Here is a 55,713-nt window from a genome sequence, read left to right on the forward strand (position 1 = left end):
ACGTCTCGCAAGCCATGATCCTTGTCGCAATGGGCGGCAATCTCATCCGCCGAAACGCTCACCCGTGAATTTCAAAACGGACTCTAAGATTGACGAGATTGCCCTCCAAGTTTCGGTTCGCGCCAAGGGGCGCGGAAGTTACATTTCCAGATATAAGGACATACGAAGTCACTTAACTCCCGACGCCCACGGGCTTGTCGAATTCGACGGGCACAATTTTGAATCGGTAACTGCTGAATTGCAACTTGGCAGAAAGAAGCGAACGGTCGGAATTTACGGACCTGGGCTCGATGCGGGCCTGATCGACGTGTCGGAGGATGTCAAACGCCTTCCCAGCGGGCATCCAGAGTACAATAGTATTGCGGCCCAGGTTGACGAGTTGATGGAAGAGTTCCACGAAGGTATGAAGACGTAAGATGCAAAAGATAAATATCTTCGGGATTGTCGGCTGTCATTTAAGGACGCTGAGTAATTCAGAGGGCAAGATACTTTGGTCAGACATGGCATTATTCTACGGATTGCCGCTGGTAATTGCCGATTTTGTCGCCATAATGCATTGGAACATTTCAGGTGATGCCTTTGACCTGTCAATAACGGTCTTCTCGATTTTTGCGGCGTTGCTTTTGAGTGTTCAAGTTGCGCTATATGGCGTGTCACTGAGAGCTATGAACGCACCAAAGGACGATAAAAAAATCAAGTCTTTCAACGCCATCAAGGCATCTAGGAACGTCGTAATCAAGGAGCTCAACGACAACATCTCGTACCTGATAATGCTGGCCGTTGTGTTGGTCACAGTGTTTCTGGCTGCCACTGCAATGAAACTTGAAGGCCCTTTGCTATCGGCGTTCGCGGTCGGTGCTTATGTCCACTTCTTCCTCACGCTTCTTGTCGTGGTGAAGAGAGCTAGCATCGTCTTCTCGCGAGAATATGAGGCGCCGCCGACGTAACGGGACCCCAGTCGAAATAGTTTCCAAATTAGGTCACCACACTGGGATGCCATTGCTGTTAAGGCTGACGGCGATCGCCTTCGCGGCCTCATCACGCCGCCTTCGAAACGTCGAATAGGCCCAGCCGCGGCGCTCGCACTCGACTTCCGTGTGGCGGCCGCGGATTTCGCAGAAACACTGCACCGGGGCCGAGACGCACGGCCGAGGAGTTTCGTGGGTTGGGAGACGCATCTGGCGGTGCGCCGCACTGACTGCCATCATCGAACCGTGTTTCGATAGACCTTCAGCGTTCCGTACGGCTTCGCCTTTCCGAGCCCACACTCATAGTCCGACCGGCTCATGGTCGGGTCGTTGTTGGCGTATGCCGCCGCGCTGACCCAGTCTCGGCACGCTTGGAGGTTCTTCAAGCCGCCCTGCTCTTGCACCACATAAAGGTTGTTGCGGTCAGGGTAGAAGAAGGCATCCACAGTCTCCCAGGGAGCCGACGTTTCTTTCCACCACCAGCCCGCGACCGTTCGCGGCGGATCGCCGAAGGCGAACCAGGCACCCACCGCGGCAATCACGAAGAGCAAACCCCCGCCGTTGTTATCCATCAGCTCCGCCTTCTCCCGCGTTCCAGCCCTCTAGCAAAGCGTTTCGCATGCTACTCCGTCGCCATCACGATCCAGCTTGCGGCCCCATGGACAGTTGCTGAGATACCATCGAGCCTCGTCGCACGAGCTGATTTGCGAGCACGTCCGCCGCGGCTGGCATGAGTAGCTCTGCGCCACTTGCCGTTTGCTGATGATGCCGAGTGGTTGGCTGATCGCCGGCTGCGTCTTTTCTGCGTGCTCGGCTCGCCAATCCCAAGGCGCCTGGAATGTCCCGGCCCATATACCGACCTTCGCCGCCTCTGCCTTGGCCTGCTGCGCTGCATAGGCACCGTGGCTATAGCGGGGCCAATCTAGCGCTTGGCCGTGCTCCACCATCCAACCGGCAACGCTAGCGGCGTCGGCGCGACGGCAGTCGCCAACAAAACGGCCGTAGCGGTCCCAAGTGACGAAACTGCAATGCACAGGCCTCGATGCGGCCAGGAACGTGTCCAGCGCGTTAGCGGCCCGACGCCCGCAGGGATACTCGACGCCCTTCGCGTCGCCGCAGTACTGTCGGCTCTCTGGCGCATCGATGCCATTGAAACGAATCCGTTGACCGCGGATCTCAATCGTGTCGCCGTCGAGGACCGAGGCGACACCAGCGATCGGCGCCGGTGTCGGCCCGCTCCAGTGGGATAGGTTGAGGTCGGGGGCTCGATCGCCGTGCTGCATAATGAGCTGCGTCGCATAGGCTGCCATTGCGGCCAAGGTCACGAACACGAGCCGCTTCGGAAAGCCGGCCAGTTGGCGCAGGCGCCCCAGCTCACGCATTCGCCACTGGTCGGTTCGACCACTATAGCGAGACTTGCCCAACCCCTGTCTCCTCTTGAGGGGCAGAGTGCTTCTAATTGAGGGCCGAGTCTAGAGCCCGAGGGCGGTCGGGCCCTCTTGGCCGGCGGCGCACCGCCATGATCTCGTGCCTCACCGCACCACCACAGTCACAAGGAACGCGACGGCCTCTCCGCTCGTTGATTGCTTTTCGAATCGAGCGGCCGTCATGCCCTCCACCTCAATACGCAAAACGGAATACGATCCCGACAGAAGAATCCTCTCGGTCTGGTTTGTGGCCAGCGGCAAACAGTACAAGTTTCAAGACGTGCCGCCGGAGACCTTTGCTGCGTTCAAAGCGGCCTTCGCCAAGGGCCGCTACTTTAACGATCACATTCGCAATCATTTCCGTTACCGGCTTGTTGCTACCGACGACCGGTGACGACCTTGGAGGAAAGGATAGCGCATCCACCGTTCGAGGGATGCGTTCTGGCGTAACAAAACCTAGACCTGTGTCGTGAGCAAGGGGTCGACTGCCGGCGCAGGGGGTCTAGAGTTCATACCTCCCATGATGCCTACTCTGGTAGCGAAGCCGCCCCAGGGCGACGGATGGACTCACGAGGTCAAGTTCGACGGCTACCGCTCCCAGATCATCATCGACGCCGGCCGGGCGCGCGTGTTCACCCGCCGCGGGCTCGACTGGACGTCGAAATACCGCGACCTCGCCGCAACAGCTAAAACGCTGGACGTTGAGAACGCCATCATCGACGGCGAAATCATCGTTCTCGACGACAAGGGCCTGTCCGACTTCGCCGAACTGCGAAAAGCGATCACGCGGCGCCAGCACGATCTCTATTTCGTCGCCTTCGATTTGCTGCACCTCAACGGTCACGATTTGCGCGACATGGCAGTCGAGGAGCGCCGCGAGATCCTGGAGGGCGTCATCCCGCTGGACATCCGCATCCAGTTCAGCCAGGCGCTGCCGGGCGAGGCAAACGCCATCTATCACCTCGTCGATCAGGCCGGCCTGGAAGGCATGGTATCGAAGCGTCTCGGCAGCAAATATGTGAGCGGCCCGACCACAAACTGGCTGAAAACCAAATGCTACACGATTGGTGAATTCGAACTGCTCGGCGTTGAGCGGGAGCAAGGCAAGCCCACCTTCGCCCTGATGGCGGAGCCCGGCACACGCAAATATGTCGGCAGTGCTTTCGTCAGCATCAACCGCGAAATGCGCGAGCGGCTGTGGAAGCGGGTCCAGGAACATGCCGGCCCACCGCCAAAGAACATGCCAACGCGGCCGGCAACGCAATGGGTCAAGCCTGGGATCAAAGCTCGCGTCAAACATCTCAGGGGCGAGGAAGACCTTCGCCATGCATCGCTGCAGGATTTCTGGGACGAGTAGTCAGCTTTCTACTGCTCCGCCGGAAGCGGTTGGTGTTCCGGCTCGGCATGATGGAACACCTGCCCCAGGTCGCGCGCGTCAAATGTCTGCCCGCAAACCGGACAGTAGATGAAGTGTTTTGACTCGTCCTCGACAGGTCCAGCATGCGGCTTGCCCTTGTACCCGGTCGCGATGTTGTCGGTCCTGATGCGCTGCATTTGGCGGCATCTGGCGCCCGTCTTGCACTCGTCAAGGCCAGCTGGCGAGCTGGCTTCCTTTCACTCCTATTGGCGATGATGAACGAAATGAGAACAAAAGAGTCAAGAGTGCCTTGACCGGAGAGGAAAATGTTCCTCATTTCTAGACATGCCAGAACAACCCGAAAAGTGGCCGAGAGGCGCGCCATGGACGTTGATGAACGCCCACAATGCTGGGCAGGTGGCCCGCATCAGCTGCGGCCACTGCAATATCAAGCGGTTCTATAAGCCGCTGGAACTGCGGGAAGTGATCGGCAACGTCACCATTGATCAGGTGCGGGCAAAGGTCCGCTGTGAAAAATGCGAACGCAAGGAATCGATGAGAGCGGAATTGTTCCATCCTGTCGGGCAAGAATTGGAGACCATGCGTTTCCGGCGCCTAATCGAGATCAGATGGGAGCGACGCGTGGTCTGGAAAGACGAATGATCGCTATCTAACGATGTGCAGAAACAAGATGCCTCCGCGGATCAGGCAAAGGATTGAAAGCGCGATAAGCAAAACAGAAGCCCAGCGAAACGCGTCTCCAACCAATGTGAAGCGCTTCGATCCAGCCGTGTGTTCTGTGTATGGATACTCGTAGCCGTATTTTTCGGCATAGACTGCCCGCATGTATGCGATCTGCGAGAAATAGGCGAAGCCGGGGGCACAAACGGTCAGCAGCAAACTGGCGAACAACCAAAAAAGGATGCTGTTGAACGTCTCGAGATTGTCCGGGCTTGCCGAAAGCCGGCTGTAGTTGGCGCTATAAAAGCCTAACGCCGCTGCGACACCAGCGGCGGCTACCAAGCCAGGCGCCTTCATCGCGTCCGACGAAAACGTCTGGATCTGTGCCGCGTGCACTCTTGCCCTTTCGTCGTTCTTATCGAAAGCGAGTTTGGCGTCGGTGACTCGCTGGCTAATTCTTCTTTGGTCTCAGTCATGGCCTATCTGCGAAGTTGGACCGCAAGGCGCGCCAGGGGCGCGCGCCTCCCAACGAGAGAGTGTCAAAGCGCTGGTAGCCTTGGAGTCGAGAAAAAAACGGCGGTGCTCTGGGGCCTCGACGCCCTCCCTCATCGCGCCCCAAACCCCAATGATTCCAAGAGTGCAAACAGGTCGCCTGTTCTAGCCAGGCTTCTAGTGACCGACTTCCAAGCAGGAGCCGTTCCGCGTTCTCCCCCGTCCAGAACGTCAAGAACGGTGTAGCATCCAGCAACTTCGAAGCCGGCCTCCTCGAGTTTAAGTTTAGCAGCACACATCTGCGACCCGGAGGTCACTATGTCATCAAACAGGACGATTTTTCTGTCCGGTTTTCCGATGATCGCCAGTCTGCCCATGTGCTCGTCCACGTTCCTGGCGCGCTGCTTCAGATGCGCCTTGCCGACGGCGCCGTTCCAACGGAGGTGGTCTTGGGCAATGAGATGACCGCCGCTTCGAGCGGCAATCTGCTTGGCGATCTGCAAGGTCCGAAAAGAATCTTGAGACCCGACCACTGCAGAGCTATTCGGCACTGGGACAATCACAGCGCCAGCGCCGACGTCGGCCAGGACCTTGTCAGCAATCAATTGACAGAGTGAAGCTTCAAAGGCTTCGCGGCGATCAGGCCACACCTTCCCGAGCCCGAACCATCGAAAATTCGCTTTGGCGGCCAGTTGGTCGCCCTTTACTATCTTCTTGATGTGGATGGCGCCCCACTCATGTTCGTTGCGCTCGGCGTCGCCCCATTCCGTCGTCGTATTGTGCCGAACGAGCGACCAGACATTCACATCGGTCATCGACGCAGCGCATCCAGCAACTCACGCGTTGAGGCGAGCACCTTGGTCCTCGGGTGGTTCAAAAACTTCCCCGGCCAGGTCAGGTTGCGATCGTCTGCGACCGACTTCATGATGAACAACCACCGGCCGTTGCGCTGGCATTCCGCGGCTTGATGAAGCGTGCCGGAGGTGTCCGACGCTTCGACGATCACTGTTGCGTCGCTCAACAGGGCCATTACCCTGTTGCGCTTCGGGAAGTTGGCCTTGAAGACGATCGAGCCTTCTTCGAATGGCGAGAGCAGCAGGTGATCGGAATAGATTTCTTCCTGGAGTCGCGAATTCTCGGCTGGATAGGCCTTCGTCAAGGGAGTGCCGATCACAGCGGCCGTCGAACCTCCAGCAGATATCGCAGCCCTATGCGCCACTGAATCTACGCCCTTCGCCAGGCCGCTCATCACCAGGACGCCAGCATCGGCCAACTCCTGGGCCAGCTTGCGAGCACGTTTTGTGCCCATTTCGCTGATGTCTCTTGTACCGACGATCGAGACTGCCGTCTTCGACAGCAGCTCGATATTGCCAGCGTAATGGATGAAAACGTCTTTGGCGCCATACGTCCGAAGCAGATCGAGCTGCTTGTCGCATCCCGTTGAGCGATTGAATTTCTGCAGCAGGAATTGGAGCGTGACCGTGCGCGATTGCTGCGGCGCCCGGTACCGGCTCGCCTTACTCGCAATCGCGTGAGAATTTTCTGCTCGATCGAGCATTGCAGCCGATCCTTGCCTTTGAACACGATGCGCCTATTGACGCGATTCGTCTATCGCTTCGGAAATACCGTGATCGACCGCGCTCCCGCTCTCTCCATATCCGCCTGACTAGCCCAGATCGTCCAAGCGAAACAGGGAGCCTTGATGTCGTTCCCTGTGGATGAATGTTCGGGTTTCAAGGTCGAATACACCAAGGCGTTTCCGATCTTGAGGATGCGCGCCGCGAACGATCATTGCGGCACCTTCAGGCAGTAAGCGGATGACGCCCGGCTGCTCCGCACCGACATTGCTGCGCGGTACGGACCTGTCGTCCTCCATCGCTTCGAGTACCCATTGTGCGCCGTAATTAATGCACGGCTCATTCGGCTCGAATCGGGTGAATTCCGGCCCTTCGAATTCCGGGGCTGATGACGCCAGGATCAAGAAACCGAACGTCTCGTCTTCCGCCTTGCTTGTGACTATTGCCAGGGCCGAGCCGTCGCCTTCGGCATATTGAACCAGTTCGCCAGGCAGTGCCTCCTCCAAGCGCTTGTAAGTCGATCGCGAAAAAACGGCCATCAGAAACCCCCTTGATCAAATCGACAACCGCCAGATCGAGCCCTTTGAGTCGACCTCCGTCTCACGTTTCTGTAGATATGCTGTAGATCGAACCCTTTTTGGTGATCAACTGAAGCTTGCAAAGGCTTGAAAATATTGGCTCCCCGGGCCGGATTCGAACCAGCGACCAACCGGTTAACAGCCGGTTGCTCTACCACTGAGCTACCGGGGAACAGAGGCTCTTGCGTGAGTGGGGCAGCCTATAGCAAACCCGTTTCGGCTTTGCAAAGAAGCATTTCGCATTTTTTCGGTGCTTTTTGGCGCAGGGCTTGCTGGCAATGGCCGGCGAGCGCCCTCATATGAGCTGTCTCTCGCCTGTCACGGAACAGAAAAGGCCGTTGCGGCTTTCTCCGGCTGATGGTGCTACTGATGCAAACGGATCGACATTTCACATGACGGCAATGAGCGACGAACAGCCACCGGCCCGGAAAATCTCGGTCTTCGGCCGCCAGTTCACCATGCCGCGCTCGCGCGGCCTCAGGATTGCGATCGGCGTTGTGCTGATCATCGGCGGCATTCTCGGCTTCCTGCCGATCCTGGGTTTCTGGATGGTACCGATCGGACTGCTGGTGCTCTCCTACGAATTTGCCCTGGTGCGTCGTCATCGGCGCCGCTTCGTCGTCTGGTGGGAGCGACGGCGCCGGCCTGACTGAGATTGCCCCGCTGACGGCCGCCAGCCTGCCATATGTCGGCGAGCGGCGTCGTCCGCCCATACGTTTACCGAGGTTGGTCGAAGCAGCTCTCCAGACGTTCGCAAAGCTCCTTGAGAACGGCGGTAGCCGATGCCAGCCGCGCCCGGTCGCGCGGCGGCAGGCTGTTTGCGCCTTCTATGCTGAGGCGGTCGATGGCATAGCGCACAAGCTCTGCAGACTGCGACAATCCGCGCGACGTGCCGTCCTTCGTAGCTGCTCGACGCATGGCGGAGCCTCCTCTTTGCCCAACGTGGCCGCCGGTTTCGGGTTCCCGCCGCCCAGAATCATGCTTAACGATAAGCTAATATGTTATTGCTAACATGGGCATTGCGTTGATAAGGCAGGGCATGGAATGTCGAGGAACCGTTGGGAATGCATGGTGGCCGCTTGACGGCATTTTCGCCGCAACCTATTGGAGCCGGGTGGAACGCCGGGAGCAATGAGGCCTCGTGGCGGAGTGGTTACGCAGAGGACTGCAAATCCTTGCACCCCGGTTCGATTCCGGGCGAGGCCTCCAATGCCCGAGCTCCCGCGCGTCAGCGCCAGGGGGCTTCAGTTCCGGTCGAAACAGCCGCGGCCTTTGCGCGGCAAGCGGATGGTTGGAACATGAGCGCTGATTTTGCCGAACGCCGGGTGAAGATGGTCGACGGCCAGATCCGCACCACCGACGTGACCAGCGCACCGTTGCTCGAAGCGATGCTTGTCGTGCCGCGCGAGGCCTTTGTCAGCGCCGGCCAGCGCGATCTTGCCTATATCGATGAGGACATCCGCATCGCCGACACGGCCGATGGCCCGCGCTATCTCATGGAGCCGTCGCCATTGGCCAAGCTGATGCAACTGGCCGATATCGGCCCAAGCGATTCGGTGCTCGATGTCGGCTGCGGCACCGGCTACTCGGCGGCGATCCTGTCGCGGCTGGCAAGCTCCGTGGTGGCGCTGGAAAGCGATGAGGCGCTGGCCGAGACCGCCACTTCGACGCTCACGGCGCTGGGCTGCGGCAATGTCACCGTGGTCCACGGGCCGCTGCCGCAAGGCCACGCAGATAAGGCGCCTTACGACGTCATCCTGATCGGCGGCAGCGTCGGGGAGGTGCCGGCGGCGCTGTTCGACCAGCTTGCCGAAGGCGGCCGACTCGTCGCCGTGGAGGGGCAGGGCAATTCGGGCGTAGCCCGGCTTTTTTTTAAGACTGGAGGGGTTGTAACGGGAAGACGCGCATTTAATGCGGCAATTAAGCCACTACCGGGATTCGAACGCATTCCCGCCTTCGAATTCTGAGTGATTTTGCCTTGCAGCGAAGGCGCTGTCATGATCGCTTGCGTTTGAACAATCGTTGCTGATCTGCATAACCGGGCGTTTCTGGGGGCTTTCAGCGGGGGAACGATAAAAAACGCGGCGCCGGCTGATCAGAAGGAGAAGCCAGCGTGGCGCAGTTCCCGTGCAAAACGAATGAGGGAATATAACGTGCCGTCTGTACGCAAGTTGCTTTTTACCGCTGTCCTCGTTTCGGCGACAGCGCTGTCTCCAATGGCCGCCTCGGCCGAAACGATCATCGGGGCCCTTTCAAAGGCCTACCAAAACAATTCCTCGCTCAATTCTTCACGCGCCGGCGTTCGTGTCACCGACGAGGGCGTCGCCATCGCCAAGTCGGGCTGGCGCCCGACCATCACCGGTTCCGCGAGCATCGATTATACCGCCAGCCACAGCAACCGGTTGCACCGAAACATCTCGTTGACCACCGGCAACTTCGGCGTCGAGATCGACCAGACGCTGTTTGACGGTTTTCAGACCAGGAACAATGTGGCGGCCGCCGAATCGCGGGTCCGCGCTTCGTTCGAAAGCCTGCGCAACGCCGAAGAAAACACTCTTTTCAACGCGGCAAGCGCCTATATGGACGTTATCCGCGACCGCCAGGTCGCCGTGCTGACCGAACAGAATCTGCAATTCCTGACCGAGCAGGCGCGTGCGGCGCGTTCGCGCTTCGAGGTCGGCGAAGGTACGCGCACCGACGTCGCGCAAGCCGACGCCCAGCGTGCCTCCGCGGTGGCGCAGTTGAGCGCCGCCCGCGCGACGGCGCTGGCAAGCGCTGCGACCTATCGCCAGATCGTCGGCGACGAGCCGGGCAGGCTCAGGCCGGCTTCGCCGGTGTCGAAGCTGTTGCCGTCGAGCCTCGATGCGGCGATCGCGATCGCATCGGCCGAGCATCCGGCCATCCTCGCCACCGCGCATCTGGTCGACGCGGCGGGGTTTTCGGTGAAGTCTGCCGAAGGCGCGTTGCTGCCGCAACTATCGGCGTCGGCAGGTGTTTCGAGCGCCTATCGCGGCACCGCGCCCGGCTCGCTCTCCTCGACACAGGATGGCGTAACCAATTCGGCGAACATCGGCGCGACATTGACGATACCGATCTATTCCGGCGGCCGGACCTCGGCATTGGTTCGCCAATCAAAGGAATCACTTAGCCAGGCCCGTATCGAGGTCGATGTCAGCCGCGACACCGTGCGCCAGGCGGTGACCTCGGCATGGTCGCAGTACACCGCTGCGCAGCAAAGCGTCACGGCCAACCGGCAGGTGGTCGCCGCCGCGCAGCTTGCCCTGAACGGCGTCATCGAAGAGCGCAATGTCGGCCAGCGCACCACGCTCGACGTGCTCAACGCGCAGGCGACCCTCATCACCGCCAAGATCAATCTTGTTAGCGCCGAACGCGACGTGGTGGTGGCGAGCTATGCCATCCTCTCGGCGGTTGGCCATTTGTCGGCAGACCGCCTTGCGCTCAATGTGACGAAGTACAGGCCCGAAGAGCACTACAACGCCGTCAAGGACAAGTGGATCGGCCTGCGCACGCCGGACGGCCGCTGATCGCCGAGCCGTGTTTTCAGCCCGCGCTCGAACGACGCGCGGGCTTTCAACTCCCGACCCTAATCTGTTGAAATCCGAGATGTCGCCAGATTGGGGATTCTCGCAAGCCGTTCCGTCGGTTACGCTGTTGCCATGATTCGAATCCGGCATTGCCGGACAGGAAATCTGAGAACGAGTCACAAGGGCGGCGGATGTGACGATGGCGACGGCAAGCAGCGTACAGCGCGAACCTTCCATGGAAGAAATACTGGCTTCCATCAGAAGGATCATCGAGGACAGCGATACCGGCCGCAAGCAGCCGGGCGACGCGGACGAGCTGCGCCAGGATCTGCAACCGGCGCCGGCAGCCGGACGGGCAGCGGAGGGGGATGCGTTCCGCTCCGAACTGCGCGGCGGACTGGAGATCGCCAAGCCGGCCACGCGCGCCGAGGTGCAGCCAACGGCCGCGCCGGTCATTGAGCGCCTGGAAACGCCGCTGCGCGCCGGCCCGGCAAAGGCAGCGGTGACGCTGGCTGAGGTGAACACCGCTCCCGAACCGCCCGCAAAGCCGGATCGGCCTGCGACAGCCAAGGCTGCCGAGACGACCGACACCATCATTGCCGATTGGCGGCGCGAGATCGCCGCGGTCGGCGACGCGATGGCCAAGCCGGAGCGCGCCGAGCCACTCCGGACGCCGGACGCCGAGCCGAAAGCCGAGGTTTTCGAGAACGAGGCGACTGCTGGACCTGTGCCGGAGCCTTCGGAAATTGGGCCGGAGCCTTCGGAAAGCGGCCCGGAGCCTTCGAAAACCGGCCCGGAATCTTCGAAAATCGGCCCGGAATCTTCGAAAATCGGATTGGCGCGTCCGGCGGCCAGCGAGGCGCCGCCCGCACGTCCGGCAATCCTTTCGGAGCATACGGGCCGGCAGGTTGCCGCCGCCTTCGGCGAGCTTTCCGACGCGTTTGCCAGCCGCAGCAAGAAGACCTTCGACGAGATGGCCGAGGAGATGCTGCGGCCCATGCTGCAGGACTGGCTGGACAACAACCTGCCGACGCTGGTCGAGCGGCTGGTGCGCGAGGAAATCGAGCGCGTCGCGCGCGGCGCGCAGTAGCAGCTTTCCGGCTTGCGGGCCTAGTTGCGCACAGCCGATGTCCTGAAACGGCCGAATTGCATTAAGCGTCCGCGCGAGGGCGAGTTGCGCGCCACGCATTTCGCCGGAGCAGCCCGCCTGCTATCGTCGATCGATGAACCGCAAACAGACCTACAGCTATCGATTGCGATCTTGGGTGCCCATGCTTACCGACGAGGAGTATCGAGAGATCGTCGGAGACCCTGCGGCGCTTTACTTTCAAACCAAGAGATTCATTTCCAAGAATGGCTTCTGGAAGGAAATGAAACATCCGGCTGCCGATCGCTATCGCGAACGCACCGGGGTCACGCTTGGCCACACGTACTGGCTTCTGCACGTCCGCCGTTCCGACTATGGCCCCGATTGCCCGGCCTGCGGAAAACCATACCGCACGCCAAGGGCGAAATTCTGTGCCGAATGCGGGCATGGGCTTGCCGCCAAGTAAAGACTCATCAGGGCAGCCAGGTGGAACAAACCCGCCGCCCTTGCGGTTGACTTGGCAACAACCTTCCGATTTACACCGGACCACAAATTCCGGACAGCGCGGACCGTTTTCCCATGCTCGAAAAGACCTACGACGCCAAAGCCGTCGAGCCGAAGATTGCCAGGATCTGGGAAGAGGCCGACGCGTTTCGGGCCGGCGCCGGGGCCGAGGAGGGGGCTGAAGCCTTCACCATCGTCATCCCGCCGCCGAATGTCACCGGCTCGCTGCATATGGGTCATGCGCTCAACAACACGCTGCAGGACATTCTGGTGCGCTTCGAGCGAATGCGCGGCAAGAATGTTCTTTGGCAACCAGGCATGGACCATGCCGGCATCGCCACGCAGATGGTGGTAGAGCGCCAGCTTATGGAAAAGCAGATCCACCGCCGCGACCTGACGCGCGATGAGTTCATCGACAAGGTGTGGGAGTGGAAGGCCGAGTCCGGCGGCGCCATCCTCAACCAGCTGAAGCGGCTCGGGGCCTCGGCCGACTGGAGCCGGGAGCGCTTCACCATGGACGAGGGCCTATCCAAGGCCGTGCTCGAAGTGTTCGTGACGCTCTACAAGGAAGGGCTGATCTACAAGGACAAGCGCCTTGTGAACTGGGACCCGAAGCTGTTGACCGCCATCTCGGATCTCGAGGTCGAGCAGCAGGAAGTCAACGGCAACCTCTGGCACTTCCGCTATCCAGTCGAAGGCATGACCTTCGATCCGGAAAATCCGAAGACCTTCATCACCGTTGCGACGACCCGCCCGGAGACGATGCTGGGCGATACGGCTGTCGCCGTCCACCCCGACGACGAACGCTTCCGGCATCTCATCGGCAAGAACCTCATCCTGCCGATCGTCGGCCGCAGGATCCCGGTGGTGGCGGACGAGTATTCCGATCCCGAAAAAGGCAGTGGTGCGGTCAAGATCACGCCGGCGCATGACTTCAACGACTTCGAGGTCGGCAAGCGCCACCGGCTGCCGGCGGTCAACATCCTCACTGTCAATGCGGCGGTGAGCCTCAAGGACAATGAGGACTTTCTCGCCGGACTGGAAGTGACGCCGGAGCGCCAGGCCGTATGGGACAGCCTCGACGGCCTGGACCGTTTCGACGCGCGCAAGAAGATCGTCGAGTTGATGCAGGCGGGCGGCTTTCTCGAAAAGGTCGAGCCGCATCGCCACGCCGTGCCGCATGGCGACCGCGGCGGGGTGCCGATCGAGCCGTTTCTGACCGACCAGTGGTATGTCAATGCGGCGGAACTGGCCAAGCCGGCGATCGCCTCGGTGCGCGAGGGCCGTACCAATTTCGTGCCCAAAAACTGGGAAAAGACCTATTTCGACTGGATGGAAAACATCCAGCCCTGGTGCATTTCGCGCCAGCTCTGGTGGGGTCACCAGATCCCTGCCTGGTACGGGCCGGACGGGCATGTCTTTGTCGAAAAGACCGAGGAAGAGGCGCTCGGTGCCGCCGTCGAATATTATCTGGCGCTGGAAGGGCCGTGGAAGGCCTGGGTCGAGGACAAGCTTGAGAATTTCCAGCCTGGCGAGATCCTTACCCGCGACGAGGACGTGCTCGACACATGGTTCTCGTCGGCGCTGTGGCCGTTCTCGACGCTTGGCTGGCCGGACCAGACGCGGGAGCTGAAGACCTATTACCCGACCGACGTGCTGGTGACCGGTTTCGACATCATCTTCTTCTGGGTCGCCCGCATGATGATGATGGGCTTGCATTTCATGGACCAGGAGCCGTTCCATACGGTCTATGTCCACGCGCTGGTTCGCGATAAGAACGGGCAGAAGATGTCGAAGTCGAAAGGCAACGTCATCGATCCGCTCGAGCTCATCGACGAATACGGCGCCGATGCGCTGCGCTTCACCTTGACGGTGATGGCAGCGCAAGGGCGCGACGTTAAGCTCGATCCGGCCCGCATTGCCGGTTATCGCAATTTCGGCACCAAGCTGTGGAACGCGACGCGCTTCGCCGAGATGAACGAAGTGGCGCGCGACGACGATTTCTGGCTGCAGGACGCCAAGCTGGCGGTCAACCGCTGGATCTTGACGGAGCTGACGCGAGCCGCGCGGGACATAACGGACGGTATCACCTCATACCGCTTCAACGAGGCGGCGGGTGCCGCCTACCGCTTCGTCTGGAACCAGTTCTGCGACTGGTACCTGGAACTGCTGAAGCCGGTGTTCATGGGCACCGACGAGGCCGCCAAGGCCGAGAGCAGGGCATGCGTCGCCTTCGTACTCGACGAGATCTACAAGCTGCTGCATCCGATGATGCCGTTCATGACCGAGGAACTGTGGGCCGAAACCGCCGGCGAGGGCAGGCAACGGCAATCGCTGCTTTGTCATGCGGCATGGCCGTCGCCCGACTTCGAGGACGAGGCGGCCGCCGCCGATATCAACTGGCTGGTCGACCTTGTCTCCGGCATCCGCTCGGTGCGTTCGGAGATGAACGTGCCGCCGGCGGCTATAGCACCGCTCGTGGTGATCGGCGCCAACGACGCGACACACGAAAGGCTCGAGCGTCAGGGCTCGGCTATCAAGCGTCTGGCGCGGGTCGGCGACATCTCGCTCGCCGAGGCGCCACCGAGGGGATCCGCCCAGATCGTGGTCAACGAGGCGACGATCTGCCTGCCGCTCGGCAGCCTGATCGACCTTGCCGCCGAGGCAGCGCGCCTGCACAAGGAGCTTGCGAAGGTGACCGAGGAAATAGCGCGGCTCTACAAGAAGCTGTCCAACGAGAAATTCGTCGCCAACGCGCCGGAAGAGGTGGTGGAGGCCGAGCGTGAAAAACTCGCCGAATATCGCGAGGCGCAAGAGAAGCTTTCGGTGGCATTAGCGCGGGTGCGCGATGCCGGTTGATCGAACAGATTGGGCCGGTTGATCGAACAGATTGGGCCGGCTGATCAAACAAATTGGGCCTGCTGGCCGCAATAGATTCGCCGGTCACGAATCTGCCTTCCAGACAAGCCGCCTGCCACGAAAACGGGCATTCCGCAGCGTAAATCTTGAGGCAAACTGAATGTTTTTGCCCCATTGTTGCCGTAATGTAACAATGGCTGACTGGGCACGCAAAATGCCCTGTTTTGTAGTGATTTAGGGGTTTTTCCCGAGTTTTCTCGTCGATCTGTATTGTGGCGGCCATTTTCCCGCCTCGGTAAGAAGGCCGACACCTTGTCGGAAATGCGTTCAGCCAAGCTGTACATGTACGCACGGCGAATTCGTTGTTGCGCCGTTAACCTGAATTGGTTCTAGCTTGATGCAAGGACATTTCGGGGAGGAGATTCATGTGTTGTTCGCGTCTGAAAGTGCTGCTGGGCGCGGGGGCTTTTTCGCTGGCTTTGGCTGGGACGGTGCAAGCCGGGGGCTTTGACCGGGGCGGCGTCAATATCGACCAGCTGTTCGACGCGGCGCCATATTCGTTCGACGCAGGCGTCACCTATGTTTCGCCACAGCGCAAACTCAAGAATGTGCAGCGTCTCGATGGCTCGGGTTTGTCGACATCGGCGGTGGACGTTGGTGGCGATTATGCGGTGCCGCATGTCGGCATCAAAGCCAACATCTTTGAGCCCGTAGACTGTCTTGCCACCTATACGAGACCGTATGGTGCGGACGCGAATTTCGGCATGAACAACGCCTATTCGCCGACAGCGGTCAAATACGCCGTCGACACAGACGATTTCGGTCTCACCTGCGCCTATAAGGTGAACGTCGGCAAGGGCGCCATACGATTCATCGGCGGTGTCTCCTACCAGCAGGTAGACGCGTTTCTGTCCCGCCAGACACTGCTCGCCTTCGGCAATACCGGCCTCGGCGTATTCAAGCTATCCGACGAGGCATGGGGTTGGCGTGCGGGCGCAGCCTATGAGATCCCCGAGATCGCCCTGCGCGCCAGCCTGATGTACTCTTCGAGCTACAAATATGACGGGCTGTCGGGAACCGTCGACACGACCGGCTTCAGAGGCGCCTTTCCGGCGGATCTGATTCCCGGCTCTACCGGCGTGTACCCAGTCTCGGCGTCGGCTGAGATACCTCAGGCTCTGGAATTCAAGCTGCAGAGCGGTATAGCTCCTGGCTGGCTGGCCTTTGGTTCCGTCCGCTGGCAGGAGTGGAGCAAGCTTGGCGTCATTGCCATCAATGGCGTGCGCAGTCCGGTAACCGGTTTGCCCTCGCCCGTTTCATTCGACCTGCTTTATCGCGACGGCTGGACGGTCACGGGCGGTATCGGGCACAAGTTCACCGATCAATTGTCGGGCGTGGTTTCGCTGACCTGGGATCGCGGCACCTCGACGACCTCCGGCTATCAGTCGGATACCTGGGCCGTTGCCAGCGGCGTCTCCTATTCGCCGAACGACCAGGTCGAGGTCAGGCTCGGCGGCTCGATCGGTGTGCTGACGAGCGGGTCATCGACTTTCAGCGGTGTCGGCGACGTGGCAAATGCCGTTACCTATACCTACGGCAACGACCTGCTTCTCGCCGGTTCGGCCTCCGTCAAGATCAAGTTCTAACTATTAAATTTTAAACGACAAAACGGCCGGGCACTGCCCGGCCGTTTTGTTCGGTGCGTCATCCGGCATTCGGCCAATGCAACAAATTGCCCCCATGATGTTCGCTCCGATAATTGTGACGTTTTGGCAACAGTTTCTGAACAACCCTCGCGCCACCCGGCCGCCCGGGAACATTGCCTATTTCCCGCCATAAACCCGGCGCACCTCGAACTTGTCTCGGGACATGCGCCAAAAGGCTAGGCGAAGAGGCAGGCCGCACTGCCCGCGGCAAGGACGAGTATGGACGCCAGAGCGATCTCCAAGGCCAAGCTGCCGAGCCGCCACGTGACCGTTGGTCCCGAGCGGGCGCCGCATCGCTCCTACCTCTATGCGATGGGGCTGTCGGCGGCCGAGATCGCGCAGCCTCTGGTCGGTGTCGCCAGCTGCTGGAACGAGGCCGCGCCCTGCAACATCTCGCTGATGCGCCAGGCACAAGTGGTCAAGAAGGGCGTGGCGGCCGCCAACGGCACGCCACGCGAATTCTGTACCATCACCGTCACCGACGGCATCGCCATGGGTCATCAGGGCATGAAGTCGTCGCTGGTGTCGCGCGAGGTCATCGCCGACTCGGTCGAGCTCACCATGCGCGGCCATTGCTACGATGCGCTGGTTGGATTGGCCGGTTGCGACAAGTCGCTGCCCGGCATGATGATGGCCATGGTGCGCCTCAACGTACCGTCGATCTTCATCTATGGCGGCTCGATCCTGCCCGGCAGCTACCGTGGCCGGCAGATCACCGTGCAGGACGTGTTCGAGGCGGTCGGCCAGCATTCGGTCGGCACGATCGGCGACGCCGAGCTGCTCGAGATCGAGCAAGCCGCCTGTCCGTCGGCCGGCTCCTGCGGCGCCCAGTTCACCGCCAATACCATGGCCACCGTCGCTGAGGCGATCGGCCTGGCGCTGCCCTATTCCTGCGGCGCGCCGGCACCCTACGAGATGCGCGACCGCTTCAATTTCGCTTCCGGCGAAAAGATCATGGAGCTGATCGCAAGGAACATCCGCCCGCGCGACATCGTTACTATAGAAGCGTTGGAAAATGCCGCGACTGTGGTCTCGGCCACCGGCGGCTCGACCAACGCGGCGCTGCATCTGCCGGCGATCGCGCACGAGGCCGGGATAAAGTTCGATCTTTTCGACGTGGCCAAGATATTCGAGAAAACACCCTACATCGCCGACCTCAAGCCGGGCGGCAAATACGTCGCCAAGGACATGTTCGAGGCCGGCGGCATTCCGCTCTTGATGAAGACGCTGCTCGACCATGGCTATCTTCATGGCGATTGCCTGACGGTGACCGGCCGCACTTTGGCCGAAAATATGGAACATGTTTCCTGGAATGACAGCCAGGATGTGGTCCGTCCCGCCAATAGGCCGATTACCCAGACCGGCGGGGTCGTGGGCTTGAAGGGTAACCTTGCCCCCGAAGGCGCGATCGTGAAGGTCGCAGGCATGGCGGAACTCAAATTCTCGGGTCCGGCACGCTGCTTCGATTCGGAAGAGGAATGTTTCGAGGCTGTTACGCACCGTAACTATAGCGAAGGCGAGGTTCTCGTCATCCGTTACGAGGGTCCGCGCGGCGGCCCGGGCATGCGCGAAATGCTGTCGACGACGGCGGCTCTCTACGGCCAGGGCATGGGCGGCAAGGTGGCGCTCATCACCGACGGGCGTTTTTCGGGCGCGACGCGCGGTTTCTGCATCGGCCATGTCGGGCCGGAAGCGGCAGTGGGTGGCCCGATCGGGCTGCTTAGGGATGGCGACTTGATCTCGATCGATGCGGTGAACGGCACGATCGAGGTTGCATTGTCTAAAGCCGAATTGGCTGCGAGGGCAAAGGCATGGAAGGCGCGCACAACCGACTATCAGTCGGGCGCGATCTGGAAATACGCACAGACGGTCGGATCTGCCCGCGACGGCGCGGTCACCCATCCCGGCGGTGCCAAAGAAACACACTGCTATGCGGACATCTGAGTTGTTGAGGTCGTCTGTCCTTTCGGCACTGGTTGCGCTCGCCACGTTTGGCGCGACCTTGGGCGCCGTCGGCCAGGCCATGGCCTTCGACGACAAGGTGTTCGACGACAAGACCGGCGTGAAGCCGCAGTCGAGCCCGTGGGCGGTGTTCCAGTTTGGCTTTTCCGCCTACAAGAACGGCCATAAGGAGCAGGCCGCGGAAGCCTATAAATATGCCGCCGAGAACGGCCAGATCGGCGCCACCTGGAAGCTTGCGCGCATGTATGCCGAAGGCGATGGCGTGGCGCGAGACGACTACGCGGCATTCAAGTTCTTCTCAGAGATCGTCGACCAGGATGTCGAGCCCGGTTCGCCCGAGGAAAGCTATGTTTCGGACGCGCTGGTGGCGCTTGGCGACTATCTGAGGAAAGGCATTCCCGGCAGCCCCGTCGAGGAAAACGAGGTGGCGGCCCAGGAATATTACATGCGTGCCGCCGCCAACTACCGCAATCCGAACGCCCAGTTCGAGATGGGCCAGATGTTCCTCAAGGGTGAGGGCGGCGTCAAGGCCAGCGTCAAGCAGGCCGGACGCTGGTTCCAGCTGGCGGCCGAAAAGGGCCATGCGGGCGCGCAGGCGACGCTCGGCAACCTGCTTTTCCAAAGCGGCAAGATCGTGCGGGGGCTGGCGATGATGACCGCGGCGCTCGAACGGGCCTCACCTGCCGACCAGCCATGGATCCGCGGCATGCAGGAAGAAGCGTTTGCAGCCGCCGGCGAAGCCGACCGCCGCACCGCGATCTCGCTGGCCGACGACATCCTCACCAAGGGTGGCGGCGACCAGTAGGCCGGCAGAAATTCCGTTTTGAAATCAATTCTCGGTCGGTTCCGCCGGCATGCCGCTGGGCGCCGGTGTTGAGATCGGCGTGCCCTGCAGATGTGGGGCCAGCGTGTTCTCCGGGCAGCCATCCCGCTGCTTTGTCCAGGACGTGTTGTTGAGCACCATCTCGCAACGGGCGAGGTAGCTTTGGCCGGCAAGCGTCAGGCAGGCGACCCGGCCGATCTGGAATGATTTGCCGTTAGCCAGGCACTCTGCATCGGCAAAGGCCGGCGTCGCCACCGCCATCGCAAGCGCGCAGCCGATCGGGCAGAGTGCAAATCGAGTAGTCATGGGAACCCCAGCCACCATGATGATTTCTCATCAAGCACGCGATTTGTGGCGATAAGAGGTCAACTTATCAATGTGCCGCCGGACAGCAGCTCCGGTCAGGCCGGCTGCAGCGCCAGATCGATCGCCACCGGCACGTGGTCGGAGGGTTTTTCCCAGGCGCGCACCTGCTTTTCGATCGAAGCCGAGGAAAACCAGTTGGCGGCTTCGGGCGACAGAAGCAGGTGGTCGATGCGGATGCCGTTGTTCTTCTGCCAGGCGCCGGCCTGATAGTCCCAGAAGGTAAAGACGTCCGGGGCGTCGGTGACGGCACGCACGGCTTCGGTGAAGCCGAGATTCTTCAGCCGCCGGAACGCTTGCCGCGTCGCGGGCTGGAACAGTGCATCGCTTAGCCAATTTTCCGGATACTTCGCGTCGATCGGCTCGGGAATGACATTGTAGTCGCCGGCCAGGACCAGCGACTCTTCCAGAGCAAGCCGCTCCTCGGCCCAGCGCTCAAGTCGCGCCATCCAGGAAAGCTTGTAGGAGAACTTCTTCTCGTCGTCGATCGGGTTGCCGTTCGGCAGATAGATCGAGGCAACGCGCAAGGCGCCCTTGTCGGTCGAGAACACGCCCTCGATGAAACGCGCCTGCTCGTCGGCATCGTCGCCCGGCAAGCCGCGATTGATCTCGTCGAAACGCAGCTTCGACAGGATGGCGACGCCGTTGAAGCCTTTTTGGCCGTAAGTCTCGACATTGTAGCCGAGCGCCTCGATCTCGGCGCGGGGAAACTGCTCGTCGACCGTCTTGATCTCCTGCAGGCAGGCGATGTCGGGCGCGCTTTCCGTCAGCCAATGAGTCAAATTGCCGATGCGGGCGCGAACGCCGTTGATGTTCCAGGTGACGATTTTCATGACGGCCTCGATAGGCTGGTGGTCCGGAGACTAGCGATCCGGTGGATGACGTTCGACAAGGCCGATCGTATTGCCTGCCGGGTCCTTTAGGAAGGCCATCCATTCGCTTTCCCCCGCCTGGCCGAACAGGCCTTCGGTGTCGCGATGGACGAGCGCCGGCGGCGCGGTGAAGGGAACACCGGCGGCCCTTGCCGAAGCGTGGAACTCGTCGAGGCCCGATATGTCGAGATAGACGGTGCCGGCAGGCAGGCCGTCGGTGAAAAGCAGGCGCACGTCGCCGGCCATGATAAAGGCGATGCCCGGCGGATCGAAACGCGCATGCAGGTTCATGCCGAGCACTTCGCGCCAGAACGCCAGCGTCGCATCGAGGTCGCGCCCGGCGGAAAGCGCGACCTGACGGACCGCGCCGATGTCGGGCATTTCTAGATCGAGAAGCTGGTGCCGCAGCCGCAGGAGGCGACCGCATTGGGGTTTCTGATCTGGAACGACTGGCCCATCAGATCGTCGACGAAATCGATCACCGAGCCGCCCATATAGACCAGCGACAGGTCGTCGATCAGCACGGTGGCGCCGTCCTTTTCGATGGCGACGTCGTCGTCATTGCGCCTGTCGACCAGGTCGAACTTGTAGGAGAAGCCGGAACAGCCGCCGCCCTCGACCGAAACGCGCAGCGCCGTCTTACCGGCTTCGCTCGCCACAATCTTGGCGATTCGCCTGGCGGCGGCATCGGTCATCTCGACTTTCATGGCGGTCTTGGCATCAGCGCCCATGGGCGTCACCTTGCTTTCGGTTTCGTATGATAGGTATGAAGCGCGACGGGGCAAGTCAACTGCGGCATACGCTATGACCAACGAGTTGGGCGACATCGGATTCGGCTATCGGCCGCGCGCGGCCTATGCCAGCGACCCGGCGAAGTCGCGCGGGCGGCTGTTCGACGAGGTGGAAAGCCCGACGCGCACGCCGTTCCAGCGCGACCGCGACCGCATCATCCATTCGACGGCGTTCCGCCGGCTGAAGCACAAGACGCAAGTGTTCGTCGCACACGAAGGCGACCATTACCGCACGAGGCTGACGCATTCGATCGAGGTCGCGCAAATCGCACGCGCTCTGGCGCGGGCGCTGCGCGGCGACGAGGACCTGGCCGAGGCGGTCGCCCTGGTGCACGACTTCGGCCACACGCCCTTCGGCCATACCGGCGAGGACGCGCTGAATGAGAAGATGGCCGCCTGGGGCGGCTTCGACCACAATGCGCAGTCACTGCGTGTGGTGACGCGGCTGGAGCGGCGCTATGCCGAGTTCGATGGGCTGAACCTCACCTGGGAAACGCTGGAGGGGCTGGTCAAGCACAATGGCCCGCTGACCGATGCCAAGGGGAAAGGGCTGAAGGGGCCGGTGCCGCAGGCTATCCGCGACTATTCCGAACTGCACGACCTCGAGCTCGACCGCTTCGCTGGTATCGAGGCGCAGTGCGCGGCGATTGCCGACGACATCGCCTACAACACCCACGACATCGATGACGGCTTGAGGGCAGGGCTGTTGACGCTGGATATGCTGGAGGGCGTCTCGCTGCCGGGGTCGATCCTCAAGGGCGTGCGTCAGCGCTATCCGGCGCTCGATGACGTACGCACCGGCCACGAGCTGATGCGCCGGCAGATCACTATCATGGTCGAGGACGTGATCGTCTCGACGACAGCCAATCTGGCGCGCATCAAGCCCGGCAGCGCCGAAGCGGTAAGGGCGGCCGGCGAGCCGATGGTGAGCTTCTCCGCCGAGACGGCCGTATTGGAAAAGGAGCTGAAGGCCTTTCTCTACAAGCACCTCTACCGGCATGCGGAGGTCATGCGGGTGCGCGCCGATGCCGACCAGATCGTCAGGGACCTGTTCGACGTCTATTTCGCCGATCCGCGCGCTATGCCGGATGGCTGGCGCGAAGGGCTCGACCGGGCAGAGGACCGCGTCAAGGCGCGCAGTGTTGCCGATTTCCTGGCCGGCATGACGGACACTTATGCGCTTAAGGAACACAGGCGTTTGTTTGACCATACGCCGGATTTGAGCTAGGGCGGGCGCGATTTTGCCGGCCAACGAGCCGGATCCCTGCAATCCGTCAGAGCCATAGCAATGAACATCTTCGCCGATTTCAACGCGCGAATCATAAAGGCCGTCGAAGCGCTTGATTTGAAAGACAAGGATGGCGTGTCGCCGGACCTGTCGCGCATCGCTGTCGAGCCGCCGCGTGATGCCAGCCATGGCGACCTCGCGACCAATGCTGCCATGGTGTTGGCCAAGCCGACCGGCCAGAACCCGCGTGCGCTGGCCGAAAGGCTGGCCGAGGCGCTGCGCGCCGACGAGGATATCGCGGCCGCCGAGATCGCCGGCCCGGGCTTCGTCAATCTCAGGCTCAAGGACGGCTTCTGGCAGGCGCATCTGACGGCGATGCTCGGCGAAGGCCGCAACTATGGCCGCTCGACTATCGGCGGCGGCAAGAAAACCAATGTCGAATATGTCTCGGCCAACCCGACCGGCCCGATGCATGTCGGCCATTGCCGGGGTGCTGTAGTCGGCGACGCGCTGGCCAATCTGATGGCCTTCGCCGGTTACGACGTGACCAAGGAATACGTCATCAACGATGCCGGTTCGCAGATCGACGTGCTCGGACGCTCAGTCATGCTGCGCTACCGCGAAGCGCTCGGCGATGAGATCGGCGACATTCCGGCCGGGCTTTATCCAGGCGACTATCTGATCCCCGTTGGTCAGGCGCTGGCCAGCGAATTCGGCCGCTCCCTGCTGCAGATGCCGGACGAAGAGGCGCTTGCCATCGTCAAGGACAGGACGATCGATGCGATGATGGCGATGATCCGCGAGGACCTGGCGCTGCTCAACGTGCATCACGACGTCTTCTTTTCCGAGCGGACGCTGCATGCCAACAATGCCAAGAAGATTCGCTCGGCGATCAACGACCTGACGCTGAAGGGCCACATCTACAAGGGCAAGCTGCCGCCGCCCAAGGGCGAGAAGCCGGACGACTGGGAGGACCGCGAGCAGACGCTGTTCCGCTCGACCGCGGTCGGCGACGACATGGACCGGGCGCTGGTCAAGTCGGACGGCACCTTCACCTATTTCGCCGCCGATGTCGCCTACCTCAAGGACAAGGTCGATCGCGGCTTCGTCGACCTGATCTATGTGCTTGGCGCCGATCATGGCGGCTACGTGAAGCGGCTGGAAGCGCTTGCCCGGGCGATTGCCGGCGACGAGGTCAAGCTTACCGTGCTGCTTTGCCAGTTGGTGAGGCTGTTTCGCGCCGGCGAGCCGGTACGTATGTCGAAGCGGTCGGGCGAGTTCGTGACCTTGCGCGAAGTGGTGGAGGAGGTCGGCCGCGACCCGATCCGCTTCATGATGCTCTACCGCAAGAACGACGCGCCGCTCGACTTCGACTTCGCCAAGGTGACCGAGCAGTCGAAGGACAATCCGGTGTTCTACGTGCAGTATGCCTCGGCGCGCTGCCATTCGGTGTTCCGGCAGGCGAGCGAGCAATTGGGCGAGGCCATGTTCGACCGCAACCAGCTGGCCGCCCAAGTGGCTTTGCTGACCGACGAGGGGGAGATCGGCCTGATCAGGAAGCTCGCCGAATATCCTCGGCTGATCGAAGCCGCGGCGCTCGCGCTCGAGCCCCACCGGCTGGCATTTTACCTCTACGAACTCGCTTCCAGCTTCCACGGACACTGGAACCGGGGCACCGATAATCCCGACTTACGTTTTGTTAAGGTTAACGACCGACAATTGACGCATGCCAGACTAGGGCTGGTGCAGGCTGTTTCGGACGTTTTGACGTCCGGCCTGACGCTGATCGGAGCCAATGCGCCCACCGAAATGCGTTAGGTTTGAGTAAAAAACCTGTCACCTTTTGCCCACATTGCGCTGGTAAGGGCCAACCCTACGCGACGTCCATGGCGTCCGAATGAGTGCGAGTTCGGGAACAATAATGGCAGACAGAACCCAGCTGAGAGCAGCCGACCACAACGACATCGCCAACGATGATCCGTTCGCGGAACTGACCAGGATCATGGGGTTCGACCCGCGCCAGCCGGTCAAACCGCAAACGCCGGCCCAGCCGAAAACCGCTGCCGCCGAACCGTCGGTGGACGAGGGCGATTTCGAGATCGATCTCGAGAAGGAGTTGATGGGCGAATTCGGCGCCGACGCCAATGACAATGCTTCCTCTGCCAAGCTTCGCGAGCCGACACCCGAACCGGCCGCCGCCGACGAAATGGAGGACGCGCTTGCTGCCTCGTTCGAACAGGATTTCGCGTTCGACGACAGTGCGGTGGATGACGTTGCTCCTGTTGCGGCCGCTCCTGTTGCCGACGAAATTGCCTCCGGCCCCGAAAGGGCGTTCGCTCCCGCTGTCGAGCCGGAGTTCGACGACGAGTTCGATAACGCCGTCGCCGGCTCGCTCGAAGACGTGTCGCCGTTCGAGGACGACCTTTCGAGTGACGACGAACTTGCCGCCTCTGTCGACCAGGATTTTCGGCACGATGACGATGTGACGGCCAAGATCGCGGTGACCGGCGAGGATGAACCCAGGGCCGCAGCCGAGGCGATCGAGCCGGTCGACGAGCCCGCCTTCGACGATGAGTTCGACAACGCCGTGGCAAGTTCGCTCGAAGACGAGCTGATGCTCGAAGAGCATGAGCCGATGGAGCAGACTGTCGCCGTTGAAACCGGCGCGCAAGCGGCCGCGCCTGCGTTCGATGACGAGTTCGACGATGCCGTTGCAAGCTCGCTCGAAGACGAGCTGATGTTCGACGAGCATGAGCCGGCGGAAAACGTCGCCGCCCCGGCATCGCCGGTTGAGGCGGTTTCGGCCGATGAGGATCTTGCCGGCCATTTCGATGATGCCATGGCCGATGTCGACATGGACTTCGACGTTCGCCCGAACGGGCCTGCCGAAATCGAAGAACCAGAGTTTATCGAAGTGCCAGATGCCGCCCGGCTTTCCGGCACGGCCGCTGAAGCGGCGTTCGACGACGATTTCGATCTGAGCTTCGACGATGCGCCTGCCGAGCACGCCGAAGGGCCCGTAGCGCAGGTCGTTGCAGCCGAACCAGCGGCCCCGGCCGCCGCTGTCGTCCCGACGGCCCCAGTGGCTGAGGAACGCAGCCTGGAGGACGAACTGAACGCGCTGCTCGGTGCGATGAGCACACGGCCGGCACAAGCGGTCAACGAACCTCAGACAAGCCAGCAGTCTGCCCAGCAGACTGCCCAGCAGCCTGCCCAGAAGCCCGTGATGGCTGTTCAGCAGCCTATCGCGCCGGTAGTTCAGAAGCCAGCAGTGGCCGCTGAACAGCCAATGGCGGCGGTCAAAGACGTCGCCAACGAACCGGTGCATGCTGTCGACGAGCTGGATTGGGAACTCGACGAGCACGAGCCCGCTGAGCCGCAGCAGTCCAGTGCCGCCGATGACGCCGATCTTGGCAGTGTCCTCCTCGATGAGCTTGAAGGCGAGGATTTCGGTGTTGAAGCCGCTGCCGGACCCGCGGATGATCTCGACAGCGATGCGCTCGATGCCGACTTCGCCAGGAATATCGGCCTGGATCATGATTCGGCCGACAAGAGTGCGGCAGCTGCTGCCGAAGAAGACCCGCTCGATGCGCTGAACTGGCTGACGACACGCGCCACACCGCCCGAGCCGGCCCGCTCGTGGAGCCGCGTGACACCGGTCGCACAGCCTCAGCCCGCTTTTGCAAGCCAGCCGGTGGCTTCGGCGCGTCCGGCACCGCCGCCGCAGCCGGCTGCAACGCCGTCCTATCGGGCCGCACCGGTCGAAGAGAGGCCGTCCTATGAAGATCGGCCCGCCTACACGGAAGCTGCACCAACCTCGCATCAACAGCCTTCCGCCTACGACGAGATGCCCGATGTCGAGACGGTCGACGTGCCCGAGCGCGTGGTGGCGCTGGCGGACGATCTCGACATTCCGGAGCTCAACTTCGACGATGACGAGCCGGTGGCGCCCGCCTACGACGATCTCGATGCCGATTTTGCCAGCCTTCTCACCGAAATGAATGCCACGGATATAGCGCCTGCCCCGGTGCGCAGTGCTGGCTATGACGATGAATACGATGCCGGCTTCGCGTCTGGCTACAAGCAAGATCGCGGCGAGACGCGCGCCTATGGCGCCAAGCCTGTGGAAGCCCCCGTCAGCCCGGCAGCCGCTTCCTATGCCGATGCAGCGGACGGTTTCGATCTGGGCCCATTGCCTGGCGGCCAGCCGGTTTCGCAAGCCGACGATTTCACCTTCGATGAGCTCGACTACGATCCCGAACTGGACGAGGAGATGTCGGTTCCGGGCCTTGCCGAACGCGGGGCCGAAAGGCAGCCGCGCAGGCGCGGGCTGCTGATAGGAGCGGTGGTCGGCGCCGTGGCGATCGCCGGAGGCCTTGGCGCCTTTGCGTTGACCCTCGGCGGCAAGAGCGGCGGCGATGCGCCGGTCATCGTCAAGGCCGACAACAGGCCGATCAAGATCAAGCCGGAAAATCCAGGCGGCACCGTCGTGCCGAACCAGGACAACAAGGTTTATGACGCTGTGGTCAAGGGCGCCAAGCCCGCCGAGCCGGTTCAGCAGAAGCTGGTCACCAACACCGAAGAGCCCGTGGACCTGAAAGCCAACGAACCGGAGAGCCGCGTCGTCGATCTTTCGCCCAATGACCCCGATGCCGCAGACGATATCGACGCGCCCGGCACCGTGGCGTCCGACACCGACGGGTCTGGCACCAATGCGCCCGGCACCAGCGCGCCTGACTCCAGCGCGCTTGGCGCCAGTGCGGCTGGCACTACCGAAACCGCCGCCGCACCGGCGCCCAAATCCGAGGATCGCATCGCGCAGGTTCTGCAGGAGGCCGAGAAGGGTGCAACCCCCGAGATAGTCGCCGTTGCGCCGCGCAAGGTACGGACCATGGTCGTGAAACCTGACGGCTCGCTGGTGGCGCGCGAGGATCCGGCGCCTGCCGCCCCGCAGATGGCTGCTGCCGAGCCGGCCGATCCGGCGCCGCAGCACGTGGCTCCGTCGGCCCAGGCCGATGCCGCGGCGCAGACCGGCACCGTGCCCCTGATCGACCAAATGACAAGTGATCCGAAGATTGGCAACCAGCCGAGTGGCGACCAGGCGAGCGGCGATCAGGCCGAAACCTCCAAGCTGCAGCCGGCGCCCAAGCCCGACACAAAGGCTGAAGCCAAGGCCCAGGCGTCAGCCAGCAAGCAGTCCGCCAGCACCCCGGCCACGGTTCCGGTGGCGCCGCAGCGTCCGTCCGACCAACCGGTCGATGTGGTTGGCGAGGTCAAGCCCGATCAGGTCGCTTCCATCGATCCGGCCGCGGCCAGGGCTGGTTCGTGGTCGATACAGATCGCTTCGCAGCCGACAGTCGAAAGCGCCCAGGCGACTTACCAGGATCTGCAGCGCCGCTATGGCAGCGTGCTTTCCGGCCGCACACCCAACATCGTCAAGGCCGAGATCGCCGGCAAGGGCACCTTCTACCGCGTCCGCGTTCCGGCGCAGTCTCGCAACGAGGCGATCAAACTGTGCACCAGCTACAAGGCTGCCGGCGGCAATTGCTTCGTGTCCCACTAGGCACCAAAACCTCTCGAAAAGCCGGCGTCCGCGCCGGCTTTTTTGCGTGAACGGAAACCTCTGAAGGCAAGTGCGGGCGATTCCCTTTGTCGGCGCGAAGCTCTAAACTGTTCCGCATGACCGAATCAAAATCCATGATCCTCGGCTGCGCCGGGAAATCACTGACCCGCGACGAGATCCGTTTCTATCGCAACGAATGCCCGTGGGGCTTCATCCTGTTTGCGCGCAATATCGGCGAGACCGAGCAGATCCGCGATCTGGTCGCCGCGATGCGCGACTGCGTCGGGCGTGCGGATGCGCCGGTGTTCATCGACCAGGAGGGCGGCCGGGTGCAGCGCCTGCGGCCGCCGCTGGCGCCGAACTATCCGGCTGCCGGTGCACTCGGCGCCTTGTGGCGCGACGACCATGACGCCGGCACCCGTGCCGCATGGCTGATGGCGCGGCTGCATGCCTTCGACCTGCTGCGCTACGGCATCACGGCGGATTGCCTGCCGGTGCTCGACGTGCCCATCGAGGGCGCCAGCGACGTCATCGGCGCGCGCGCTTATGGCAAGGAGCCGCGCGCCGTCATCGAATTGGGTCGCGCCGCGGCGGAAGGCCTGATGGCGGGAGGCGTGCTGCCGGTGATGAAGCATATTCCCGGTCATGGAAGGGCCTTCGCCGACACGCATTTCGAACTGCCGACCGTCGACGCCTCGATCGGCGACCTGCAGCGGCATGATTTTGCCCCGTTCAGGGAGCTCAACCATTTGCCGATGGCGATGACGGCGCATGTCGTCTATAGCGCGATCGACCCGAAGAACCCGGCCACCACATCCGGCAAGGTCATCGAAAAGATCATCCGCGGCGAAATCGGCTTCGACGGGCTGTTGATGAGCGACGACACCTCGATGAAGGCACTTTCTGGGGATTTCCCGTCAAAGGCGGCGGCGATCCTTGCGGCGGGCTGCGATCTGGTCCTTCACTGCAACGGCGTGTTCGAGGAGATGGCCGGCATTGCATCGCGCACGACCGGGCTTGAAGGCAAGTCGTTTGAGCGCGCGGAGCGGGCGCTGACCTATATCAGGAACCGTGACGTGGCGGACGAGACCGAGATTCGGGCCGAATTTGCCGGTTATTTCGACGCGGCGGCCTAGCATCAAAGGAAGCGAAGTGGCGGAAACATTGGACCTGAAGGCCGGCAAGGCCGCACCGATGGACCGCTTGTGGGCCGAGAACGACGATTCCCGGCTGACCGGCGATCCGGCGTTGGTCGTCGATGTGGCCGGCTTCGAAGGTCCGCTCGATCTTCTGCTGCATCTTGCCCGCAATCAGAAGGTCGACCTGTCGCGCATCTCGATCCTGGCGCTGGCCGAACAGTATCTGGCCTTTGTCGAGAAGGTGAGGGCGCTGAGGCTGGAGCTTGCCGCCGACTACCTGGTGATGGCGGCGTGGCTGGCTTTCCTCAAATCGAAGCTTCTGATCCCCAAGCAGCCCGGCGATGAAGGCGAAAGCGGCGAGGAACTGGCGGCGGTGCTACAGTTCCGGCTGAAGCGGCTGGAGGCGATGCGCGACGCGGCGGCACGGCTGGTCAACCGCAACCGGCTCGGACGCGACGTGTTTGCACGCGGCATGCCGGAAATGGTCATCGTCGAGAAGCGCAATGCCTATTCGGCCTCGCTCTACGACCTGTTGACCGCCTATGCCCAGCAGCGCCAGAAGCAGGCAATAACCAATGTGACGATCGCCAGGCGCGGCGTGTGGTCGCTCAAGGATGCGCGCGACGTGCTGATCAGGCTGATCGGGTCGCTGCGCGACTGGACGGCGCTCGACAGTTTCCTGGTCGAATATCTGGCCGGCCCGGAAGAGCGGCGCACCGCGGTTGCCAGCTCGTTTGCGGCGACGCTGGAACTGGTGCGCGAAGGCAAGATGGAAATGCGGCAGGACCAGGTGTTCGCGCCGCTGTATCTGCGCGGCCGCGCCCAGGCCATCAAGATAGTCGAGGTAACACCATGAGCGAACGCGCCAACGCTTCGGTCATTCCGTTCAAGGTCGACGACGATGCCGAGCAAGGCGCGGTCGCCGAAAACCCGGCACAAAATCAGGGGCAGAATTTGTCGCGGAATCCTGGCGAGCGGCTGCATATGGCGGAGGCCGTACGGATGGCCGAGGCGATCGTATTCGCCAGCGCCGAGCCGGTCAGCGAAAAACAGCTCACTTCGCGACTGCCCGACGGCATCAACATTGCCGCGGCAATGGCCGAACTGCAGCAGATCTATGCGCGGCGCGGCGTCAATCTGGTGCGCGTCGGCGATGCCTGGGCGTTTCGCACCGCCGGCGACCTCGCCTTCCTGATGAGCCGTGACACGGTGCAGCAGCGCAAACTGTCCCGCGCTGCCCTCGAAGTGCTGGCGATCATCGCCTACCACCAGCCGGTAACGCGCGCCGAGATCGAGGACATCCGCGGCGTCGAGACCTCAAAGGGGACGCTCGACACGCTGATGGAGACCGAATGGGTGAGGATGCGCGGCCGGCGCCGCACGCCCGGCCGTCCCGTCACCTACGGCACGACCGACATTTTCCTCGACCATTTCGCGCTGGAGGAGATCCGCGATCTCCCCGGCATGGAGGAATTGAAAGGTGCCGGGCTGCTGTCCGGCCGCATGCCGTCGAATTTCTCGGTGCCGCTGCCGCCGGCCGACCCCGATGCGCTCACCGACGACGAGGATCCGCTGACCGACATCGACCTCGAAGAACTCGGCCTTTTGACGCCGCGCGTCACGGAAGATTGAGCCGAGCGCCATCTTAAAGCCACAGGCAGGATGGAACTGCGCCGATTGGTAGCGGGCCGCCGTGCCGAAAGTGCGTGACTTCGGCCACTCATTCATGAACTCTGTCGCAGTTCTGTTTGAATCCGAACCCGAAAGCGCATAGATCAGCGTCTGGGAAACCGTTCGAGAGAGATTTGCTATGGGTTCATTTTCGATTTGGCACTGGATGATCGTTCTGGTGATCGTGCTGCTGGTCTTCGGCCGCGGCAAGATCCCCGAGCTGATGGGCGACATGGCCAAGGGCATCAAGAGCTTCAAGAAGGGCATGGCCGACGACGAGACTGCCGAGGACAAGCGCACCGTCGAACACCGTTCCGACGAAACCGTTTCGGTACCGAAGGAAAAGGCCAGCAAAAGCTGAGCCCAAAACTTTAGTCGGCCAAAACTTGAGTCGGAACGTATAGCCATGTTCGAAGTCGGCTGGACCGAGATGCTGGTGATCGCGATCGTCATGATCGTGGTCGTCGGGCCCAAGGATTTGCCCAACATGCTGCGCACCTTCGGCCGCACTACGGCGAAGCTGCGCGCCATGGCGTCCGATTTCCAGCGGCAGTTCAACGACGCGTTGAAGGAAGCAGAGCTCGACGACGTCAAGAAGTCGGTCGATTCGCTGAGAAGCCTCAATCCGGCAGCCGAGATCAGGAAGCAGCTCAATCCATTCGAGCAGGCCGCCGCCGACGTCCGTTCCGGCGTCGACGCAGTGATGAAACCCAAGCCGGCCGTCGATGCCGCCGCTTCGACGGAGCAGGCGGCCGAGCCGCTTAAGAACGGCGCAACAACGATGCCGGGCGTCAGCCCGCCGGAGCCGACGCCGGCCACGTCGATCTTTCCGGCGATGACGGACGAGTCCGTCGTAGCGCCGGCAGTGCAGGCGCAAACGGCTGCAGCGGCCGTGCCGAAAAAAGCACCTGCGGCAAAGAAGAAGCCAGCGCCCGCGAAAGCCGCGGCCGCCGTCCCGGCCAAGCCGGCAAAGACTGCTGCGCCGAAGGCTGCCGCAAAAGCTGAGCAAAAAGCGCAGTCGTCAGCAGCGAAGAAGCCGGCGTCAGCAACGAAGAAGCCGGCCGCCAGGAAAACGGCGGGAGCCGCCAAGTGAGCGTTTCGGACAAGGAAAAGGACGAGATAGAAAAATCGTCGGCTCCGCTGATGGAGCACCTGATCGAGTTGCGCCGGCGGCTGATCTGGTCGATTGGCGGTTTTTTTGTTGCCTTCCTGGTCTGCTTCTTTTTCGCCAAGCGGCTGTTCAACCTTCTGGTCATTCCGTTCAGATGGGCGACCCAATGGGCCGGGCTCGACCCGCACAAGGTCGAGCTGATCTATACGGCGCCACAGGAGTTCTTCTTTACCCAGGTCAAGCTCGCCATGTTCGGCGGCATGGTCATCGCCTTTCCGCTGATCGCCACGCAGATCTACAAATTCATCGCGCCCGGCCTCTACAAAAACGAGCGCAACGCCTTCCTGCCGTTCCTGATCGCCTCGCCGATCCTGTTCCTGATGGGCGCATCGCTGGTCTATTTCTTCTTCACGCCGATGGTGATGTGGTTCTTCCTCGCCATGCAGCAGACCGGCACCAACGACCAGGTGCAGATTTCGCTGCTGCCGAAAGTGTCCGAATATCTCAGCCTGATCATGACGCTGATCTTCTCCTTCGGCCTGGTGTTCCAGCTGCCGGTGGTGACAAGCCTGATGACGCGGGTCGGCATGCTGTCGTCAACGGCCCTGGCCGAGAAGCGCAAATGGGCGATCGTCATCGCCTTTGTGGTGGCGGCGGTGCTGACGCCGCCCGACCCGATGAGCCAGATCGGCCTCGCCATTCCGACGATCCTGCTCTACGAGGTCTCGATCTGGTCGGCCCGGCTGATCGAACGCAGCAAGGAGCGCGACCGTGTGGCCCGCGAAAAGCAGGACGCCACCGAAGAGGTGGCCGAAAAGCCGGCGGACGCGTCTTCGACATAGGTTCGGTTGAAGCGGGCAGCATTTTTTTTGCCGGCCACAGCAACTTTGTTCTTGCTTTGTGCCGGCAGCTATGCTACTAATTTCGTTATGGTGCCAATTGGCTCCAAAAACCCGCCTCCCGAGGCGGGTTTTTTGTTTCCAGGGTTCTTTCGATCGAACGTTGCGCGTGCTGCCTACCTGAGGTCGGCGCGAAGGAACTCTGCCTTGACGTCTTGTATCGATGCGGTTTACGCCCTCTGTCTTTGTTTTGGGCATGTCATTGTCCCAAAACCGCTGCGCACTTTTGGGCGACATGCCCTCTGAGGACGAACAGACCATGCTTGACATCAAATGGATTCGCGACAACCCGAAGGCCCTTGTCGAAGCGCTCCAGAAGCGCTCGTGGTCGGCTGAGGATGCGCAGTCCACGGTCAACGACCTGATCTCCGCGGATGAGGCGCGGCGCGAGCATCTGACCGAGCTGCAGACCAGGCAGGAACGCCGCAACGCCGCATCGAAGGAGATCGGCAATGCCATGCGCTCGGGCGATGCAGCTCTTGCCGAAAGGCTGAAGGCCGAGGTCGGCGAGATCAAGGCCTTCATCCAGGATGGCGAGGCGCGCGAGCGCGAGCTCGACAAGGCGCTGAACGATGCGTTGGCAGTGCTGCCAAACGTGCCGTTCGACGACGTGCCGGTCGGCAAGGACGAGCACGACAACGTCGTCAAGCGCGTCGTCGGCAAGCTGCCGACCCGCCCGAACTGGGTGAAGGAGCATTTCGAGATCGGCGAAGCGCTCGGCATGATGGATTTCGAGCGTGCCGCAAGGCTTTCGGGTTCGCGCTTCACGGTGCTCAAGAACCAGCTGGCGCGGATGGAGCGCGCGCTCGGCCAGTTCATGCTCGACCTGCACACGACCGAGCATGGCTACGAGGAGATCCAGCCGCCACTGATGGTGCGTGACGAGGTGCTTTTCGGCACCGGGCAGCTGCCGAAGTTCGAAGAGGATTTATTCTTCGTTCGGCACGGGGACGGCAGGCTTGGCCTAATCCCAACCGCCGAAGTGCCGCTCTCCAATCTCGTTCGCGACGAGATCACGCCGCACGAAAAACTGCCGCTGCGCTATACGGCGCTGACGCCGTGCTTCCGCTCCGAGGCGGGCTCGGCCGGGCGCGACACGCGCGGCATGCTGCGCCAGCACCAGTTCTACAAGGTCGAGCTGGTGTCGATCACCGACCAGGAGACTTCGGTTGCCGAGCATGAGCGGATGACCGAATGCGCCGAGGAGGTGCTGAAGCGGCTCGGCCTGCCGTTCCGCACCATGACGCTGTGCACCGGCGACATGGGCTTTGGCGCGCGCAAGACCTACGACATCGAGGTCTGGCTGCCCGGCCAGAATGCCTATCGCGAGATCTCGTCGTGCTCGGTGTGCGGCGATTTCCAGGCGCGGCGCATGGACGCCCGTTACAAGGACAAGGACGGCAAGGGCAATCGCTTCGTCCACACGCTGAACGGTTCGGGCACCGCCGTCGGCCGCGCTCTTATCGCAGTCATCGAAAATTACCAGAATGAGGACGGCAGCGTAACCATTCCTGAAGCGCTTCGTCCTTACATGGGCGGTCTCGCAAAGATCGAATCATCGAGGTGACAAGCTTGTCGGCCCCGCGTCCCTTCGCGCCCCCCTCTGTCCTGCCGGACATCTCCCCCTCAAGGGGGGAGATTGCGCCGTCATCACAGCTTTCGCCAACTGTTGGCGTAGCAAGGAAGGCGGCGGCTACGGTATTGCCGATCTCCCCCCTTGAGGGGGAGATGTCAAGTGGTGGAAAAGAGGGCAGGACAGAGGGGGGTATCGTAGAGCGCTGCCGTCAATCCAATTCTGCAAAGGCGGTCTCATGCGCATCCTCCTGACCAACGACGACGGCATCCATGCCGAGGGCCTTGCATCACTCGAACGCATCGCGCGCACGTTGTCGGACGACGTCTGGGTGGTGGCACCGGAACAGGATCAGTCCGGCTATGCGCATTCGCTGTCGATCTCGGAGCCGCTGCGGCTCAGGAAAATCGGCGAAAAGCACTTTGCGGTGCGCGGAACGCCGACCGACTGTGTCATCATGGGCGTGAAGAAGATCCTGCCCGAAGCCCCTGACCTGATCCTGTCAGGCGTCAATTCCGGCGCCAACATCGCCGACGACGTCACCTATTCGGGCACGGTCGCCGGCGCCATGGAAGGCGCGCTGCTCGGCGTGCGATCGATCGCCATCAGCCAGGCCTATTCCTATGTCGGCGAGGACCGCGTCGTTCCCTACGAGACCACCGAAGCGCTGGCGCCGGCCCTGCTCGAAAAGCTCGTCGCCATGCCGTTGCCGGACGGCGTGCTGCTCAACGTCAATTTTCCGAATTGCGAGCCGCAAGAGATCGCCGGCACTGTGGTCACTTCGCAGGGCAAGCTGGTCCACAGCCTGTGGGTCGACGAGCGGCGCGACGGGCGCGGCCTGCCTTACTACTGGCTGCGCTTCGGCCGCGAGCCAGTCGAAGGCAAGCAAGGCACCGACCTCCATGCCTTGCGGAATCGGCTGGTGTCGGTGACGCCGCTGCAGCTCGATCTCACCGCGCATGAAATCCGCGATCAACTGGCCAAGGCGCTCGCATGAACTTGAACCACGCTGCAACGGTCGACGAGCGCGAAGGTTTCGCTGCCTTCCTGCTTCGCCTGCGCGGCAGGGGGACGGTGCCGAAGGCGCTGATCGCCGCCTTCGAGGCGACGCCGCGGCGCGGCTTTCTGTCTCCGCATTTCCACTCGATAGCCTGGTCGGACCGTTTGCTGCCGATCGAATGCGGCGAGGCCATCGAAGGCGCCGACCTGCAGGCGGCGGTGATCGCGGCACTTGCCATCGAGCCGGGCAACCGGGTGCTCGAGATCGGCACCGGGTCCGGCTACACGGCGGCGGTGATGTCGCGGCTTGCCGCGCGGATCGTCACCATCGACCGTTACAAGACGCTGGCCGAACAGGCCCGGCAGCGGCTCGAGGCGCTCGCCATCGGCAATGTCATCGTGCGCCAGGCGGACGGTTCCAACGGGCTGGCCAACGAAGCGCCGTTCGACCGCATCGTCGCCTGGGCGGCCTTCGACAGCCTGCCGCGCTTTCTCCTCGACCAATTGTCGAGCGGCGGCATCGTCATCGCGCCGATCGGACCCGACGAAGGCGAGCAGGTGCTGGCCAAGCTGACCAAGATCGGCAGCCGCTTCGAACGCGAGGATATCGGCCTGGTGCGCCTGCAGCCGATCCTGCACGGTGTCGCCGCGGTGATCTGATTCCGGGTGCATCGCGCCGCTTGGGGATCAGCCGAAGCCTGTCGTTTCGTCATCCTAGGGCGCAGCGAGGCGCGAAGCGACGCAGCGCAGACCCTAGGATCCATGCCGCGCCCTTGAGGCGTTGCAAGGGTGCAGAATGCTGCTCCGCCGCATTATTCGGCCAAGGTCACGGAATGGATCCCAGGGTCTCCGCGACGGAGCTTCGCTCCTGCTCCGCCCTAGGACGACGAAGTTGAGAGCCTTCCTCGACTATTTTAAGAAAATTTGCGTCTGATTCTACAGGTTTAACCGACCGGTAACATTAACGCGCTTTAATCACACTCAGTTGTACCGGGTCTGTGCGGGTTAGTGCGATGCAATTCAGTGTTTTGAAGGCAAACGGACGCAATCTGGCGCGTGGCTGCGCCGTCCTCATGATCGCAGGCGCTGCGACGGGGTGTAGTTCCCAGGTGGCGCGGTTCAACAGCGTCGACGACGTGTTCACCGCCTCGACCAACAATCAGCGCGCCATCATCGACAAGCAGGATGCTGCCCAGCCCTATCCGGGCGATGTTGCGGCCGCGCCGATCGACGGCAGCCACACCCAGTCGGTCAGCCGCTCAAGCCTCGAACCGGTTACGGCGCAGCAGTTGCCACCGCCGGCTCCCGCCCTGGCACCCGCCGCCCGCCCGGTGCGTACCGCTGCCGCGCCGGCGATGGCGCCTGCCGCTCCTCGTGTCGACAGGACGGCAACCGGCACCGTCGCTCCGGCGGCAAGGCCGTTCAAGAACGCCGAGCCCGACGCGCCGCGCATGGCGACGGCCGCCGGCGCACCGCATGCAACCGAGATCGTCGTCAAGGACGGCGAGACCATTTCCGGCCTGTCGCGGCGCTACGGCGTGCCGGCCGATGCCATCATGAAAGTCAACGGGCTGAGCGCGACCAAGGGGCTGAAGACCGGCCAGAAGCTCGTCATCCCGGCCTATGCGTATTCGAGCAACGGCGCCACGCCGAAAGTCGCCGACGCCAAGCCTGCGAACGGCACCAGGCACGACCAGCCGGCCGACGCGCCGGAGAAGGTGGCCGTGCTGCCGCAGCAACCGAAGCTCAGGGAAGGCAAGTCTGCCGCGCAGGTGGACGCCTCGGCTGCCGCGAGCCAGCCGAAGGATGGAAAGACCGCGCCCAAAGTGGCTTCGGCGACGGCCAAGCCGGCCGGTGCCGGCGGCACTTACACGGTACAGCAAGGCGATACGCTGTCTGCCATCGCCAGAAAGACCGGCGTCCGCGTCGTCGCGTTGAAGCAGGCGAATGGCATGCAGGATGGACTGCTCAAGATCGGCCAGACCCTGAAAGTGCCGGCAGGCGGAACCGCTGTCGTCGCCGGCGTGAAGCCGGCAAAGGTCGATCCGGTGACGACGGCCACCACCCAGCCGCCCGCCAAGACAACGCCGACGCAGACGCTCGCCTCCTACACGCCGCCGAAGAAGGACGCGAAAGTCATCCAGCAGGCCGAGGACGACGATGCGGTGGCGCCGGACGCAACCGGCATCGGCAAGATGCGCTGGCCGGTGCGCGGCCGCGTGATCTCAAGCTTCGGTGGCGGCAAGGACGGCGTCGACATTGCCGTGCCCGAGGGGACGCCGGTCAAGGCGGCTGAAAACGGCGTCGTCATCTATGCCGGTGACGGCCTCAAGGAATTCGGCAACACGGTGCTGGTGCGGCACGAAAACGGTCTGGTCACCGTCTACGGCCACGCCAGCTCGATCGAGGTGCAGCGCGGCCAGAAGGTCAAGCGCGGCCAGGAAATCGCCCTGTCCGGCATGAGCGGCACCACCGACTCGCCGAAACTGCATTTCGAAGTGCGCAAGAACTCGGCGCCGGTCGATCCTTCGACCTATCTCGAATAGACGACGAAAAGCGATTTGCGGGCCACCTGACCTTCAGCCCGCCGAGGAAGTCCGCTCCGCAAGGTGCGGGCTTCTTCTGCTGTTAGTCCTTGAGCGGCTAATCCTTCAGCGATTTGCCGAGCCGGCCTGCCAGATCCTGGGTGAACTGCCAGGCGACGCGGCCCGAACGGCTGCCGCGCGTCGTCGCCCATTCCAGCGCCTCGGCGCGCAGCGTCTCGGGATCGATGGCGAGATCGTGATGGCGGACATAGCCGTCGATCATGTCGAGATATTCGTCCTGCGAACATTTGTGGAAGCCAAGCCACAGGCCGAAACGGTCCGACAGCGACACCTTTTCCTCGACCGCTTCCGACGGATTGATCGCGGTCGAGCGCTCATTGTCGATCATGTCGCGCGGCAACAGATGCCGCCGGTTCGAGGTGGCGTAGAAGATGACGTTGGCCGGGCGGCCCTCGACGCCGCCTTCAAGCGCTGCCTTGAGCGATTTATAGGACGTGTCGTCGTGGTCGAATGACAGGTCGTCGCAGAACAGGATGAAGCGGAAGGGTGCTGCCTTCAGCAGGCCCATCAGCTTCGGCAGCGTGTCGATGTCTTCGCGATGGATCTCGATAAGCTTGAGCGGCAGGTCGAGGTTGGCCGAAGCGTTGACCGCGGCGTGCACCGCCTTGACCAGCGACGATTTGCCCATGCCGCGCGCGCCCCACAACAGCACGTTGTTGGCAGCATAGCCTGAGGCGAAGCGCTCGGTGTTGTCGACCAATATGTCGCGGACGCGGTCGACCCCGCGGATCAGGCCGATGTCGACGCGGTTGACCTTGCGCACCGGCTCCAGATAGCCGGGATCGGCCTGCCAGACGAAGCAATCGGCCTCGCCTAGGTCGGTTTGCGGCACCGGCGGCGGGGCGAGGCGGGCGACCGCCTCGATCAGGCGGTCGAGCTTCTGGCTCAGGATATCGATGGTACTGTCGGTCATCTCTTGTCTTTTTTGTTTCGCTTTCAGGATGGTGCGGCAGGCCAACCTACCTGATTTCAGCGGTTTCGAAACTCGTCCCAAGCATTTGTTCGGGCATGATCTTTTGCGGAAACCGAGCGTCGCTTTTGGGGATCACCCTCTAACACGGCTCACCAGGCCGGAAAAGCAGCCGATTTGCCCGGCCGCGCAGTTGCATTGGCAACGTTACCGACTATATTCCGGCCAAATTTGGCGGGGCCGTCAAATTCCCAGAACGGTTTGGCGGCTGTTTTTAAAATTCAGGAGTACCTCGATGTTCGTGACACCGGCATACGCCCAAGGCATCGGCGGGGACTCGTCCGCAATGTTTATCCAGATCGTGCCGTTTGCTCTGATTTTCGTGATCATGTATTTTCTGATCATCCGGCCGCAGCGTACGCAGCTGAAGAAGCGCGGCGAGATGCTGGCGGCGGTTCGCCGCGGCGACACCGTTGTCACCGGTGGCGGCTTGGTCGGCAAGGTAACCAAGGTGATCGACGATAACGAGCTCGAGATCGACCTTGGCGGCGGTACCAAGGTGACGGCGCTGCGCTCGACGATCGCCGACGTGCGCGTCAAGGGCGAGCCGGTGGCGAACCAGAACGCCAAGAAATAACCGAATTGTCGGCGGAACGATCCGCCAGTACGCCCTGACGGACGACGCCATATGCTTTATTTTTCGCGCTTCAAGATGATCCTGATCTGGCTGGCCGTGGCCGCCACAGTGGTCCTCGCTGCGCCCAACCTTTTTTCCGCCAGCACGCTGGCCAAGTTGCCCGACTGGGTGCCGAAGCGGCAGATGACGCTCGGCCTCGACCTGCAGGGCGGCTCGCACATCCTGCTCAGGATGGATCCGAACGATCTGATCAAGGACCAGCTGGAGACGACGCGCGACGAAATTCGAACGCTGCTGCGCAATGCCAAGGTCGGCTATACCGGCCTTTCCGGATCGGGCCGCAGCGTTCAGGTCCGCATCACCGATGCCAATCAGGTCGATGCCGCCAAGAATGCGTTGAAGACATTAACCGATCCGGTGCAAGCTGGCCTGTTCAGCGGCGGCTCCATCCGGGAGATGACACTGGATGAATCCCAGCCCGGCCTGCTCAAGTTCACCGTCACCGAGGCCGGCATCAAATACCGCACCTCGGCGGCGCTGACGCAGTCGATCGAGGTCGTCGGTCGCCGCGTCAACGAGCTCGGCACCACCGAGCCGATCGTGCAAAGGCAGGGCGACGATCGCGTTCTGGTCCAGGTGCCGGGCCTGCAGGATCCGCAGCGGCTGAAGGAGATCCTCGGCCAGACCGCCAAGCTGACCTTCCAGATGGTCGACCAGTCGATGCCGGTGCAGGATGCGCTCAAGGGCCGCCCGCCGGCGGGGTCCTCGGTGCTCTATTCGCAGGACGATCCGCCCGTTCCCTATCTGATCGAGAACCGCGTCATCGTCTCGGGTGAAGACCTCGACAAAGCGAGTGCGACCTATAATTCCCAGACCAACGAGCCGGTGGTTTCGTTCACCTTCAATTCCAGGGGAGCGACGCGGTTCGGCCAGGCGACATCGCAGAATGTCGGCAAGCTGTTCGCCATCATCCTCGACAATCAGGTGATTTCGGCGCCGCAGATCCGCGAACCGATCCTTGGCGGCAGCGGCCAAATCTCGGGCAATTTTACTGCCGAGAGCGCCAACGACCTCGCCGTGCTGCTGCGTGCCGGTGCTTTGCCGGCGACGCTGACTGTGATCGAGGAGCGCACCGTGGGGCCTGGTCTCGGCCAGGATTCCATCCATGCCGGCAAGGTCGCGGGTATCATCGGGTCAATCCTGGTGGTGGCGTTCATGTTCGTCGCCTACGGTTTCCTCGGCTTCCTCGCCAACATCGCGCTGGCGGTGCATGTTGCGATGATCGTCGGGCTGCTGTCGCTGCTTGGAGCGACGCTGACCCTACCTGGTATCGCCGGTATCGTGCTGACCATCGGCATGGCGGTCGATTCGAACGTCCTCATCTATGAACGCATCCGCGAGGAGCGACGTGCCGGCCGCTCGGTCATTCAGGCGATCGATACCGGTTTCAGCAAGGCGCTGGCGACCATCGTCGATTCCAACGTGACCTCGCTGATCGCAACCGTGGTGCTGTTCTGGCTCGGAACCGGGCCGGTGAAGGGCTTTGCCGTCACCTATGCCATCGGCATCCTGACCACGGTCTTCACCGCCTTCACCTTCACCCGTTTGCTGGTGTCGATCTGGCTTCGCCGCGCCCGTCCGAAGGAGTTGCCGCGGGCGCCGGTGACGTTCATTCCACCCGGCACGAAAATTCCGTTCATGGGCATCCGCCGCTGGACGTTCACACTGTCCAGCGTGCTTTCGGTGCTGTCGGTCATCGGCTTCATGACCATCGACATCAATTACGGCATCGATTTCAAGGGCGGCTCACTGATCGAGGTGCAGTCCAAGGCCGGCAATGCCGATCTGGCCGACATCCGCGGCAGGCTGACGGAACTCAATATCGGCGAGGTGCAGGTTCAGCAGTTCGGCGAGCCGAACGACGTGCTGATCCGCGTCGGTACGCAGGAGGGCGGCGAGAACGCCGAGCAGACCGTCATCGACAAGGTGCGCGGCGAGTTGCAGGACCAGTATGATTTCCGCCGCGTCGAAGTGGTGGGGCCGACGGTCTCGGGCGAGCTTGCCAAGCAAGGCACCATCGCCATGCTGGTCGCGCTGCTCGGCATCCTGATCTACGTCTGGTTCCGCTTCGAATGGCAATTCGCGGTCGGCGCCATCGTTGCGACCGTGCACGACGTGGTCATGACGATCGGCTTCTTCGTCATCACCGGCCTCGAATTCAACCAATCGTCGCTGGCGGCGATCCTCACCATAATCGGTTATTCGCTCAACGATACGATCGTTGTCTATGACCGCGTCCGGGAGGATCTGCGAAAATACAAGCGAATGCCGCTGCCGCAATTGCTGAACAACGCCATCAACGAGACGCTGTCGAGGACGACGCTGACCTCGGTGACGACGATCCTGGCGCTGCTGGCGCTGGTGCTGTTCGGCGGCGAGGTGATCCGCTCGTTCACCATGGCGATGCTGTTCGGCGTCGTGTTCGGCACCTATTCGTCGATCTTTATCGCCGCGCCACTGCTTATCCTGTTCAAGCTGCGGCCGCAGGCCACAGCGTCCGATGAGGAAAAGCCGGTGGGCGGCGGCAAAGCCATAGCCACCTGACGGCTTGCCTCAAAAGTGGCCAAGGGCATCGTCATCCGCGAGGCGCATTTCCCCGGCCGCGCACCGATCGAGGCTTACGGCAATGGCGGTTTCCGCTTTGCCGACATGTCGCATCGCGGCTCGCTGCTGTGCCTGCCTTCGGGCATCTATGGCTGGGAGCCGGCCGATCCGCTGGCGCTGACGGCAGCGGATTTCGCCAAGCTGTTCAACGAGGCCGACAAGGTCGAGATCCTGCTGGTCGGCAGCGGCAAGGATCTGAGGCCGTTGCCCGCCGCGCTGCGTACGGCACTGAAAGAAGCGGGCATTTCCGCCGATCCGATGTCGACCGGGGCGGCTGTGCGGACCTACAATGTGCTGCTGGCGGAAAACCGCGCCGTGGCCGCGGCGCTCATTGCCGTCGACTGACGTGGCCGAAAACACCAAACTCGTCATGGAGACGGTGCGTGCCGCCGACCATGACCGCTATCTCAGCGTGCTCTACGCGCCCGAGAACAAGCGCGACGCGCTGTTTTCGCTCTATGCCTTCAACGCCGAAATCGCCGGCATACGCGACCGCATCCACGAGGCGCTGCCGGGCGAGGTGCGGCTGCAATGGTGGCGAGACGTCATCGCCGCCGAAGAGGATGGGGCTGAGGTCGGCCATCCCGTGGCGGACGCGCTGAAGGCGACTATTTCCACTCACCGCCTGCCCAAGGCCGCTTTCGACAATATGCTCGAAGCGCGCATCTTCGATCTCTATGACGACCCGATGCCGTCGCGCACTGACCTCGAAGGCTATTGCGGCGAGACTGCCGCCGCGCTCATCCAGCTTGCGGCGATCGTGCTCGATCCGGTCCAAGCACCACGCTTTGCCGAACTTGCCGGCAGGGCAGGTTGTGCGCAGGCGATGACCGGTCTCCTGCTTCTGCTGCCGCTGCATCGCAAGCGGGGACAGTGCTTTGTCCCGGCCGATATTTTGGCGGCGGCGGGATCGTCGCCGCAAGAGTTCGTTACAGGTGACGGCGGGCCGGGCGCGGAACGCGCCGTTGCCGCGATGATCGCGCTGGCACGCGAGCATCTTTCCGCTTTCGAGCAGGGGGCGTCCGCTCTGCCGGTTTCGCTACGCCCGGCCTTTCTGCCGCTGGCTCTGACGGGCGCGTATCTCGGCAAGATGGAGGGCTCCCGCCACTCACCGCTTGATAGCGCGGTGCGGCTCTCTGTCCTGCGCCGGCATTGGCTTTTGTTCCGGCGAGCGACGCGAGGCTGGCCGGCCGCATGAAGGCTGATGACCAATGAGGAAGTCCGGGGAGGCCGCCAAGCCTGGACTGCAGGCGGCGAGCATCGCCCCGGCCGAGTAGTTTTTCATCACGATGGATTACTCGATCCGCCATCGCGCATCAGCGTCTCATAATCGAGACCGCCGTAGAAGATGTTGACGATGCGAACAAGATCGTCGCTGAGAACATAGGCGATAATAGCCGAGTGCTCGAACGGCACCGTTCGCAACCCTGGTGCAATGTCATCGCGCGGCCGGCCGCCACGCGGGTGCATTGCCGATGCTTCGGCAGCGATGTTCGATTCGAAGCACGAATTTCAGCGCTATGTCCGGATTTCCGCCGGTCTCGATGATGTGCTTGAAAATGTCAGCCAGATCGTTTCTGGCGGTTTCACGGTAGCGACCTCAAGCCGCTGAATCATCAGCGCGGCCTGAATACTGAGCAAACAGTCCTCGGAGATGATCGCGCACCTCTTCTCCGGTATAGCCAGGCCTCGTATCCTCGATCGACGCCTTTACACGCGCCCTGATCGAGGCCATGCGCTCGGCATGTTCTTCCTCCTCGCGCTGGAAGGCGCGAAGCGCTGCGCGGATGACTTCGCTGGCCGAACCGAAGGAGCCGTCTTCAACCTTTTCGCGGATCATACGCGCCATGGCGGGCGTTACGGTGATTGACAGTTTTTCAGCGGATTCCATGGAATTTGGCCTCGCGATACAAAGTAGGATGTTATCCTACTTCTGCGCCCGCGCAATCCGCAAGCAGGGAGCTACTCCGCCGCTTCCGCCCGAAAAGGCAGCCCCAGCCATTCGCGGCAGTCGGCGAGCGCGCGCGACGTCACGGCGTGCCGCTTGGCGACCGTCTTGTCCTTGCCGCGCAGCCGCTTGCCCTCGATCTTTGGCGCGTCCACGGGCGGGAACAGACCGAAATTGACGTTCATCGGCTGGAAGGAGCGCTTTCCCGGCTCGTCGTCGGAGACAATATGGCCACCAGTGATGTGGTTGAGCAGCGCGCCGAAAGCGGTGGTCAACGGCGGCAGCGATGGTGCACGGCCAAGCCTTTCGGCGGCCGCGAAACGCCCGGCGAGCAGGCCGATGGCGGCACTCTCGACATAGCCCTCACAGCCGGTGATCTGGCCGGCAAAACGCAGGCCGGGCCGCGACTTCAACTGTAGCGAGGCGTCGAGCAGCGTCGGCGAATTGATGTAGGTGTTGCGGTGCAGGCCGCCGAGGCGGGCAAATTCGGCGTTTTCCAGCCCGGGAATGGAGCGGAATATGCGCACCTGCTCGGCGTGCTTCAGCTTGGTCTGGAAGCCGACCATGTTGTAGAGCGTGCCCAGTGCGTTGTCCTGGCGGAGCTGGACGACGGCATAGGCCTTTACGGACGGATTATGCGCATTGGTCAGCCCCATCGGCTTCATCGGCCCGTAGCGCAATGTCTCGACGCCGCGCTCGGCCATCACCTCGATCGGCAGGCAGCCGTCGAAATAGGGCGTGCCTTCCCACTGCTTGAATTCGGTTTTCTGGCCGTCGACCAGCGCCTGCACGAAGGCATGGTACTGCTCCTTGTCCATCGGGCAGTTGATGTAGTCCTTGCCGGTGCCGCCGGGGCCGATCTTGTCGTAGCGCGACTGGAACCAGCAGATGTCCATGTCGATCGTGTCGAAATGGACGATCGGCGCGATGGCGTCGAAGAAGGCGAGCGCGTCGGCGCCGGTTGCTTCGGCGATCGATTGGGCGAGCGAAGGCGCGGTCAGCGGGCCGGTGGCGATAATCGCCTGGTCCCAGTCCGCCGGCGGCAGGCCGGGCACTTCCTCACGCTGGATGGTGATGAGCGGGTGGGCTTCGAGCTTTCTGGTTACCGCTTCGGAAAATCCGTCGCGGTCGACGGCGAGCGCACCGCCGGCCGGCACCTGATGCGCGTCGCCGGCGCTCATGATCAGCGAACCGGCCAGCCGCATTTCGGCGTGCAGCAGGCCGACGGCATTGGTTTGCGCATCGTCGGAGCGGAAGGAATTGGAACAGACGAGCTCGGCCAGCCCGTCGGTCTTGTGCGCATCGGTGCCGCGGACGGGACGCATTTCATGAAGGACAACGGGAATGCCGGCTTCGGCCGCCTGCCAGGCGGCTTCGGAGCCGGCGAGACCGCCGCCGATAACGTGAATGGGGTTCTTGTCCATGAGCGCCGAAATAGTCGCTTGGCGCAAGGATTGCAATTGCCAGGGATCGCACCGCAAGTGGGCTGCCTAGGAAAGACCGCCCAAAACAACAACACCCGCCGAGGGAGGAGATCCGGCGGGTGTCGTTTTGTTGGCCGATCCTCGGGAGGAGGTGAAGATCGACCGTATTCGCCATCGCCGGGGAGGAGGTCGGCTTAGACGAAATTCCTTTCGCCATTTGAAAGGGCGCGAAACCCTTTTTAGAAACAACCTAGAAACAGCGCCCGCCGGGGGAGGAGGTCCGGCGGGCGCCGTTTTTGTGGTCAACCCTCGGGAGGAGGTGAAGGCTGACCGTATCCGTCAGGGTCGGGGAGGAGGTCGACCCTGGCGAAATTCTTGTGGTTAGATCGCCCTGCGAGCGACCATCTTGATCTCGTCGCGGACGATGCCGAGATCGTTGAGCTGGCGATTCGACAGGCGACCCAGCTCGGTAACCGTCTCGCGGTAGACGCGCCAGTTACGATAGTTGCGGATCAGGTTCATTGTCGTTCTCTTTTCAAAACTGGTTCGGACCATTTGCGGCCCGAAGGATTAGACCGCCTTGCGGGCGACGTAGTGAATGTCGCTGCGGCTGATGCCGAGGTCGGTCAGTTCACGGGTGCTCAGGCGGTTCAGCTCGGACACGGTGTCCCTATAGCGGCGCCAGTTGCGATAGTTGCGGATCAGGTTCATGGTAGTCTCGTTTCGTCTTTCTTTCGGATCATTCCGTCTTTGTGTGCACCGTGAAAATAGGTGGGGTCATATCGATTTAAAAGCGCTATTGGTGCATGGCAGCAATGCAAATTGTGCAATGCAGCATTAACGCGCGTCCGGTTTTCCGCCCAGATCGGAAAATGCCGTTAGGTCAAACGTTTGGCCGGACGAGCTAAAAGGACCAAGCAAAGGGGGAGGGGCATGGCGAGCTATTCGTCACGGGTCAGGTCGGATATCGCGCGATGGCAGCAGGCTGGCCTGATCGACGCGCCGACAGCCGAGGCTCTAACGCGCGACGTCGAGGCAAACGAACGCAAATCGCTGAGTTTCGGCTCGATCCTGGCGATGATGGCGGCGCTGCTGTTCGGCGCGGCTATCCTGATCTTTATCGCCGCCAACTGGGAAGTCATCCCGCGGCTGGTGCGGGTCGCGGCACTTTTTGCCGTTATCCTTGCCGGCTATGTCGGCGGGGCGGTGCTGAAGATGCGCGACCATGCGGCGATCGGCGAGGCGCTGTGGATCGTCGCGGCGGCGGCATTCGGCGGTTCGATCGCGCTGATCGGCCAGATGTATCATTTGTCGGGCGACGAGGCCTCGGCCTTGATCACCTGGGGCGCCGGCACCGCGCTGGCGGCGGTGGCGCTGCGCTCAAACCCGCTGACCGTCGCTGCCGTCGGCATCGCCGATGCCTGGCTGTTCCTGAGAGGGTTCGACTACTTCCGGCGCACGGAATTTCCGCATCTCTTCGTGGTCATGGCGCTAATTCTGTTCGCCGTTTCGTTCTGGACGCGCAGCCAGGCGGCGCGCCACCTGATCATCCTGTCGGTCCTTTTCTACCTCGTGCTGTTGGCCATGGAATACGACACGCTGCAAGTCGCCATCCCGCTCGTTGCCGCGTCGGTGCTGCTTTTTACCGCTGCGATCTTTGCTGCCGGGCCGGTCGAGAGGGTTTTGCAACTCGGCGGCAGGTTGCCCTTGCACGCGCTGATCGGCTTTCTCACAGGCCTGGCGATGATCCAATTCGAACTGGCGGATGAAAGCAGCTACAATAGCGGCTTCGCCATTGCCTCGGCTGTTGCGCTGGCCGGCATCGTCGCGGCGATCGTGCTGGGCGGCCGCGAGAGCCGGGGACTGCGCTGGGTTGCCTATGCGGGCTTCGCCTTCGAACTCGCCATCATCTATGTGGTGATGCTGCAATCAATGCTCGACACGGCAGGCTTCTTCCTTGCGGCGGCGGTGCTTCTCGCCGTTCTTGCTTTCATTATCATCCGCATAGAAAAGCGCATGAACGCCTCGAACATGACAGGAGCGGCGGCATGATGACCGGCAAAAGACTGATCATCTCGGCGCTGGTCCTGGCGCTCGTCCAGATCGGCTTTCTGAGCTGGATCATCGCCGGACGCGCGGCGATCCTGCGCGATGGCAAGCAGGTCCTGCTCAGGGTTGAGCCGATCGATCCGCGCGATCTCTTGCGCGGTGACTACATTCTGCTCGGCTACGATATTTCGCGCATACCGGTGAAACTGATCGGCAACATTCCGGCCGGCAAGCTTTCCAGCGAGGAAACGTCGATCGTGGTCAGGCTGAAGCAGGGCGCCGATGGCTATTGGGGGCCGACCGCGGCTTGGTTCGGGCAAGCGCCGGCGCCGGCAGCATCCGGCGAAGCCGATATCGTCGGACACGTCTCCGAGGGCTGGAATATCAGCCAGGGAGCAACGACGATCGCGCCGGAGTACGGCATCGAGCGCTTCTATCTACCGGAAGGCGAGGGGATAGCGATCCAGAACGACATGCGGGTGCGGCCGTTCGGCATCCGGGTGGCGATCGCGGCCAACGGCACGGCGCAGATCAAGGCGCTGGTGGACGGCGACAAGACACTGTTCGAGGAGCCGCTTTATTAGATCGCGCTACGGCCTTGGCAATGATCCTCCTTCGCCAAGGCTTCGGAGGAGCTTCGAGTGGCCTGCCACCCGAAGCTCGAAGAGCGAAGGGTGGTGCGGATGAAGGGACTCGAACCCCCACGCCTTTCGGCACTGGAACCTAAATCCAGGGCGTCTACCAATTCCGCCACATCCGCATTGCCCGGCCAATCCCATGTAGCCATCATTCTGTCAATGTCAGGGCCGATATCGGCATCATTGGCCGGAATGCAAAGACGGTTGAAAATCGGCCGCGCCTGTGACAAAAGGCGTGTCGAATGTGACGGGACGCGACGATCCGCTTCTGCAGAATGTGATAAGAAGTAGGAAAAACAAAGACTTATTCACATTTTTGGAGCGTATTTCTGGAGGATTTGTGCCGCGTTGAGCGGACAGATCGCCAAGTCCCGCACCAAAAGCCATTCCCGGCAAGATCATACCGGCAGGCTGTAAACGGCAGGGGCCGTTTGACGGCCTCATTGGTGGAAACAAAGGTTTTATGATGCAGGTCACCGAAACGCTCAACTCCGGTCTCAAGCGCGAGATCAAGATCACCGTGCCGGCCGGTGACATGGAAGCCAAGCTGATGGCGCGGCTCTCCGATGCTAGGAACAAGGTCCGCATCAACGGCTTCCGCCCCGGTAAGGTGCCGGTTCAGCATCTGCGCAAGGTCTACGGCAAATCATTCATGGCCGAAGTGGTCAACGAGATTCTCAATGATTCGACCCGTTCGATCATCACCGGGCGCGGCGAAAAGGCCGCCATGCAGCCTGAAGTGATCATGACCGAGGACGAGAAGGAAGCCGAGAAGATCCTGGCAGGCGGTGCCGATTTCGAGTTCCGCCTGAACTATGAGGTCATTCCGCCGATCGAGATCAAGGATTTCTCCGACATCAAGGTGACGCGCCAGGTGTTCGACGTGCCGGATGAAGAGATCGACGAGCAGGTCAAGCGTGTCGCTGAATCCGCCCGCACTTACGAGCCGAAGACCGGCAAGGCCGCCGAGGGCGACCGTGTGACCATCGATTATGTCGGCAAGATCGACGGCGAAGCCTTCGGCGGCGGCGCCGGCACCGATCAGCCGCTGGTGCTCGGCTCGAAGGAATTCATCCCCGGCTTCGAGGACCAGCTGGTCGGCAGCAAGGCCGGCGACGAGAAGCAGGTCACGGTTACCTTCCCGGAAAACTACCAGGCGGCGCATCTGGCCGGCAAGGAAGCCACTTTTGACGTGACGATCAAGGAAGTGTCGAAGCCCGGTGCGCTTGAGATCAACGACGAGATGGCCAAAAATCTCGGCCTTGAATCGCTGGAGCGCCTGCGCGAGGTGGTGCGCGGTCAGATCGAGAACCAGTTCGGCTCGATAACGCGCCAGAAAGTCAAGCGGCAGTTGCTCGACCAGCTCGACGCTGCTTACTCGTTCGAGGCGCCGTCCAAGCTCGTCGAGGCCGAGTTCAACAACATCTGGAACCAGGTCAACCGCGACCTCGAAGCTGCTGGGCGCACCTTTGCCGACGAAGAGACGACGGAAGAAGAAGCGCGTGCCGAATACATGCGGCTTGCCGAGCGCCGCGTGCGTCTCGGCCTGGTTCTCGCCGAAATCGGCGAGAAGGCCGGCGTCACCGTGACGGACGAGGAATTGCAGCGCGGCCTGTTCGAGCAGGTGCGTCGCTATCCGGCCAACCAGCAGCAGGAAGCCTTCGAATTCTATCGCAATAATCCCGAAGCGCTGAACACGTTGCGCGCGCCGATGTTCGAAGAGAAGGTGGTTGACCATCTGCTCGGCCAGATTTCGGTCACCGATGTCAAGGTCAGCAAGGAAGAGCTGCTGGCCGACGACGAGGATACGGAGACAACCAAGGCCAAGCCGGCGAAGAAGGCGGCTGCGAAAAAAGCGGACACCAAGAAGGCCGACGACGACGCTGAAGAGCCGAAGAAAAAGGCCGCGCCGAAGAAGAAGGCCGCCAAGGACGCTGAATAACGTCCCTGCTGAATTCCGAAAGGCCGCCTTCTCGAGGCGGCCTTTTTCGTTGTGGCGCAGACGCAACGGATTTCACGCATCTGGCGGTCGAGGTAGCGATATGAAGCTTTGATGATTATCTGCGCTGGGTTGCTGACCGCAGCGGTTGTTGGAGGCATCGTTGAGACAGTTCTTCGGTATCGGAAGCGTGGCGGCGGCGTTCCTGCTTGCGTCGGTCTGCCGCATTGCCCAGGCTGATACGGTTCTCGACAACTGGCGGTTCGACAAGAGCAGCGATGGCCTTGTCACCGCCTCGCTTTACGCGACCAACAAGCTCATCACCGGTGGCGGCGCATTGAGCTACAGCCCGGTTTTGACGATCGCCTGCCGGACAGCCGGCGAACCGCGTTGGAGCGAATGGCTGCAACTGAGCGACACCGTTTCCGCCAGCCGAACCATCGCCATGTCGGTGACTGTCGGCCAATCCGGCAAGCTCAACGAAAGCTGGTCGGTCGGCCCGCGCAGCAGAATGCTGGTCCGCGACGGTGCCGACGGCATCAGGCGACTGATTTCCGCGGACCGGCTGCTGCTGTCCTGGCGGTTCGGGCTGCTGTCGGGGCGCGGCAAAGCCGAGTTTGACCTCACCGGAGTTGAAGAGGCGATCGGCCGGATCGCCGCCAGCTGCAACACCAAATTGCCTTGAGCAGATTGTCCGCATTAAACCTTTGCATGGCCGAACTCTACCTGCCGGCCGGGTTCTGTGGTATGTAGGTGCCGCAACCCCAGGCATTGGATATCCGTTCTGCCATTCAAGAGCGCATGCCAGCGGACTAAATGTCGGCCTGTGCAGGTCAGCCAGGGCAAATTGGCGATCAGGGAGGAAATGCCATGCGTGCCATTGTGTTTTTTATCATCATGTCCGTCGCCACCGTCATTGCCGGCCCCTCGCGGGCACAGGATGCCGCGGCGGGTGAGAAGGTCTTCGCCAAATGCAAGGTCTGCCATATCGCGGACAAGGATCAGAACAAGATCGGTCCGTCCTTGAACGGCGTCATCGGCCGAACGGCCGGCACGCATCCAGGGTTCAGCTATTCCAAGGCTATGACCGAGGCCGGAAAATCCGGCGTTAAATGGGACGAAGCCACGCTGACGACCTACCTTCGCGATCCCAAGGCGATGGTCAAAGGAACCAAGATGGCGTTTGTCGGCCTCAAGAAAGACGAGGACATCGCCAACGTCATTGCTTATCTGAAGCAATTCTCCAAATAGCCCGGCTCTTCCGCCGGATCTTGGCATAGCAAACAGGTCGAGGCATCGCCTCGGCCGCAATCTGCCGGCAGTGTCGGTGGGGAGGGCGGCTCGTTGCAAAAAAGACATTGGCCGGCTAGGCTGCCATTCCCATCGGTGGTCGTCTGAATGTCGACTGAAGAAAGCCGTCTCAAGGATACCGGCATCCGCCTCTCGGAGGCGACGGCGGGTGATTTCTTTGCGCTTTTGAAGCCACGCGTCATGGCGCTTGCCGTGTTTACTGCCTTCGTCGGCCTGATGATGGCGCCCGGCGTGATGAATCCAGTTATCGCCGTAATTGCCATCGGCGCAATCGCGGTTGGAGCGGGAGCCGCCGGCGCGCTCAATATGTGGTACGACGCAGACATAGACGCCTTGATGTCTCGCACGTCCAAGCGACCAATTCCGTCCGGTCGCGTCACGCCTGGCGAAGCTCTCAGCTTCGGTCTGGTGCTTTCCGCACTGTCGGTCATGACGCTCGGCGTGCTGGTGGGGTGGCTCGTCGCATCGTTGTTGGCGTTCACCATCTTTTTCTATGTTGTTATCTACACGATGTGGCTGAAGCGCTCGACGCCACAGAATATCGTCATAGGCGGCGCGGCAGGCGCCCTTCCTCCGGTGATCGGGTGGGCTGCTGCAACCGGCGCAATCGGCATTGAAAGTCTCATCCTGTTTCTGATCATTTTCCTCTGGACGCCGCCTCATTTCTGGGCGCTGGCCCTTTTCAAGGTCGGTGACTATGCCGCGGCGGGGGTCCCGATGATGCCGAATGTGGCCGGCCAGCACTCGACCAGAAAACAAATCTTCGCCTATTCGCTGCTCTTGGCGCCAATCGGCGTGCTTCCTTGGGGCTTCGGCTTCGCGAGCGGATATTACGGCACTGTTTCAGCCGCGTTGGGTGCAGGTTTCATTTGGCAGGCCTGGAAGGTTCTCGTCGCCGACAAGGAGATGAAGCCGGCAAAGGCGCTGTTTGCGTATTCGATTGTCTATCTTTTCGCAATATTTGCGGCGTTGCTTGCCGACACCATTGTAATGCGAGTGATCGCTTCAGCCGACTATTGACCCCGGCTCAAAACATCACGTCGGCAGAGCACAAAATCCCAGCAACAGCAGAATAACGACGCCAAGGCCGAGTATGAGAACTGTCCTTCCGTCCATGACCTTCACCTTCGACTAGAAGAGCATATCGAAGAACGGCGTCCGTAGCTAGTCAGGCTACCCGGGACCTCCTACTCCCGGGCCTTCCTACAAAGCGCGACAAGTCCCCCGCATGAGAGTATATTGATCATGGTGCAGGTCGCGGTTTGCGTGGGCCAATCATGCAGAACGGCAGCACCGTAAAACGCGACCTTACCGGACCTGGTCTGGAGGAATGGTCATGGCAAGCTTTCACGTGATAGCAGGCGCCGGCGAGACGCTGGAACACACCAGAATTCGAAAAATCGGTGTCTCCGATCTTTTTGATGCGCTCAGGCGTGGCGTCGATGATTTCATGGTCAAACCGTCGCACATCGTTTTTCTCTGCCTGATCTATCCGATTGCGGGAGTCGTGCTTGCTGTCTGGACATCAGGTAACAACACGCTGCCATTGCTGTTTCCGCTTGTATCCGGCTTTGCACTGATTGGTCCGTTCGCGGCGATCGGCCTCTATGAGATCAGCCGGCGACGGGAAGCCGGGCTCGACGCCTCGTGGAGGCACGCCTTTGAGGTCAGGAGTTCTCCGGCACTGCCGGCTATTGCAGCGGTCGGCGTCATGCAGCTTGCGATCTTTATCGCCTGGCTTTTGACGGCCCAGATATTCTACCAGACACTGTTCGGCCCGGCGCCGCCGCAATCGCTGTCCAGCTTCATCAGTGAAATATTCGCCACGGGACGCGGCTGGACGCTCATCATCCTGGGTCACGCCATCGGCTTCGTGTTCGCCGCGGTTGTGTTGTGCACCACGGTCGTCGCATTCCCGTTGTTGCTCGACCGCGATGTCGGCGCCTACGAAGCCATCCACACCTCGGTGCGCGTTGTCCTGGCCAACCCGATCGTGATGGCCGTGTGGGGCCTTATCGTCGCCGTCGCCCTGATCGTCGGCTCGCTGCCAGTGTTCGCCGGGTTGGCAGTCGTGCTGCCGATCCTTGGTCATGCGACCTGGCATGTCTATCGGAAAGTTGTGGAATCGCCGCCGGCCACCAGACCGTGAGCTGAAAAAAACCTGCCCTGCGCGCACCGGTGAAAGTGCCGGTGCGGGCAGGGTGGGGCAGAGCTTTCAATAGGCCGGGTGGCTGAAACGGGCCTGGCGCGCGTCCTTTGTCAGGTCGCGGAAATCCTTGCCGCTCACATGCACCAGCGTCCTATGGTCACCGCCCTCGAAATAGATTTCGGGAGCGTCGCCGAGGCTTTCATCGAGGACCACTGGCACATCATAGGCAGCGCCGATCGGCGGCACAGCGCCGACATCGCAATCGCCGAATAACGAGACCACCTCGTCTTCGGAGGCAAGTCCAAGAGGCTTCTCCATGACATCCTGCAATGTCGCGAGTTCTATCCTGTGCGTGCTTGGAACCACGGCGAGCGCGTAGCCACGGTCGTGGTGAACGACCACCGATTTGGCCATTATGCTGCCAGGCACATGTGCCGCAATGGCGGATTGTCTGCTTGTCGCCGTGCGGTGATGCTCGACGGTGTCGTAGGAAATTCCTTTCCTATCGATGAAGTCCTTCAGTCTGTTTGCGATGGTCATCTTGGGCGCCCCTTGCTGGTGTTCGCGACGCATGTGGAAACGCCGGCATCGCCTGTCGTTTCCGATACCAACAGAAATGGACCAGCCGTGGATAGTTTCAAGGCGAAGGCTCCAGGACCGGACGGCCTGGATCCAGACTGCATGTCAGGGCCCGGCCCCGAAAAACGCCATTCGGGTGAGAAGCGTGTAGTCCGCTTCGAAGACCATCATCGTCACGAACACCAGCACCAGCACCGGCGGCAGGATGATTGCATATGTCAGCGCCAGCCGTTCCCAGGCCATGTGCATGAAGATGGCGACGATCAGTCCTGCCTTGAGGATCATGAAGATCAGGATCAGCGACCATCTGAGATAGCCGTGGAGACCGAAATAGTCGACCAGATAGGAGCAGGTGCTGAGGATGAACAACCACGCCCAGACCACCAGATAGAGCTTGATCGGGTGCTCCTGGTGAACCTCCGCCGGGGTAAACCCGGTCGTCGTCGCATCATGGGTACGGGCGCTGTCCAGCGCATGCTGTCCCAGGCCGTTTGCGGTTGCTTCAGCCATGTCCTGCCTCTCACCAAAGATAGAAAAATGCGAAAATGAACACCCAGACCAGGTCGACGAAATGCCAGTAAAGCCCCATGATTTCGACGTTCTCGTAGCGGCCCCTTCGGCTGGTGAAGAAACCGGGCCGTCCGACGTCGTAGTCTCCGCGCCAGACCTTTCGCGCCACGATGATCAGGAAGATCACCCCGATCGTCACGTGCGTGCCGTGGAAGCCGGTGATCATGAAAAAGGATGCGCCGAACTGGGCAGCGCCCCAGGGATTGCCCCAAGGCCGCACGCCCTCGGTGATCAGCTTGGTCCATTCGAAGGCCTGCATGCCGACGAAGGTTGCGCCGAGTGCTGCGGTCAAGAGCATCAGCACTGCCGTCTTGCGGCGGTCGCGGCGGTAGCCGAAATTGACCGCCATGGCCATCGTTCCGCTGCTCGAGATCAGCACGAAGGTCATGATGGCGATAAGGATCAGTGGAATGTCGGAGCCGCCGATGCGCAGGGCGAAGACCTCGCTCGGATTGGGCCACGGCACGCGTGTTGAGATACGCGCGGTCATGTAGGAGAGCAGGAAGCAGCCGAA

59 protein-coding genes and 3 tRNA genes (1 of these 62 only partly in view) are annotated in these 55,713 nt (G+C 61.9%); 39 read left to right on the forward strand and 23 right to left on the reverse strand.

The genetic code is table 11. The features are described from left to right. The coding region (locus tag NKK47_RS16035; RefSeq protein WP_352577572.1) for a hypothetical protein at positions 1-415 on the forward strand (415 nt) is incomplete at its 5' end. A 1-nt stretch (position 416) separates the two neighbouring features. Next, on the forward strand, positions 417-947 hold the full coding sequence (locus NKK47_RS16040; protein ID WP_352577573.1) for a hypothetical protein: 531 nt from the start codon (positions 417-419) through the stop codon (positions 945-947). A 257-nt stretch (positions 948-1,204) separates the two neighbouring features. Here NKK47_RS16040 and NKK47_RS16045 read toward each other — a convergent pair whose 3' ends face one another. After that, on the reverse strand, positions 1,205-1,540 hold the full coding sequence (locus tag NKK47_RS16045) for a hypothetical protein (RefSeq protein WP_352577574.1): 336 nt from the start codon (positions 1,538-1,540) through the stop codon (positions 1,205-1,207). A gap of 30 nt (positions 1,541-1,570) precedes the next feature. Beyond that, entirely contained in the window at positions 1,571-2,392 is an 822-nt protein-coding gene (locus NKK47_RS16050) for a thermonuclease family protein (RefSeq protein WP_352577575.1), read from the reverse strand. A 184-nt stretch (positions 2,393-2,576) separates the two neighbouring features. On the opposite strand from NKK47_RS16050, the gene NKK47_RS16055 reads away from it, so the two are divergent. Together NKK47_RS16055 and NKK47_RS16060 are read left to right on the forward strand one after the other, a co-directional pair. Further along, complete coding sequence (locus NKK47_RS16055) at positions 2,577-2,789, forward strand: KTSC domain-containing protein (RefSeq protein ID WP_352577576.1); 213 nt, start codon at positions 2,577-2,579, stop codon at positions 2,787-2,789. 126 nt (positions 2,790-2,915) lie between these two features. Continuing rightward, positions 2,916-3,752, forward strand: a complete 837-nt coding sequence (locus NKK47_RS16060; protein ID WP_502905001.1) for an ATP-dependent DNA ligase — start codon at positions 2,916-2,918, stop codon at positions 3,750-3,752. 8 nt (positions 3,753-3,760) lie between these two features. Here NKK47_RS16060 and NKK47_RS16065 read toward each other — a convergent pair whose 3' ends face one another. Then, entirely contained in the window at positions 3,761-3,949 is a 189-nt protein-coding gene (locus tag NKK47_RS16065) for a hypothetical protein (protein WP_352577577.1), read from the reverse strand. Positions 3,950-4,145: 196 nt separating this feature from the next. Between NKK47_RS16065 and NKK47_RS16070 the strand changes: the two genes are divergently transcribed. Continuing rightward, positions 4,146-4,415 (forward strand): hypothetical protein, encoded by a 270-nt coding sequence (locus tag NKK47_RS16070; protein ID WP_352577578.1) that lies wholly within the window; start codon positions 4,146-4,148, stop codon positions 4,413-4,415. Between the two features lie 3 nt (positions 4,416-4,418). Here the strand turns inward: NKK47_RS16070 and NKK47_RS16075 are convergent, their stop codons facing one another. The 5 genes from NKK47_RS16075 to NKK47_RS16095 form a co-directional block, all read right to left on the reverse strand. Next, the gene (locus NKK47_RS16075; protein ID WP_352577579.1) at positions 4,419-4,829 is read right to left on the reverse strand and encodes a hypothetical protein; all 411 of its coding nucleotides are present in this window, start codon (positions 4,827-4,829) and stop codon (positions 4,419-4,421) included. Positions 4,830-5,038: 209 nt separating this feature from the next. Further along, positions 5,039-5,740 carry a phosphoribosyltransferase gene (locus NKK47_RS16080; protein ID WP_352577580.1) on the reverse strand — a complete coding sequence of 234 codons (702 nt, stop codon included), beginning with the start codon at positions 5,738-5,740 and terminating at the stop codon, positions 5,039-5,041. After that, positions 5,737-6,483 (reverse strand): DNA-processing protein DprA, encoded by a 747-nt coding sequence (locus tag NKK47_RS16085; protein WP_352577581.1) that lies wholly within the window; start codon positions 6,481-6,483, stop codon positions 5,737-5,739. Before NKK47_RS16085 ends, NKK47_RS16080 begins: the two co-directional genes overlap by 4 nt. A 108-nt stretch (positions 6,484-6,591) precedes the next feature. Further along, the gene (locus NKK47_RS16090) at positions 6,592-7,041 is read right to left on the reverse strand and encodes a hypothetical protein (protein WP_352577582.1); all 450 of its coding nucleotides are present in this window, start codon (positions 7,039-7,041) and stop codon (positions 6,592-6,594) included. Positions 7,042-7,177: 136 nt separating this feature from the next. Continuing rightward, positions 7,178-7,252, reverse strand: a tRNA-Asn gene (locus NKK47_RS16095). A gap of 220 nt (positions 7,253-7,472) precedes the next feature. On the opposite strand from NKK47_RS16095, the gene NKK47_RS16100 reads away from it, so the two are divergent. Continuing rightward, complete coding sequence (locus NKK47_RS16100; protein ID WP_023676401.1) at positions 7,473-7,733, forward strand: hypothetical protein; 261 nt, start codon at positions 7,473-7,475, stop codon at positions 7,731-7,733. A gap of 64 nt (positions 7,734-7,797) precedes the next feature. Here the strand turns inward: NKK47_RS16100 and NKK47_RS16105 are convergent, their stop codons facing one another. Next, positions 7,798-7,998 carry a hypothetical protein gene (locus NKK47_RS16105; protein WP_156937330.1) on the reverse strand — a complete coding sequence of 67 codons (201 nt, stop codon included), beginning with the start codon at positions 7,996-7,998 and terminating at the stop codon, positions 7,798-7,800. 217 nt (positions 7,999-8,215) lie between these two features. Here NKK47_RS16105 and NKK47_RS16110 point away from each other — a divergent pair. From NKK47_RS16110 to NKK47_RS16150, 9 genes are all read left to right on the forward strand, one after another. Further along, positions 8,216-8,289, forward strand: a tRNA-Cys gene (locus NKK47_RS16110). An 89-nt stretch (positions 8,290-8,378) separates the two neighbouring features. After that, positions 8,379-9,047: a protein-L-isoaspartate O-methyltransferase family protein gene (locus NKK47_RS16115; RefSeq protein WP_352454512.1), complete on the forward strand. Its 669-nt coding sequence runs from the start codon at positions 8,379-8,381 to the stop codon at positions 9,045-9,047. Between the two features lie 186 nt (positions 9,048-9,233). Continuing rightward, a complete protein-coding gene (locus NKK47_RS16120; RefSeq protein ID WP_352451400.1) occupies positions 9,234-10,625 on the forward strand; it encodes a TolC family outer membrane protein in 1,392 nt (463 codons plus the stop codon). A gap of 199 nt (positions 10,626-10,824) precedes the next feature. After that, complete coding sequence (locus NKK47_RS16125) at positions 10,825-11,715, forward strand: DUF2497 domain-containing protein (RefSeq protein ID WP_352577583.1); 891 nt, start codon at positions 10,825-10,827, stop codon at positions 11,713-11,715. 133 nt (positions 11,716-11,848) lie between these two features. Beyond that, positions 11,849-12,178, forward strand: coding sequence for a zinc ribbon domain-containing protein (locus NKK47_RS16130; RefSeq protein WP_352451398.1), 330 nt, complete (start codon positions 11,849-11,851; stop codon positions 12,176-12,178). A gap of 113 nt (positions 12,179-12,291) precedes the next feature. Beyond that, positions 12,292-15,075 carry a valine--tRNA ligase gene (locus tag NKK47_RS16135; RefSeq protein WP_352577584.1) on the forward strand — a complete coding sequence of 928 codons (2,784 nt, stop codon included), beginning with the start codon at positions 12,292-12,294 and terminating at the stop codon, positions 15,073-15,075. A gap of 425 nt (positions 15,076-15,500) precedes the next feature. Beyond that, complete coding sequence (locus NKK47_RS16140; RefSeq protein ID WP_352454509.1) at positions 15,501-16,721, forward strand: OmpP1/FadL family transporter; 1,221 nt, start codon at positions 15,501-15,503, stop codon at positions 16,719-16,721. A gap of 279 nt (positions 16,722-17,000) precedes the next feature. Next, a complete protein-coding gene (gene ilvD / locus NKK47_RS16145; RefSeq protein ID WP_352577585.1) occupies positions 17,001-18,725 on the forward strand; it encodes a dihydroxy-acid dehydratase in 1,725 nt (574 codons plus the stop codon). Beyond that, positions 18,712-19,548: a tetratricopeptide repeat protein gene (locus NKK47_RS16150; RefSeq protein WP_023678939.1), complete on the forward strand. Its 837-nt coding sequence runs from the start codon at positions 18,712-18,714 to the stop codon at positions 19,546-19,548. The genes ilvD and NKK47_RS16150 overlap by 14 nt, the downstream gene beginning before the upstream one ends. A gap of 24 nt (positions 19,549-19,572) precedes the next feature. Here the strand turns inward: NKK47_RS16150 and NKK47_RS16155 are convergent, their stop codons facing one another. From NKK47_RS16155 to erpA, 4 genes are all read right to left on the reverse strand, one after another. Then, complete coding sequence (locus NKK47_RS16155; RefSeq protein ID WP_352454507.1) at positions 19,573-19,890, reverse strand: hypothetical protein; 318 nt, start codon at positions 19,888-19,890, stop codon at positions 19,573-19,575. A gap of 77 nt (positions 19,891-19,967) precedes the next feature. After that, positions 19,968-20,762: an exodeoxyribonuclease III gene (gene xth, locus NKK47_RS16160; RefSeq protein WP_352577586.1), complete on the reverse strand. Its 795-nt coding sequence runs from the start codon at positions 20,760-20,762 to the stop codon at positions 19,968-19,970. A gap of 30 nt (positions 20,763-20,792) precedes the next feature. Then, positions 20,793-21,182 (reverse strand): VOC family protein, encoded by a 390-nt coding sequence (locus tag NKK47_RS16165; protein WP_352470415.1) that lies wholly within the window; start codon positions 21,180-21,182, stop codon positions 20,793-20,795. Between the two features lie 2 nt (positions 21,183-21,184). Continuing rightward, entirely contained in the window at positions 21,185-21,532 is a 348-nt protein-coding gene (gene erpA / locus NKK47_RS16170) for an iron-sulfur cluster insertion protein ErpA (protein ID WP_254818314.1), read from the reverse strand. Between the two features lie 73 nt (positions 21,533-21,605). Between erpA and NKK47_RS16175 the strand changes: the two genes are divergently transcribed. From NKK47_RS16175 to NKK47_RS16235, 13 genes are all read left to right on the forward strand, one after another. Next, positions 21,606-22,820, forward strand: a complete 1,215-nt coding sequence (locus NKK47_RS16175; protein ID WP_352454504.1) for a deoxyguanosinetriphosphate triphosphohydrolase — start codon at positions 21,606-21,608, stop codon at positions 22,818-22,820. Positions 22,821-22,880: 60 nt separating this feature from the next. Then, positions 22,881-24,638, forward strand: a complete 1,758-nt coding sequence (gene argS, locus NKK47_RS16180) for an arginine--tRNA ligase (RefSeq protein ID WP_352577587.1) — start codon at positions 22,881-22,883, stop codon at positions 24,636-24,638. Between the two features lie 103 nt (positions 24,639-24,741). Continuing rightward, entirely contained in the window at positions 24,742-28,383 is a 3,642-nt protein-coding gene (locus NKK47_RS16185; RefSeq protein WP_352577588.1) for an SPOR domain-containing protein, read from the forward strand. 116 nt (positions 28,384-28,499) lie between these two features. Beyond that, the gene (nagZ, locus tag NKK47_RS16190) at positions 28,500-29,519 is read left to right on the forward strand and encodes a beta-N-acetylhexosaminidase (protein WP_352577589.1); all 1,020 of its coding nucleotides are present in this window, start codon (positions 28,500-28,502) and stop codon (positions 29,517-29,519) included. Positions 29,520-29,577: 58 nt separating this feature from the next. Beyond that, positions 29,578-30,378, forward strand: coding sequence for a segregation and condensation protein A (locus tag NKK47_RS16195; RefSeq protein WP_352482297.1), 801 nt, complete (start codon positions 29,578-29,580; stop codon positions 30,376-30,378). Then, a complete protein-coding gene (gene scpB, locus NKK47_RS16200) occupies positions 30,375-31,154 on the forward strand; it encodes an SMC-Scp complex subunit ScpB (protein WP_352451389.1) in 780 nt (259 codons plus the stop codon). Before NKK47_RS16195 ends, scpB begins: the two co-directional genes overlap by 4 nt. Before the next feature lie 178 nt (positions 31,155-31,332). Beyond that, positions 31,333-31,554, forward strand: a complete 222-nt coding sequence (locus NKK47_RS16205; protein WP_023678929.1) for a twin-arginine translocase TatA/TatE family subunit — start codon at positions 31,333-31,335, stop codon at positions 31,552-31,554. A 45-nt stretch (positions 31,555-31,599) separates the two neighbouring features. Then, positions 31,600-32,286: a Sec-independent protein translocase protein TatB gene (tatB, locus tag NKK47_RS16210; protein ID WP_352577590.1), complete on the forward strand. Its 687-nt coding sequence runs from the start codon at positions 31,600-31,602 to the stop codon at positions 32,284-32,286. Continuing rightward, on the forward strand, positions 32,283-33,146 hold the full coding sequence (gene tatC, locus NKK47_RS16215) for a twin-arginine translocase subunit TatC (RefSeq protein WP_023678927.1): 864 nt from the start codon (positions 32,283-32,285) through the stop codon (positions 33,144-33,146). Before tatB ends, tatC begins: the two co-directional genes overlap by 4 nt. Positions 33,147-33,462: 316 nt before the next feature. Further along, positions 33,463-34,770: a serine--tRNA ligase gene (gene serS / locus NKK47_RS16220; RefSeq protein ID WP_352577591.1), complete on the forward strand. Its 1,308-nt coding sequence runs from the start codon at positions 33,463-33,465 to the stop codon at positions 34,768-34,770. A 244-nt stretch (positions 34,771-35,014) separates the two neighbouring features. Then, positions 35,015-35,773 (forward strand): 5'/3'-nucleotidase SurE, encoded by a 759-nt coding sequence (gene surE, locus NKK47_RS16225; protein ID WP_352577592.1) that lies wholly within the window; start codon positions 35,015-35,017, stop codon positions 35,771-35,773. Continuing rightward, positions 35,770-36,435 (forward strand): protein-L-isoaspartate(D-aspartate) O-methyltransferase, encoded by a 666-nt coding sequence (locus tag NKK47_RS16230; protein WP_352577593.1) that lies wholly within the window; start codon positions 35,770-35,772, stop codon positions 36,433-36,435. The genes surE and NKK47_RS16230 overlap by 4 nt, the downstream gene beginning before the upstream one ends. 353 nt (positions 36,436-36,788) lie before the next feature. Then, entirely contained in the window at positions 36,789-38,321 is a 1,533-nt protein-coding gene (locus tag NKK47_RS16235; RefSeq protein ID WP_352577594.1) for a peptidoglycan DD-metalloendopeptidase family protein, read from the forward strand. Positions 38,322-38,418: 97 nt separating this feature from the next. Here NKK47_RS16235 and NKK47_RS16240 read toward each other — a convergent pair whose 3' ends face one another. Then, a complete protein-coding gene (locus NKK47_RS16240) occupies positions 38,419-39,294 on the reverse strand; it encodes an ATP-binding protein (RefSeq protein ID WP_352577595.1) in 876 nt (291 codons plus the stop codon). Positions 39,295-39,586: 292 nt separating this feature from the next. Here NKK47_RS16240 and yajC point away from each other — a divergent pair, with 292 nt between their 5' ends. Genes yajC through NKK47_RS16260 form a run of 4 tightly spaced genes read left to right on the forward strand, consistent with a single transcriptional unit; the run spans position 39,587 to position 43,790 of the window. Then, on the forward strand, positions 39,587-39,928 hold the full coding sequence (gene yajC, locus NKK47_RS16245) for a preprotein translocase subunit YajC (RefSeq protein ID WP_352451381.1): 342 nt from the start codon (positions 39,587-39,589) through the stop codon (positions 39,926-39,928). Between the two features lie 51 nt (positions 39,929-39,979). Further along, the gene (gene secDF / locus NKK47_RS16250; RefSeq protein WP_352577596.1) at positions 39,980-42,532 is read left to right on the forward strand and encodes a protein translocase subunit SecDF; all 2,553 of its coding nucleotides are present in this window, start codon (positions 39,980-39,982) and stop codon (positions 42,530-42,532) included. A gap of 15 nt (positions 42,533-42,547) precedes the next feature. Further along, the gene (locus tag NKK47_RS16255; RefSeq protein WP_023678919.1) at positions 42,548-42,937 is read left to right on the forward strand and encodes an Mth938-like domain-containing protein; all 390 of its coding nucleotides are present in this window, start codon (positions 42,548-42,550) and stop codon (positions 42,935-42,937) included. A 25-nt stretch (positions 42,938-42,962) separates the two neighbouring features. Next, positions 42,963-43,790, forward strand: a complete 828-nt coding sequence (locus NKK47_RS16260; RefSeq protein ID WP_502905003.1) for a phytoene/squalene synthase family protein — start codon at positions 42,963-42,965, stop codon at positions 43,788-43,790. 86 nt (positions 43,791-43,876) lie between these two features. Here the strand turns inward: NKK47_RS16260 and NKK47_RS16265 are convergent, their stop codons facing one another. From NKK47_RS16265 to NKK47_RS16285, 5 genes are all read right to left on the reverse strand, one after another. Further along, entirely contained in the window at positions 43,877-44,062 is a 186-nt protein-coding gene (locus NKK47_RS16265) for a type II toxin-antitoxin system RelE/ParE family toxin (RefSeq protein WP_352577598.1), read from the reverse strand. Between the two features lie 130 nt (positions 44,063-44,192). Further along, positions 44,193-44,483 (reverse strand): type II toxin-antitoxin system ParD family antitoxin, encoded by a 291-nt coding sequence (locus NKK47_RS16270; protein WP_352577599.1) that lies wholly within the window; start codon positions 44,481-44,483, stop codon positions 44,193-44,195. Positions 44,484-44,554: 71 nt separating this feature from the next. Beyond that, positions 44,555-45,964, reverse strand: coding sequence for a methylenetetrahydrofolate--tRNA-(uracil(54)-C(5))-methyltransferase (FADH(2)-oxidizing) TrmFO (gene trmFO / locus NKK47_RS16275; RefSeq protein ID WP_352577600.1), 1,410 nt, complete (start codon positions 45,962-45,964; stop codon positions 44,555-44,557). Between the two features lie 381 nt (positions 45,965-46,345). Beyond that, positions 46,346-46,486 carry a DUF1127 domain-containing protein gene (locus NKK47_RS16280; protein WP_023678914.1) on the reverse strand — a complete coding sequence of 47 codons (141 nt, stop codon included), beginning with the start codon at positions 46,484-46,486 and terminating at the stop codon, positions 46,346-46,348. 48 nt (positions 46,487-46,534) lie between these two features. After that, positions 46,535-46,675, reverse strand: coding sequence for a DUF1127 domain-containing protein (locus NKK47_RS16285; RefSeq protein WP_023678913.1), 141 nt, complete (start codon positions 46,673-46,675; stop codon positions 46,535-46,537). A gap of 222 nt (positions 46,676-46,897) precedes the next feature. Between NKK47_RS16285 and NKK47_RS16290 the strand changes: the two genes are divergently transcribed. After that, positions 46,898-48,016 (forward strand): DUF2157 domain-containing protein, encoded by a 1,119-nt coding sequence (locus NKK47_RS16290; RefSeq protein ID WP_352577601.1) that lies wholly within the window; start codon positions 46,898-46,900, stop codon positions 48,014-48,016. After that, entirely contained in the window at positions 48,013-48,597 is a 585-nt protein-coding gene (locus tag NKK47_RS16295; RefSeq protein ID WP_352577602.1) for a GDYXXLXY domain-containing protein, read from the forward strand. The genes NKK47_RS16290 and NKK47_RS16295 overlap by 4 nt, the downstream gene beginning before the upstream one ends. A gap of 91 nt (positions 48,598-48,688) precedes the next feature. Here the strand turns inward: NKK47_RS16295 and NKK47_RS16300 are convergent. Then, positions 48,689-48,773, reverse strand: a tRNA-Leu gene (locus tag NKK47_RS16300). A 344-nt stretch (positions 48,774-49,117) separates the two neighbouring features. Here NKK47_RS16300 and tig point away from each other — a divergent pair. The 5 genes from tig (at position 49,118) to NKK47_RS16325 (ending at position 54,050) form a co-directional block, all read left to right on the forward strand. Further along, positions 49,118-50,593, forward strand: a complete 1,476-nt coding sequence (gene tig / locus NKK47_RS16305; RefSeq protein ID WP_023678910.1) for a trigger factor — start codon at positions 49,118-49,120, stop codon at positions 50,591-50,593. 160 nt (positions 50,594-50,753) lie between these two features. Continuing rightward, positions 50,754-51,275 (forward strand): hypothetical protein, encoded by a 522-nt coding sequence (locus NKK47_RS16310; protein WP_352577603.1) that lies wholly within the window; start codon positions 50,754-50,756, stop codon positions 51,273-51,275. 212 nt (positions 51,276-51,487) lie between these two features. Continuing rightward, positions 51,488-51,841: a c-type cytochrome gene (locus NKK47_RS16315; RefSeq protein ID WP_502894605.1), complete on the forward strand. Its 354-nt coding sequence runs from the start codon at positions 51,488-51,490 to the stop codon at positions 51,839-51,841. A 147-nt stretch (positions 51,842-51,988) separates the two neighbouring features. Then, positions 51,989-52,921, forward strand: a complete 933-nt coding sequence (locus NKK47_RS16320; protein ID WP_352577604.1) for a heme o synthase — start codon at positions 51,989-51,991, stop codon at positions 52,919-52,921. A gap of 316 nt (positions 52,922-53,237) precedes the next feature. Then, complete coding sequence (locus NKK47_RS16325) at positions 53,238-54,050, forward strand: DUF2189 domain-containing protein (RefSeq protein ID WP_352577605.1); 813 nt, start codon at positions 53,238-53,240, stop codon at positions 54,048-54,050. Positions 54,051-54,116: 66 nt separating this feature from the next. On the opposite strand, the gene NKK47_RS16330 is transcribed toward NKK47_RS16325, so the two are convergent. From NKK47_RS16330 to NKK47_RS16340, 3 genes are all read right to left on the reverse strand, one after another. Beyond that, positions 54,117-54,590 (reverse strand): aminoacyl-tRNA deacylase, encoded by a 474-nt coding sequence (locus tag NKK47_RS16330; protein WP_352577606.1) that lies wholly within the window; start codon positions 54,588-54,590, stop codon positions 54,117-54,119. Positions 54,591-54,734: 144 nt separating this feature from the next. Beyond that, positions 54,735-55,139 carry a cytochrome C oxidase subunit IV family protein gene (locus NKK47_RS16335; RefSeq protein WP_023678904.1) on the reverse strand — a complete coding sequence of 135 codons (405 nt, stop codon included), beginning with the start codon at positions 55,137-55,139 and terminating at the stop codon, positions 54,735-54,737. Between the two features lie 10 nt (positions 55,140-55,149). After that, on the reverse strand, positions 55,150-55,713 hold the 3' portion of the coding sequence (locus NKK47_RS16340; RefSeq protein WP_023678903.1) for a heme-copper oxidase subunit III family protein. Its footprint extends 159 nt past the window's final position; the window shows 564 of its 723 coding nt (coding positions 160-723); its start codon lies off the right edge, out of view — the gene reads right to left on this strand; its stop codon occupies positions 55,150-55,152.

The sequence above is a fragment of the Mesorhizobium sp. M0019 genome, from assembly GCF_040323975.1.
GTDB lineage: Bacteria > Pseudomonadota > Alphaproteobacteria > Rhizobiales > Rhizobiaceae > Mesorhizobium.

Coding starts and splice junctions, on each gene's coding strand:
- NKK47_RS16040 (WP_352577573.1), top strand. CDS start 417: ATGCAAAAGATAAATATCTTCGGGATTGTCGGCTGTCATTTAAGGACG.
- NKK47_RS16045 (WP_352577574.1), bottom strand. CDS start 1,540: ATGGATAACAACGGCGGGGGTTTGCTCTTCGTGATTGCCGCGGTGGGT.
- NKK47_RS16055 (WP_352577576.1), top strand. CDS start 2,577: ATGCCCTCCACCTCAATACGCAAAACGGAATACGATCCCGACAGAAGA.
- NKK47_RS16060 (WP_502905001.1), top strand. CDS start 2,916: ATGATGCCTACTCTGGTAGCGAAGCCGCCCCAGGGCGACGGATGGACT.
- NKK47_RS16065 (WP_352577577.1), bottom strand. CDS start 3,949: ATGCAGCGCATCAGGACCGACAACATCGCGACCGGGTACAAGGGCAAG.
- NKK47_RS16070 (WP_352577578.1), top strand. CDS start 4,146: ATGAACGCCCACAATGCTGGGCAGGTGGCCCGCATCAGCTGCGGCCAC.
- NKK47_RS16080 (WP_352577580.1), bottom strand. CDS start 5,740: ATGACCGATGTGAATGTCTGGTCGCTCGTTCGGCACAATACGACGACG.
- NKK47_RS16085 (WP_352577581.1), bottom strand. CDS start 6,483: ATGCTCGATCGAGCAGAAAATTCTCACGCGATTGCGAGTAAGGCGAGC.
- NKK47_RS16090 (WP_352577582.1), bottom strand. CDS start 7,041: ATGGCCGTTTTTTCGCGATCGACTTACAAGCGCTTGGAGGAGGCACTG.
- NKK47_RS16100 (WP_023676401.1), top strand. CDS start 7,473: ATGACGGCAATGAGCGACGAACAGCCACCGGCCCGGAAAATCTCGGTC.
- NKK47_RS16105 (WP_156937330.1), bottom strand. CDS start 7,998: ATGCGTCGAGCAGCTACGAAGGACGGCACGTCGCGCGGATTGTCGCAG.
- NKK47_RS16115 (WP_352454512.1), top strand. CDS start 8,379: ATGAGCGCTGATTTTGCCGAACGCCGGGTGAAGATGGTCGACGGCCAG.
- NKK47_RS16125 (WP_352577583.1), top strand. CDS start 10,825: ATGGCGACGGCAAGCAGCGTACAGCGCGAACCTTCCATGGAAGAAATA.
- NKK47_RS16130 (WP_352451398.1), top strand. CDS start 11,849: ATGAACCGCAAACAGACCTACAGCTATCGATTGCGATCTTGGGTGCCC.
- NKK47_RS16135 (WP_352577584.1), top strand. CDS start 12,292: ATGCTCGAAAAGACCTACGACGCCAAAGCCGTCGAGCCGAAGATTGCC.
- NKK47_RS16140 (WP_352454509.1), top strand. CDS start 15,501: ATGTGTTGTTCGCGTCTGAAAGTGCTGCTGGGCGCGGGGGCTTTTTCG.
- ilvD (WP_352577585.1), top strand. CDS start 17,001: ATGGACGCCAGAGCGATCTCCAAGGCCAAGCTGCCGAGCCGCCACGTG.
- NKK47_RS16150 (WP_023678939.1), top strand. CDS start 18,712: ATGCGGACATCTGAGTTGTTGAGGTCGTCTGTCCTTTCGGCACTGGTT.
- NKK47_RS16155 (WP_352454507.1), bottom strand. CDS start 19,890: ATGGTGGCTGGGGTTCCCATGACTACTCGATTTGCACTCTGCCCGATC.
- xth (WP_352577586.1), bottom strand. CDS start 20,762: ATGAAAATCGTCACCTGGAACATCAACGGCGTTCGCGCCCGCATCGGC.
- NKK47_RS16165 (WP_352470415.1), bottom strand. CDS start 21,182: ATGCCCGACATCGGCGCGGTCCGTCAGGTCGCGCTTTCCGCCGGGCGC.
- erpA (WP_254818314.1), bottom strand. CDS start 21,532: ATGGGCGCTGATGCCAAGACCGCCATGAAAGTCGAGATGACCGATGCC.
- NKK47_RS16175 (WP_352454504.1), top strand. CDS start 21,606: ATGACCAACGAGTTGGGCGACATCGGATTCGGCTATCGGCCGCGCGCG.
- argS (WP_352577587.1), top strand. CDS start 22,881: ATGAACATCTTCGCCGATTTCAACGCGCGAATCATAAAGGCCGTCGAA.
- NKK47_RS16185 (WP_352577588.1), top strand. CDS start 24,742: ATGGCAGACAGAACCCAGCTGAGAGCAGCCGACCACAACGACATCGCC.
- nagZ (WP_352577589.1), top strand. CDS start 28,500: ATGACCGAATCAAAATCCATGATCCTCGGCTGCGCCGGGAAATCACTG.
- NKK47_RS16195 (WP_352482297.1), top strand. CDS start 29,578: ATGGACCGCTTGTGGGCCGAGAACGACGATTCCCGGCTGACCGGCGAT.
- scpB (WP_352451389.1), top strand. CDS start 30,375: ATGAGCGAACGCGCCAACGCTTCGGTCATTCCGTTCAAGGTCGACGAC.
- NKK47_RS16205 (WP_023678929.1), top strand. CDS start 31,333: ATGGGTTCATTTTCGATTTGGCACTGGATGATCGTTCTGGTGATCGTG.
- tatB (WP_352577590.1), top strand. CDS start 31,600: ATGTTCGAAGTCGGCTGGACCGAGATGCTGGTGATCGCGATCGTCATG.
- serS (WP_352577591.1), top strand. CDS start 33,463: ATGCTTGACATCAAATGGATTCGCGACAACCCGAAGGCCCTTGTCGAA.
- surE (WP_352577592.1), top strand. CDS start 35,015: ATGCGCATCCTCCTGACCAACGACGACGGCATCCATGCCGAGGGCCTT.
- NKK47_RS16230 (WP_352577593.1), top strand. CDS start 35,770: ATGAACTTGAACCACGCTGCAACGGTCGACGAGCGCGAAGGTTTCGCT.
- NKK47_RS16235 (WP_352577594.1), top strand. CDS start 36,789: ATGCAATTCAGTGTTTTGAAGGCAAACGGACGCAATCTGGCGCGTGGC.
- NKK47_RS16240 (WP_352577595.1), bottom strand. CDS start 39,294: ATGACCGACAGTACCATCGATATCCTGAGCCAGAAGCTCGACCGCCTG.
- yajC (WP_352451381.1), top strand. CDS start 39,587: ATGTTCGTGACACCGGCATACGCCCAAGGCATCGGCGGGGACTCGTCC.
- secDF (WP_352577596.1), top strand. CDS start 39,980: ATGCTTTATTTTTCGCGCTTCAAGATGATCCTGATCTGGCTGGCCGTG.
- NKK47_RS16260 (WP_502905003.1), top strand. CDS start 42,963: ATGGAGACGGTGCGTGCCGCCGACCATGACCGCTATCTCAGCGTGCTC.
- NKK47_RS16265 (WP_352577598.1), bottom strand. CDS start 44,062: ATGCACCCGCGTGGCGGCCGGCCGCGCGATGACATTGCACCAGGGTTG.
- NKK47_RS16270 (WP_352577599.1), bottom strand. CDS start 44,483: ATGGAATCCGCTGAAAAACTGTCAATCACCGTAACGCCCGCCATGGCG.
- trmFO (WP_352577600.1), bottom strand. CDS start 45,964: ATGGACAAGAACCCCATTCACGTTATCGGCGGCGGTCTCGCCGGCTCC.
- NKK47_RS16280 (WP_023678914.1), bottom strand. CDS start 46,486: ATGAACCTGATCCGCAACTATCGTAACTGGCGCGTCTACCGCGAGACG.
- NKK47_RS16285 (WP_023678913.1), bottom strand. CDS start 46,675: ATGAACCTGATCCGCAACTATCGCAACTGGCGCCGCTATAGGGACACC.
- NKK47_RS16290 (WP_352577601.1), top strand. CDS start 46,898: ATGGCGAGCTATTCGTCACGGGTCAGGTCGGATATCGCGCGATGGCAG.
- NKK47_RS16295 (WP_352577602.1), top strand. CDS start 48,013: ATGATGACCGGCAAAAGACTGATCATCTCGGCGCTGGTCCTGGCGCTC.
- tig (WP_023678910.1), top strand. CDS start 49,118: ATGCAGGTCACCGAAACGCTCAACTCCGGTCTCAAGCGCGAGATCAAG.
- NKK47_RS16315 (WP_502894605.1), top strand. CDS start 51,488: ATGTCCGTCGCCACCGTCATTGCCGGCCCCTCGCGGGCACAGGATGCC.
- NKK47_RS16320 (WP_352577604.1), top strand. CDS start 51,989: ATGTCGACTGAAGAAAGCCGTCTCAAGGATACCGGCATCCGCCTCTCG.
- NKK47_RS16325 (WP_352577605.1), top strand. CDS start 53,238: ATGGCAAGCTTTCACGTGATAGCAGGCGCCGGCGAGACGCTGGAACAC.
- NKK47_RS16330 (WP_352577606.1), bottom strand. CDS start 54,590: ATGACCATCGCAAACAGACTGAAGGACTTCATCGATAGGAAAGGAATT.
- NKK47_RS16335 (WP_023678904.1), bottom strand. CDS start 55,139: ATGGCTGAAGCAACCGCAAACGGCCTGGGACAGCATGCGCTGGACAGC.